At 71.2% G+C, this 55,824-nt stretch carries 53 protein-coding genes, 1 tRNA gene, 1 pseudogene and 1 riboswitch (1 of these 56 only partly in view); of the genes and pseudogenes, 18 read left to right on the top strand and 37 right to left on the bottom strand.

All coding sequences use genetic code 11. From position 1 onward, the window contains the following. The 4 genes in view from ABZ719_RS12385 to ABZ719_RS12370 are tightly spaced (each overlapping or abutting the next) and all read left to right on the top strand, a layout consistent with a single transcriptional unit that may run on beyond the window. Positions 1-1,635, top strand: partial view of a DEAD/DEAH box helicase gene (locus tag ABZ719_RS12385; RefSeq protein WP_366725249.1) — the 3' portion only. It extends 2,835 nt beyond the left edge of the window; the window shows 1,635 of its 4,470 coding nt (coding positions 2,836-4,470); its start codon lies off the left edge, out of view; it ends in the stop codon at positions 1,633-1,635. Beyond that, on the top strand, positions 1,632-3,536 hold the full coding sequence (locus ABZ719_RS12380) for an ATP-dependent helicase (protein WP_366725144.1): 1,905 nt from the start codon (positions 1,632-1,634) through the stop codon (positions 3,534-3,536). The genes ABZ719_RS12385 and ABZ719_RS12380 overlap by 4 nt, the downstream gene beginning before the upstream one ends. Next, positions 3,533-6,778, top strand: a complete 3,246-nt coding sequence (locus tag ABZ719_RS12375) for a helicase-related protein (protein WP_366725143.1) — start codon at positions 3,533-3,535, stop codon at positions 6,776-6,778. The genes ABZ719_RS12380 and ABZ719_RS12375 overlap by 4 nt, the downstream gene beginning before the upstream one ends. Further along, positions 6,775-8,643: a DUF1998 domain-containing protein gene (locus tag ABZ719_RS12370; RefSeq protein WP_366725142.1), complete on the top strand. Its 1,869-nt coding sequence runs from the start codon at positions 6,775-6,777 to the stop codon at positions 8,641-8,643. Before ABZ719_RS12375 ends, ABZ719_RS12370 begins: the two co-directional genes overlap by 4 nt. Positions 8,644-8,659: 16 nt before the next feature. Here ABZ719_RS12370 and ABZ719_RS12365 read toward each other — a convergent pair whose 3' ends face one another. Next, positions 8,660-9,298 carry an ATP-binding protein gene (locus ABZ719_RS12365; protein ID WP_366725141.1) on the bottom strand — a complete coding sequence of 213 codons (639 nt, stop codon included), beginning with the start codon at positions 9,296-9,298 and terminating at the stop codon, positions 8,660-8,662. Positions 9,299-9,514: 216 nt separating this feature from the next. Between ABZ719_RS12365 and ABZ719_RS12360 the strand changes: the two genes are divergently transcribed. Next, positions 9,515-10,363 carry a helix-turn-helix transcriptional regulator gene (locus ABZ719_RS12360; RefSeq protein ID WP_366725140.1) on the top strand — a complete coding sequence of 283 codons (849 nt, stop codon included), beginning with the start codon at positions 9,515-9,517 and terminating at the stop codon, positions 10,361-10,363. Further along, positions 10,360-10,578: a DUF397 domain-containing protein gene (locus tag ABZ719_RS12355; RefSeq protein ID WP_366725139.1), complete on the top strand. Its 219-nt coding sequence runs from the start codon at positions 10,360-10,362 to the stop codon at positions 10,576-10,578. Before ABZ719_RS12360 ends, ABZ719_RS12355 begins: the two co-directional genes overlap by 4 nt. 48 nt (positions 10,579-10,626) lie before the next feature. Here ABZ719_RS12355 and ABZ719_RS12350 read toward each other — a convergent pair. From ABZ719_RS12350 to ABZ719_RS12315, 8 genes and pseudogenes are all read right to left on the bottom strand, one after another. After that, positions 10,627-10,881: pseudogene (locus ABZ719_RS12350) on the bottom strand (DUF2568 domain-containing protein); the annotation flags it as partial. Between the two features lie 91 nt (positions 10,882-10,972). Then, positions 10,973-12,397: a DUF6177 family protein gene (locus tag ABZ719_RS12345; RefSeq protein ID WP_366725138.1), complete on the bottom strand. Its 1,425-nt coding sequence runs from the start codon at positions 12,395-12,397 to the stop codon at positions 10,973-10,975. Positions 12,398-12,650: 253 nt separating this feature from the next. Next, entirely contained in the window at positions 12,651-13,670 is a 1,020-nt protein-coding gene (locus ABZ719_RS12340; RefSeq protein WP_366725137.1) for a hypothetical protein, read from the bottom strand. Beyond that, on the bottom strand, positions 13,667-15,937 hold the full coding sequence (locus ABZ719_RS12335; RefSeq protein ID WP_366725136.1) for a hypothetical protein: 2,271 nt from the start codon (positions 15,935-15,937) through the stop codon (positions 13,667-13,669). Before ABZ719_RS12335 ends, ABZ719_RS12340 begins: the two co-directional genes overlap by 4 nt. Then, positions 15,934-16,452 carry a DUF6507 family protein gene (locus ABZ719_RS12330; RefSeq protein WP_366725135.1) on the bottom strand — a complete coding sequence of 173 codons (519 nt, stop codon included), beginning with the start codon at positions 16,450-16,452 and terminating at the stop codon, positions 15,934-15,936. Before ABZ719_RS12330 ends, ABZ719_RS12335 begins: the two co-directional genes overlap by 4 nt. Before the next feature lie 64 nt (positions 16,453-16,516). After that, on the bottom strand, positions 16,517-16,975 hold the full coding sequence (locus ABZ719_RS12325) for a DUF2267 domain-containing protein (RefSeq protein ID WP_366725248.1): 459 nt from the start codon (positions 16,973-16,975) through the stop codon (positions 16,517-16,519). 166 nt (positions 16,976-17,141) lie between these two features. Beyond that, on the bottom strand, positions 17,142-17,561 hold the full coding sequence (locus ABZ719_RS12320; RefSeq protein WP_366725134.1) for an Hsp20/alpha crystallin family protein: 420 nt from the start codon (positions 17,559-17,561) through the stop codon (positions 17,142-17,144). A gap of 87 nt (positions 17,562-17,648) precedes the next feature. Continuing rightward, positions 17,649-18,035, bottom strand: coding sequence for an alpha/beta hydrolase (locus tag ABZ719_RS12315; protein ID WP_366725133.1), 387 nt, complete (start codon positions 18,033-18,035; stop codon positions 17,649-17,651). Between the two features lie 371 nt (positions 18,036-18,406). On the opposite strand from ABZ719_RS12315, the gene ABZ719_RS12310 reads away from it, so the two are divergent. After that, positions 18,407-18,637, top strand: coding sequence for a peptidoglycan-binding domain-containing protein (locus ABZ719_RS12310; protein ID WP_366725132.1), 231 nt, complete (start codon positions 18,407-18,409; stop codon positions 18,635-18,637). 152 nt (positions 18,638-18,789) lie between these two features. Here ABZ719_RS12310 and ABZ719_RS12305 read toward each other — a convergent pair whose 3' ends face one another. Further along, the gene (locus tag ABZ719_RS12305) at positions 18,790-19,263 is read right to left on the bottom strand and encodes a carboxymuconolactone decarboxylase family protein (RefSeq protein WP_366725247.1); all 474 of its coding nucleotides are present in this window, start codon (positions 19,261-19,263) and stop codon (positions 18,790-18,792) included. A 229-nt stretch (positions 19,264-19,492) separates the two neighbouring features. Between ABZ719_RS12305 and ABZ719_RS12300 the strand changes: the two genes are divergently transcribed. Further along, positions 19,493-19,798: a hypothetical protein gene (locus tag ABZ719_RS12300; protein ID WP_366725131.1), complete on the top strand. Its 306-nt coding sequence runs from the start codon at positions 19,493-19,495 to the stop codon at positions 19,796-19,798. 63 nt (positions 19,799-19,861) lie between these two features. Here the strand turns inward: ABZ719_RS12300 and ABZ719_RS12295 are convergent, their stop codons facing one another. Continuing rightward, positions 19,862-20,818 (bottom strand): helix-turn-helix domain-containing protein, encoded by a 957-nt coding sequence (locus ABZ719_RS12295; RefSeq protein ID WP_366725130.1) that lies wholly within the window; start codon positions 20,816-20,818, stop codon positions 19,862-19,864. A 141-nt stretch (positions 20,819-20,959) separates the two neighbouring features. On the opposite strand from ABZ719_RS12295, the gene ABZ719_RS12290 reads away from it, so the two are divergent. Next, on the top strand, positions 20,960-21,580 hold the full coding sequence (locus ABZ719_RS12290) for a DUF2269 family protein (RefSeq protein WP_366725129.1): 621 nt from the start codon (positions 20,960-20,962) through the stop codon (positions 21,578-21,580). Here the strand turns inward: ABZ719_RS12290 and ABZ719_RS12285 are convergent. The 6 genes from ABZ719_RS12285 to ABZ719_RS12260 form a co-directional block, all read right to left on the bottom strand. Next, complete coding sequence (locus ABZ719_RS12285) at positions 21,552-23,099, bottom strand: MFS transporter (RefSeq protein WP_366725128.1); 1,548 nt, start codon at positions 23,097-23,099, stop codon at positions 21,552-21,554. The two genes, ABZ719_RS12290 and ABZ719_RS12285, sit on opposite strands and share 29 nt — an antisense overlap. Before the next feature lie 75 nt (positions 23,100-23,174). Next, positions 23,175-24,437, bottom strand: coding sequence for a DUF445 domain-containing protein (locus ABZ719_RS12280; RefSeq protein WP_366725246.1), 1,263 nt, complete (start codon positions 24,435-24,437; stop codon positions 23,175-23,177). Positions 24,438-24,743: 306 nt separating this feature from the next. Beyond that, positions 24,744-25,634: a DUF1707 domain-containing protein gene (locus ABZ719_RS12275; RefSeq protein WP_366725127.1), complete on the bottom strand. Its 891-nt coding sequence runs from the start codon at positions 25,632-25,634 to the stop codon at positions 24,744-24,746. A 33-nt stretch (positions 25,635-25,667) separates the two neighbouring features. Continuing rightward, positions 25,668-26,690, bottom strand: coding sequence for an ABC transporter ATP-binding protein (locus tag ABZ719_RS12270; protein WP_366725126.1), 1,023 nt, complete (start codon positions 26,688-26,690; stop codon positions 25,668-25,670). A gap of 19 nt (positions 26,691-26,709) precedes the next feature. Beyond that, positions 26,710-27,501 (bottom strand): ABC transporter permease, encoded by a 792-nt coding sequence (locus tag ABZ719_RS12265; protein ID WP_366725245.1) that lies wholly within the window; start codon positions 27,499-27,501, stop codon positions 26,710-26,712. Between the two features lie 184 nt (positions 27,502-27,685). Further along, a complete protein-coding gene (locus ABZ719_RS12260; RefSeq protein ID WP_366725125.1) occupies positions 27,686-28,486 on the bottom strand; it encodes an ABC-2 family transporter protein in 801 nt (266 codons plus the stop codon). Between the two features lie 609 nt (positions 28,487-29,095). Here ABZ719_RS12260 and ABZ719_RS12255 point away from each other — a divergent pair. After that, positions 29,096-31,786 carry a transglycosylase domain-containing protein gene (locus ABZ719_RS12255; protein ID WP_366725124.1) on the top strand — a complete coding sequence of 897 codons (2,691 nt, stop codon included), beginning with the start codon at positions 29,096-29,098 and terminating at the stop codon, positions 31,784-31,786. A gap of 78 nt (positions 31,787-31,864) precedes the next feature. Here ABZ719_RS12255 and ABZ719_RS12250 read toward each other — a convergent pair whose 3' ends face one another. The 3 genes from ABZ719_RS12250 to ABZ719_RS12240 form a co-directional block, all read right to left on the bottom strand. Further along, positions 31,865-32,185 carry a multidrug efflux SMR transporter gene (locus tag ABZ719_RS12250; protein ID WP_360972607.1) on the bottom strand — a complete coding sequence of 107 codons (321 nt, stop codon included), beginning with the start codon at positions 32,183-32,185 and terminating at the stop codon, positions 31,865-31,867. 62 nt (positions 32,186-32,247) lie between these two features. Then, positions 32,248-32,322: riboswitch (guanidine-III (ykkC-III) riboswitch) on the bottom strand. 55 nt (positions 32,323-32,377) lie between these two features. After that, entirely contained in the window at positions 32,378-32,734 is a 357-nt protein-coding gene (locus tag ABZ719_RS12245) for a co-chaperone GroES (RefSeq protein ID WP_037853273.1), read from the bottom strand. A 42-nt stretch (positions 32,735-32,776) separates the two neighbouring features. Then, positions 32,777-33,106 (bottom strand): DUF3618 domain-containing protein, encoded by a 330-nt coding sequence (locus tag ABZ719_RS12240; RefSeq protein ID WP_366725123.1) that lies wholly within the window; start codon positions 33,104-33,106, stop codon positions 32,777-32,779. A gap of 142 nt (positions 33,107-33,248) precedes the next feature. On the opposite strand from ABZ719_RS12240, the gene bcp reads away from it, so the two are divergent. Both bcp and ABZ719_RS12230 read left to right on the top strand, forming a co-directional pair. Beyond that, entirely contained in the window at positions 33,249-33,716 is a 468-nt protein-coding gene (bcp, locus tag ABZ719_RS12235) for a thioredoxin-dependent thiol peroxidase (protein ID WP_366725122.1), read from the top strand. A 167-nt stretch (positions 33,717-33,883) separates the two neighbouring features. Further along, a tRNA-Leu gene (locus ABZ719_RS12230) sits at positions 33,884-33,967 on the top strand. Positions 33,968-34,013: 46 nt separating this feature from the next. Here the strand turns inward: ABZ719_RS12230 and rdgB are convergent. The 4 genes from rdgB to ABZ719_RS12210 all read right to left on the bottom strand — a co-directional run bounded on the left by rdgB (position 34,014) and on the right by ABZ719_RS12210 (position 36,289). Beyond that, on the bottom strand, positions 34,014-34,616 hold the full coding sequence (gene rdgB, locus ABZ719_RS12225; protein WP_366725121.1) for an RdgB/HAM1 family non-canonical purine NTP pyrophosphatase: 603 nt from the start codon (positions 34,614-34,616) through the stop codon (positions 34,014-34,016). A gap of 22 nt (positions 34,617-34,638) precedes the next feature. Then, positions 34,639-35,046, bottom strand: a complete 408-nt coding sequence (locus ABZ719_RS12220) for a hypothetical protein (protein ID WP_366725120.1) — start codon at positions 35,044-35,046, stop codon at positions 34,639-34,641. A 185-nt stretch (positions 35,047-35,231) separates the two neighbouring features. Beyond that, on the bottom strand, positions 35,232-35,957 hold the full coding sequence (rph, locus tag ABZ719_RS12215) for a ribonuclease PH (RefSeq protein ID WP_366725119.1): 726 nt from the start codon (positions 35,955-35,957) through the stop codon (positions 35,232-35,234). 98 nt (positions 35,958-36,055) lie between these two features. After that, entirely contained in the window at positions 36,056-36,289 is a 234-nt protein-coding gene (locus tag ABZ719_RS12210) for a PTS glucose/sucrose transporter subunit IIB (protein ID WP_361055498.1), read from the bottom strand. A gap of 192 nt (positions 36,290-36,481) precedes the next feature. Here ABZ719_RS12210 and ABZ719_RS12205 point away from each other — a divergent pair, with 192 nt between their 5' ends. Both ABZ719_RS12205 and ABZ719_RS12200 read left to right on the top strand, forming a co-directional pair. Further along, complete coding sequence (locus ABZ719_RS12205; RefSeq protein WP_366725118.1) at positions 36,482-37,786, top strand: PTS transporter subunit EIIC; 1,305 nt, start codon at positions 36,482-36,484, stop codon at positions 37,784-37,786. Between the two features lie 165 nt (positions 37,787-37,951). Further along, positions 37,952-39,208, top strand: a complete 1,257-nt coding sequence (locus ABZ719_RS12200) for a PTS transporter subunit EIIC (protein ID WP_366725117.1) — start codon at positions 37,952-37,954, stop codon at positions 39,206-39,208. 85 nt (positions 39,209-39,293) lie between these two features. Here the strand turns inward: ABZ719_RS12200 and ABZ719_RS12195 are convergent, their stop codons facing one another. Continuing rightward, complete coding sequence (locus ABZ719_RS12195; protein WP_366725116.1) at positions 39,294-40,046, bottom strand: MBL fold metallo-hydrolase; 753 nt, start codon at positions 40,044-40,046, stop codon at positions 39,294-39,296. 212 nt (positions 40,047-40,258) lie between these two features. Between ABZ719_RS12195 and ABZ719_RS12190 the strand changes: the two genes are divergently transcribed. Continuing rightward, entirely contained in the window at positions 40,259-40,714 is a 456-nt protein-coding gene (locus ABZ719_RS12190; RefSeq protein WP_366725115.1) for a type II toxin-antitoxin system PemK/MazF family toxin, read from the top strand. Between the two features lie 122 nt (positions 40,715-40,836). Here the strand turns inward: ABZ719_RS12190 and ABZ719_RS12185 are convergent, their stop codons facing one another. The 9 genes from ABZ719_RS12185 to clpS form a co-directional block, all read right to left on the bottom strand. Beyond that, positions 40,837-41,331 carry a hypothetical protein gene (locus ABZ719_RS12185; RefSeq protein WP_366725114.1) on the bottom strand — a complete coding sequence of 165 codons (495 nt, stop codon included), beginning with the start codon at positions 41,329-41,331 and terminating at the stop codon, positions 40,837-40,839. Positions 41,332-41,500: 169 nt separating this feature from the next. Further along, complete coding sequence (locus tag ABZ719_RS12180) at positions 41,501-43,576, bottom strand: putative Ig domain-containing protein (RefSeq protein WP_366725113.1); 2,076 nt, start codon at positions 43,574-43,576, stop codon at positions 41,501-41,503. Between the two features lie 289 nt (positions 43,577-43,865). Next, positions 43,866-44,816, bottom strand: a complete 951-nt coding sequence (locus tag ABZ719_RS12175; RefSeq protein WP_366725112.1) for a cysteine synthase — start codon at positions 44,814-44,816, stop codon at positions 43,866-43,868. A gap of 15 nt (positions 44,817-44,831) precedes the next feature. Then, the gene (locus ABZ719_RS12170; RefSeq protein ID WP_366725111.1) at positions 44,832-45,110 is read right to left on the bottom strand and encodes a MoaD/ThiS family protein; all 279 of its coding nucleotides are present in this window, start codon (positions 45,108-45,110) and stop codon (positions 44,832-44,834) included. A 120-nt stretch (positions 45,111-45,230) separates the two neighbouring features. Further along, a complete protein-coding gene (locus tag ABZ719_RS12165) occupies positions 45,231-45,326 on the bottom strand; it encodes a putative leader peptide (protein WP_366725110.1) in 96 nt (31 codons plus the stop codon). Positions 45,327-45,416: 90 nt separating this feature from the next. Continuing rightward, entirely contained in the window at positions 45,417-45,839 is a 423-nt protein-coding gene (locus ABZ719_RS12160) for a M67 family metallopeptidase (RefSeq protein WP_366725109.1), read from the bottom strand. 137 nt (positions 45,840-45,976) lie between these two features. Further along, positions 45,977-47,398: an amino acid permease gene (locus ABZ719_RS12155; RefSeq protein ID WP_366725108.1), complete on the bottom strand. Its 1,422-nt coding sequence runs from the start codon at positions 47,396-47,398 to the stop codon at positions 45,977-45,979. 356 nt (positions 47,399-47,754) lie between these two features. Continuing rightward, positions 47,755-48,363, bottom strand: coding sequence for a DUF2017 domain-containing protein (locus tag ABZ719_RS12150; RefSeq protein WP_366725107.1), 609 nt, complete (start codon positions 48,361-48,363; stop codon positions 47,755-47,757). Between the two features lie 66 nt (positions 48,364-48,429). Beyond that, positions 48,430-48,747, bottom strand: a complete 318-nt coding sequence (gene clpS / locus ABZ719_RS12145) for an ATP-dependent Clp protease adapter ClpS (protein ID WP_037853313.1) — start codon at positions 48,745-48,747, stop codon at positions 48,430-48,432. 88 nt (positions 48,748-48,835) lie between these two features. Between clpS and ABZ719_RS12140 the strand changes: the two genes are divergently transcribed. Together ABZ719_RS12140 and ABZ719_RS12135 are read left to right on the top strand one after the other, a co-directional pair. After that, the gene (locus ABZ719_RS12140) at positions 48,836-50,182 is read left to right on the top strand and encodes a nicotinate phosphoribosyltransferase (protein WP_366725106.1); all 1,347 of its coding nucleotides are present in this window, start codon (positions 48,836-48,838) and stop codon (positions 50,180-50,182) included. 253 nt (positions 50,183-50,435) lie between these two features. Continuing rightward, positions 50,436-51,023, top strand: a complete 588-nt coding sequence (locus tag ABZ719_RS12135; RefSeq protein WP_366725105.1) for an isochorismatase family protein — start codon at positions 50,436-50,438, stop codon at positions 51,021-51,023. Between the two features lie 19 nt (positions 51,024-51,042). Here ABZ719_RS12135 and ABZ719_RS12130 read toward each other — a convergent pair whose 3' ends face one another. Both ABZ719_RS12130 and ABZ719_RS12125 read right to left on the bottom strand, forming a co-directional pair. Then, on the bottom strand, positions 51,043-51,390 hold the full coding sequence (locus tag ABZ719_RS12130; protein ID WP_366725104.1) for a hypothetical protein: 348 nt from the start codon (positions 51,388-51,390) through the stop codon (positions 51,043-51,045). A 121-nt stretch (positions 51,391-51,511) separates the two neighbouring features. Further along, positions 51,512-53,860 (bottom strand): immune inhibitor A domain-containing protein, encoded by a 2,349-nt coding sequence (locus ABZ719_RS12125; protein WP_366725103.1) that lies wholly within the window; start codon positions 53,858-53,860, stop codon positions 51,512-51,514. Positions 53,861-54,249: 389 nt separating this feature from the next. Here ABZ719_RS12125 and ABZ719_RS12120 point away from each other — a divergent pair, with 389 nt between their 5' ends. After that, positions 54,250-54,576, top strand: coding sequence for a hypothetical protein (locus ABZ719_RS12120; protein ID WP_366725102.1), 327 nt, complete (start codon positions 54,250-54,252; stop codon positions 54,574-54,576). A 41-nt stretch (positions 54,577-54,617) separates the two neighbouring features. Here ABZ719_RS12120 and ABZ719_RS12115 read toward each other — a convergent pair whose 3' ends face one another. Further along, positions 54,618-55,577: an RDD family protein gene (locus ABZ719_RS12115; protein ID WP_366725101.1), complete on the bottom strand. Its 960-nt coding sequence runs from the start codon at positions 55,575-55,577 to the stop codon at positions 54,618-54,620. Positions 55,578-55,824: the final 247 nt, after the last annotated feature.

The raw sequence follows: 55,824 nt of genomic DNA, 5'->3' as shown, positions 1-55,824 counted from the left end.
GGCGCGGCCGGTTGCCGCGCGGTGCTGGAGCACCAGGACCGCATGGCCAGGGACAGCGCTCTGAAGGCCGCGCAGAAGGCCGTGCGCGACGCCGAGGACGTCGTGACCAAGCTCGAACTGCTGATTGGTGCCGACGCGCTCAGGGCCGGCCTTCCCGAAGGACTCATGGACGCCGAGCTGCAGGCGACCGGTGGCGTGGAGCCGTCCGGACGCCGCGTCGCGCAGATGGCGTTCAACGCGCACGGTGACGGGGTGCTCCAGCAGCACGCCCGGGACATCCAGGCCCGTTTCCCCAACGCCCCGGTGGCGTACGGGGGCTCGTCGGCGGCCATCGCGTTCGTCTCCGATCTGCGCCTGCCTGTCACCTTCGCCGGTTCCAGGACTCCGTCGCCGCCTCCCTTCGAGACCGTCGAGGGCCCCCGGGACTTCCCGCGGCTCCACGACTACCAGGAGGACCTGGTCCGCAACATCTCCACCCTGCTCGACCGGCTCGCCCCGCAGCGCGGCATGCTGTCCCTGCCCACCGGCGCCGGCAAGACACGGGTCACCGCCGAGGCCGTGATCCGCTGGGTGAAGCGGGTCGGCGACCTCAAGGGCCCCTTGCTGTGGATCGCGCAGACCGAGGAGCTGTGCGAGCAGGCCGTGCAGAGCTGGAAATTCGTCTGGAACAAGGTCGGCGCCGAGCGACCGTTGACCATGAGCCGGCTGTGGAGCAGCAACGAGGTCGGCAACGTCGTCGACCATCCCCACCTGGTGGTCGCCACGGACGCGAAACTCGAGCGATGCCTGGGCACCGACCAGTACGCGTGGTTGCGCGAGCCCGTGCTCGTGATCGTGGACGAGGCGCACACCGCCATCTCCAAGCGGTACACGGACATCCTCGGCCAGTTGGGTCTGACCCAGTACGAGACGCGGCGGCATCTGCTCGGTCTGACCGCCACCCCGTTCCGTAACACCAACGAGGACGAGACCCGCCGCCTGGTCACCCGCTTCGGCAACCGGAGGCTCGACGAGGGCGTGTTCCCCTCCGGGGACCCGTACCGCGACCTGCAGGGGTGGGGCATGCTCGCCCAGGTCGAGCACCGCACCCTGGAGGGCGGTCGGATCGAGTTGAGCCAGGACGAGAAGACGCACGCCGAGCGCATGGCGATGCTCTCCCGCGCCGCCGAGCAACGGCTCGCCGACGACCACGCGCGCAGCCTGCGCATCGTCGACTCGGTGGCCGCCCTGCCGCCGGACTGGCCGACGCTGCTCTTCGCCACCTCCGTCGACCACGCCAAGTACCTGGCGGCCATGCTCAACGACCGGGACGTCCCGTCCGCCGCCGTGGACTCGACGACCAGCGCGCAGGACCGCAGGACGCGGATCGAGAACTTCCGGAACGGCCGCCTCCGGGTGCTCACCAACTACGGTGTCCTGACCCAGGGGTTCGACGCGCCCGCGACGCGGGTCGTGGTGGTGGCGCGACCGGTCTACAGCACCAACGTGTACCAGCAGATGATCGGGCGTGGCCTGCGCGGCCCCAAGAACGGTGGCAAGGACACCTGCCTGATCCTGAACGTCGACGACAACATCGCCAACTTCGACACCGCTCTGGCCTTCAACCAGTTCGAGCACCTCTGGAGCCGCAAGTGACCGACGTCTACCTCGACAGTCCGCCGCTCACCGCGGAGCAGCGGGCCGTCGTCGAGCAGCCCTGGGACGCCCGGGTCCTGGTCACCGCCGGGGCCGGCGCCGGCAAGACGCACACCCTGGTGCGTCGGCTCGACGCGCTGTGCGGTCACGAGGACCCGGAGGAGGCGCTGGAGGCAGGCGACATCCTCGTGCTCACGTTCTCCCGGGCGGCCGCCCGGGAGTTGCGTGAGCGCATCACCCGGCACGGGGACCGGGCCCGCCGGGTGCGCGCCCAGACCTTCGACGCCTGGGCGTACGGGATGCTCGTCCAGGCGCACCCGGACCGGGACTGGGCCGCGACCTCCTTCGACGACCGGATCAAGGCCGCGGCGGAAGCCGTCGAGGACGGGGCGCTGGAGGCCGGCGACTCGGTCCCGCCGTCCCATGTGGTGATCGACGAGGTGCAGGACCTGCTGGGCGACCGCCGGGAACTGGTGGAGTCCTTGCTCGACCGCTACCAGGACAGCTGTGGTTTCACCGTGGTCGGTGACGCCGCCCAGGCCGTGTACGGCTTCCAGATCGAGGACCCGGCCGAACGCGACGACGAGACCGGCCGGTTCTTCGAGTGGTTGCGCCGTTCGTTCCCCGACGACCTGGTCGAACTGCACCTCACGGAGAACTTTCGGGCCGTCACCCCGGAGGCACGGGTCGCGCTGTCGCACGGCTCCCGGCTCCAGCGGATCCGTGACGCGGACGAGGCCGCCACCCTCTACGAGGAGCTGCGCGATCTGCTCCTGGACCCGGCGAACGCGCTGGGCGACCTCACCGACGAGTACACGCTGCAGGGTCTGCGGGACCTCGACGACACCTGTGCCGTCCTCACCCGCGACAACCGGCAGGCGTTGGTCGTCTCCCGGCTGCTCCACGAGAACGGCATCGGGCACCGGCTGCGCCGGCCCCTCGATGAGCGCCCGGTCCCCTACTGGGTGGCCGAGCTGCTGCGCCGTACCGAGGCGACCGGCCTGTCCGAGGAGCGGTTCCGCTCCCTGCTCGAACAGATCCCGCTGCCCCATGAACCGAACGCGGCGGTTCTGTGGACGGTGCTGCGGCGCGCGACCCGCTCGCCCGGGCGCACCGCGCTCGACCTGGACCGGCTGCGCCGCCTGGTCGCCGACGGCCGGTTCCCCGACGAGGCGGCCGACCCGGAGACCGCACGGATCGTCGTCTCCACCGTGCACCGGGCCAAGGGGCTGGAGTTCGACCGAGTGATCGTCCTGGCTCCGCCGACCGTCGCCGAACTCCACAAACAGTACGGCGACGAGGTCGACCTCCCCGCGGAGGCCCGTGCCCTGTACGTGGCGATGACCCGCGCCCGACAGGACCTCTATCACGTCCCCTCCCCCGACCTGCCGGTCATCAAGAGGGCGGGGAACCGCAAGAACGGCCGGCGGTACGTCGGCGGATGGCGGTCGTACGACCGGTTCGGCGTGGTGACGGAGGCCGGTGACGTCTGTCGGGACAACCCTCCCGGTCACGCCACCGACGCCATGGCTACCCAGTCCTATCTCCTGCGGGAGGTCGGCCCCGGCCAGGAGGTCCTGCTGCGCAAGCGCCACGACCTGCCGGCGGGCGAGGACCAGAGTCCGCCGTACGTCCTGTTGCACCGGGGACGGGAGATAGGCGAGGCGTCGGAGCGGTTCCTGCGGGAGCTGTTCGGGGTGCAGAAGGTGAACCGGACGTGGGACCCGTGGTGGCCCGACGAGATCCACGGTCTGCGGATCGACACCTTGGAGACGGTGACGGGCAGCACCGCGGCCGGCGCCAACGCTGGCCTGGGTGACCGGGGTGTGTGGGTCGCGCCGCGGATCACCGGTATCGGCATGTTTCGACGGGCTAACGACGAAGAGGAGCAGGGCGCATGACGCAGGTGGCAGGTCGGCACTCCGAGCACTATCGGGTGCGGGACGAGGAACTCGTCGTGGGGCTGCGCAGGGAACTCTTCGGTCCCATCGAGGAGTCCGGGCCGGAGGACCGGGCCGAGGTCCTCCCTCATGACGCGCCGATCGACCGCTACCTGACCGGTGTGCTGTATCCCCTCGCCTCGCGCGAGCGGAGGATCGAGAACGCCGCCGAGCAGGACGGCCCGGACGCCGCGCCCGTACTCGCCCGGGAGGACGCCGAGGAGTCCGGCGCCGCGCAGGAAGCCGGTGTCTCGGGCGACAAGCGCCCGTCCTCCATGGGCCTGACCTTCGCGATCGACCCGGCCATAAGCGACGCGATCGTGGTCTCGGCTCGTGCGGCGGTCTACGAGCCCACCGACGCGGACGGCAACCCGGTCCCGGCCCGCCGCGCCGAAGCCAGGACCGTCGCGGAGCAGCGGGAGCGGTGGCGGCGCAAGGAACTCCAGCTCCCCGAGAAGACCATCGACGTGACCGCCCCCACCCCGGGCGAGATGATCGACCTCGTGCCGGACAAGGTCGCTCTGCACGCCATCGTCCGCCGACCCGATCCGGTCACCGGCACGGTCACCGTCACGGTCACGCTGATCAACCGACAGAAAGTCGGTGAGCGGGACCTCCAGGACGCCTTCGCCCTGTTCCAGTGCGGCCTGACGGTCTGGGCCGCCGACGGTTCGAGCGCCTTCGTCGAGCGCCCCGCCCCGGACGCCGCACCCGACCCCGAGATCGCCACCGGTCGGCTGCTGCACCGCCATGCCCCGACCTTCGCCATCGGCCACGGCTGTGCCGCCGCCTGGGACTGGAACCCGTCACCGATCGGTGTCGTCGACAGCACCCCGGCCGCCGTCCCCGAGGTACGCAGCGAGTTCGTACCCAGCGTGGAGGTGCTGCTGACCGACTCCAACCCGGAGATCGACAGTTCCTCGCTGTCGATGCTGGGGCTGAGCGAGAAGTCCGACAGCGAGGTCCTGGCCGCTCTGGAGGCGCTGGCCACCGGGTACGAGGACTGGATCGACCGGAAGTCGGCCGAGGCGGAGGCTCTGGCGGACGGCCCTCACGAGCGGCCCGCGCGGGATCAGGTGGACGCCTGTCGCGAGGCCCTCGGCCGGATCCGCGAGGGCATCGAACTGCTGCGGACCAAGCCCGACCTGATGCGGGCGTTCCGGCTCGCCAACCGTGCCATGGCCGACCAGCGCGCCCGCAGCGCCTGGGTGAAGGACGGACGTGCCGGCAGCCCCGACCCGTCCGCCGGACGCTGGCGGCCCTTCCAGATCGCCTTCGTGCTGCTCTGCATGGCCGGCATCGACGATCCCGCGCACGAGGACCGGCAGATCTCCGACCTGCTCTGGTTCCCGACCGGCGGTGGCAAGACCGAGGCCTACCTCGGGTTGATCGCCCTGACGTCCTTCCTCCGCCGCATTCGCAGGGGCGCGGACGGCGGTGGTGTCACCGTCCTGATGCGTTACACGCTCCGGTTGCTCACCTTGCAGCAGTTCGAACGTGCGGCGATCCTGCTCTGCGCCATGGAACACATGCGGCGCCGCACGCCCGAGCTGGGCGACGAACCGTTCTCCGTCGGCATGTGGGTGGGGCGCTCGGCCACCCCCAACACGCTGGCCGAGGCCGCCTCCAGGCTCGACGAGCTGCGTGCCGACCTCGACAAGCGTCTCGCCACCGAGAACCCCGTCCAACTGCACGCCTGTCCCTGGTGCGGCACTCGACTCGACGCCCGGGACTACGAGGCCGACGAGGACGCCAAGCGGATGCACGTCCGCTGCCCCGGCGCGGAGTGCGACTTCTCCGACGGTCTTCCCGTCCACCTGATCGACGAGGCGGTGTACGACGCTCGCCCGACGCTGGTGATCGCCACCGTCGACAAGTTCGCCTCGATGCCGTGGCGACCGGCGACCTCCGCGCTCTTCAACCGGGACGACCCGGCCGACGGCACTCCTCCCCCGGAGCTGATCGTCCAGGACGAGCTCCACCTGATCTCCGGTCCCTTGGGGACCCTGACCGGCCTCTACGAGACCGCCGTGGACGCGCTGGCCGACCGCCCGAAGGTGATCGCCTCCACGGCGACCATCCGCCGCGCGGCCGACCAGGGCCTCCACCTCTTCGCCCGCAAGGTGCGTCAGTTCCCGCCCGCCGGCCTGGACTCCCGCGACTCGTGGTTCGCCGTCGAGACCCCGCGCGAGGAGAAGGCGAGCCGCCGCTACGTCGGCCTCCTGGCTCCCGGCACCAGCCAGTCCACGCTGTTGATCCGCACGTACGCCACGTTGCTGCACCGGGCCATGCACGCGGACACCGACGACAAGGTGCGCGACGCCTACTGGAGCCTCGTCGGCTACTTCAACAGCCTGCGGCTGCTCTCCGCGGCCGAACTCCAGGTCCACGACGACGTGGTGGCGTACCTGGAACTGCTCGCCGAACGCGAGGGGGTGGCCGTGCGCTCGGTGGCCAACTACTCGGAGCTGACCAGCCGGATCGACGCCAGCGAGATCCCCACGCGTCTCAAGGGGATCGAGAAGAGGCTCCCCGACGAGGACGCCGTGGACGTCCTGCTCGCCACCAACATGATCGCGGTGGGCGTGGACGTGGACCGGCTCGGGTTGATGGCCGTGATGGGCCAGCCCCAGACGACGGCCGAGTACATCCAGGCCACGAGCCGCGTCGGCCGTGCCCACCCCGGCCTGGTCGCCGTCATGCTCAACGCGGCGCGTGCCCGGGACCGCTCGCACTACGAGAGCTTCCAGCACTACCACTCCGCCCTCTACCGCGAAGTCGAATCCACCTCCGTGACCCCGTTCTCCGCCCGCGCACGTGAACGGGGACTGCACGCGGTGATCGTCGCTCTCGCCCGCATCCTGATCCCGGCCGCCCGCCCGAACGAGGGCGCCGGTCAGGTCGAGTCCTACGCGGACGTCCTGCAGGGCCGCATCAGGTCCCTGGTCGTGGACCGCGTCCAGGCGGTCACCGCCTCGGAGACGGGGGCCGTGGAGCGAAGTTTCGACGAGTTCGTCGACTGGTGGCGCGAGGAGGCCGACATCCACAGTGAGCTGCTCTTCGAACCCAGGCGGGGCAGCCGTGCCCCTTCGCTCCTCAAGTCGTACGACGACGAGTCCGAGGACCGCGAGGCGTGGTCCACCCTGTGGAGCCTGCGCGACGTCGACGCCGAGTCCGCCCTGTTCATGGAGGGAAACCGATGACCCCGCCCCCCGCCCGCCGCCGTCGGACCGCGGCGAACGGCACCGCCCCGGCCCACAACCTCCCCCGCCGCGGCACGATCCGCCGCGCGCAGGTGATCACCACGTACGGCGTCGGGTCGCTCATCGCCGTCGACCACGAGTCCTTCGTCGTCTCCGGGCTGGACGAGGCCGACCGGAGCTGGAGCAAGGACGAGTCGCGCGTCGTCCATGAGCGACGACTGGCCCGCCTGCTCGACGTCGACCACTTCCGGTTGCCGCCGGCATCCGAGGACACCAGCAGGGACGGCCTCCGGGTCCGCCGCTTCCCCCTCATGCATTCGTGCCCCGGGTGCGACGAACTGCAGCCGCACCGCGATTTCTCGCCCCCGGCCGGTCGAAGCGTCTGCGGCACGTGCGAAGTGGACCTCGTGCCCTCCCGCTTCGTCGTCGCCTGCGAGGCCGGGCACCTCGACGAGTTCCCCTACTGGCAGTGGGTGCACCGCTCGCCGGACCGGGATGCCACGAGGCTCGGGACGTGCGGCGGCAAGCTCAGGATGCGCACGACCGGACGCACCTCCTCGCTCCGCTCCATCGTCATCTCCTGCACCTGCGGCCAGGTGCCCGAGGTCTCGATGGAGGGTTCCTTCCGCAGGAACGCGCTCAAGGACCTGCGCCTCACCTGCCGAGGTGCCCGCCCGTGGCTCGGCCTCTCCGCCGTGGACCCGGCGGGGTGCGGACTCCCCTTGCGCACCCTGCAGCGCGGTTCCTCGTCCGTGTGGCAGCCGGTACTGAAGTCGGCGCTCTCCATCCCTCCGTGGAGCAACGGCCGCGCGGATCCGCTCGCGGGACACTGGGACGCTCTCCGCCAGTTCGACAACCGCGAACACATCGGGATCTACCTCAAGGGCGCTTTCCAGGGCGCTTGTCCGATCCCGCTGGACGAGGTCATGGACCTGCTCGACGCGGAACGCGAGGAGGACCCGGAGGGCGAGGCGGAGCCGAGCTTCGACCACCGCTACCGCGCCCTGCGCAACAAGGAGTACGAGCGCCTGCGCCAGGGCAACGACGAGAGCGAGCACTCCCGTGACGAGCAGTTCGTCTGTGAGACGCCGCTCGGTGACCAGAACGTGCTCCGGCCGCTCGGGATCACCGGCCCGATGCTGGTCAAGAAGCTCCGCGAGGTGCGGGCCCTGAAGGCGTTCACCCGACTCGTCGACACCGAGTCGACGACGGACGCGAAGGAGATGGCGCTCTCCGAGAAGCCCTTGCGCTGGCTGCCGGCCATGGAGGTCCAGGGCGAGGGAGTCTTCCTTCGCCTGGACGAGAACCGATTGGACGCCTGGGAGAAGGCGACGGCGGTGGCGGCCCGGGTCGAGCGCATGCGCACCGCTCACCAGCGGATGCTCGATCAGCGGGCCGACGATCCGAGTCGGGCCGTGCAGTCCCCTGCGACGCCCCGCCTGGTGCTGTTGCACACCTTGGCCCATGTCCTCATCAACGAGTGGAGCCTGGATGCGGGCTACCCGTCCGCCTCCTTGCGCGAGCGCCTGTACGCCGCCGATGACATGGCCGGGGTCCTCGTCTACACGGCGACGAGCGACTCGGCGGGCAGCCTCGGTGGTCTTGTCGCGCAGGGTGAGCCGGACAACCTCGACCGGACGATCCGTTCCGCCGTCCGTCGTGCCGAGTGGTGTTCCTCCGATCCTCTTTGCATGGAGACCACGGTCTCCGGCACCGACGGCACCAATCTCGCCGCCTGTCACGCCTGCGTGATGCTCCCCGAGACGAGCTGCGAGCACAACAACATCCTGCTCGACCGTGCGCTGCTGGTGGGGACGCCCGAGGACCCCTCTCTTGGATTCTTCGGGGTCGCCCTCGCTTCCTGACGGTCGTCGACCCGGGTCACGAGCCGACCTCGGCCATCTGGGTCTCGAACCGCGTCTGGGCGCGGTCCAGCACGTCGTCCGCGTCATGACCGTGCGTCCGGAGCCAGTGGAGGAGGTCGGTGATGATGAAGATCGCCGCCTCCTCCCCCTCGGCGATGCTGAGCCTCCCCGTGCGCGAGCGAGTCCGCGGACCCGAGGCACCGTAGAGGTCGATCACGGCCTCGGCCCGACTCACCCGGGCACCTCCGGGGTGACCCCCCGAAGGCAGCAGGACCGTCGCCAGTTCGCACCAGGTCACCTTCCGATCGGCGAGGAGTCGGACGCCCCAGCGGTCGCTGATCGCCGCGACGAGCGCCATGCCTCGACCGCCCTCGGCCTCGGCGTCCGCGTCGACGAGGGTGGGCAGGGCGCGGCTGTCGGGGTCGTGGACCTCGATGCGCAGGAACGTGCCGTTCATCAGCACCGCGAGGGTCGTCGGAGTGCCGGCGCCCACGTGACTGATGACGTTGGCCACGAGTTCACTCACACAGAGCTGCACCTCGTCCGCCAGGGCCTGCAACCCCCACGTCCCGAGGTGGTCCCGCACCCGGCGTCGCAGGGCCGCCACCTCCGCTTCCGCGGCCATGAACTCCACGATCCAGGGCGTTCGCACCATGCATGTTCCTGGGATCACTTCCGAACCCTCCAACGCCTTCCGGTCCGTACGGACGCCGAGCCGAGAACCGGTCCCGCGTCGGCCGTCCTCCTCCGCCAGAATGGCCGGCGCGCATCCCGTCGTGCAATGTGCACGGAGAGAATCCCACCATCGAGTGACTGGTGGCCGACACCGATGCCCCGGAGACTGAGGGCTGTTCGACACGAAGGGGGTCAGATGGCCGGATCACCGACGGCACGTCGCCGTCGTCTCTCCATCGAGCTGAAGAAGCTGCGGGAGAAGAACGCGTTGACCTGCGCACAGGTGGGCGCCGCTCTCGACTGGAGCGGTTCCAAGGTCAATCGGATGGAGACCGGCAGCGGGCGGATCCAGCCCTCCGACATCGATGCGCTGTGCCGCTTCTACGACACCGGCGACGAACTGCGGGAGTTCCTGAAGTCCCTGGCACGACAGGCCAAGACGCGCGGCTGGTGGCAGGTGCACGGCTCCGGCGTCCCCGAGTGGTTCTCCATCTACATCGGTCTCGAACAGGACGCCTCCACACTGCGGCAGTACCAGTGCGAGGTGCTGCCCGGGCTCATGCAGATCGAGCCCTATGTGCGCGAACTGCACACGTGCGGCTCGTACCTGTCTCCCGAGGACATCGACCGTGCCGTACGCGTGCGGTTGGAGCGACAGGCCATGCTGGCGAGCGCAGGTGCCCCCGACTGCTGGTTCGTCGTGAGTGAAGCGGCCGTGCGCCGAGTCATCGGTGACCGGCAGGTGATGCGTGCGCAGTTGGAACGCGTGCTGGAGGCCGTGGAGCAGCCGAGCGTGACGCTGCAGGTGCTTCCCTTCGATGCCGGCACGAGCCCGACCACGGGATCCTTCACCATGTTGGGTTTCCCCGATCCGGAGGACCCGGACGTCGTGTACCGGGACGGAATCACCGATGCGATGTACTTGGAGGGTGAGCCGCATGTCCGCGAGTACACGCGTGCCTTCGACGAGTTGCGGGCAGCGGCCCTGAGTCCACGACGGACGACCCAGTTCATCAAGAACGTTGTGAAGGAGTACGCGCGATGAGCCTCACCCGTGGTGACGCCGCAACCCTGCGCTCATGGGCCAAGTCGTCCTACAGCAACGGCGCGGGGGGCGAATGCCTCGAGTGTGCTCGTCACGGTGATCGGGTACTCCTCCGCGACACCAAGCTCGGCGACTCCCACGTGGCGGCTGTCGGGGCCTCGGCGTGGGGAGCCTTCACGGTTGCTCTGCGCCGAGGGTGGTCCGAGCGCCTTTGATCGAGTAGCGGCTCGAGGAGACACAGGTTCGCCGTGGCACCCGATCGTTCACGGGCCCGGCGAAGGGCTCGGGCCCGGCGGCCTGCCGGCAGTGACCCGGGTGCGCCGAAACGTCTCCACCATCGCCGTGTTCGCGGTGACCAGGACCGCCGTCGCGACGGCCGCTGCCGGGTGGCCCACGCCGTACACCGCCGCCGCGCCGCCGCCGAGGACCAGGGCCTTGACGAGGAGGACCAAGGGGAGGCCGGGGCGCAGGCGGGCCTTGGGGGCGGCGAAGAGGGACCACAGGGTGATGGCGAGGGCGGGGGTGCCGAGGGGGCCATCCGAGCGGCTGGGGGTCTTCGCCCGCTCCGGGCGACACGGGCGTCACGAGAGCCCGGCGCTCCCTCGGTCGTCACCTGCGTTCGGGTGCTGCCCTCACGTGTTCCTGAGCGCGCCGGAGTCGCCTCCAGGCCGCGGCATCGGTTCCGTCACCGAGTTCGTAGTGGAGGGCGGGGCGGGCCGCGGAGCCGAGACGGGTGGGGGGTGTGTCCGGCACGAGGCTCCCGGCTCGGCTCAGCCCCATGTCGGCCACGGCGTCCGGCCCGAACGTGAGGGCGACGGGGAGGGCCGGTGGCTCGTAGTGCGCCGGCACCGTGAGGTCCGCGCGGGCTGCCCGTAGCTCGGTGATCATTGTGGCCAGACGGTGCTGAGCGGCCAGTTTCTCTGCCAGGTGCGGCAGCCGGTCCAAGGGGGCGGGTCTGTCGCCGGTGTGGCCGAAGGCCAGTGTGATGTGTTCCTCGACGCCCAGCCGGGTGTGGGTCACGCGCTGGGTGGCGATCGCCGGGCGGTCCGGGTCGCCTACTGCCACCAGCCAGGTCGGTGAGCCACGGCGAGCACGGTTGCGTGCGAGGTCGGTCAGCTGACGGCGGGACCACGGGACGTTGACGGGTTCCGCGGTGGACCAGCCCGCGGGCGGTTCACCGGTCAGTGTCCGCCAGGCGCACTCCAGGGCGCCGCCGAGGAGGAGCTGTCCGTCGGCGGGGTGGACGGTACGCAGGGACAGGAGGAGCTGGCGTTCACCGGATGGGCCTGATGGTGGCCGGTAGGCGTCCGCCATGGTGGGGCTGGGACCGGGTGCCGGGGTGAAGAGGCCGTCACGCCAGCTCAGTTCCAGGCCGGACAGTCCGTCGTGACAGCCGGTTCGGGGGGCGCTCACGACCCAGCGGGCGGAGGTGCGCTCCAGGAGCGTGCGGGCGGGCAGGGTGAGGCGGGTGGCGGGCGGGGTGACCAGGTGCAGGTGCCGGCCGGTGCGGGCGGTGGTACGGAGGAGTTCGGTCAGCCAGGTGGTGGCGGCGAGGACCGGGGTGTCCTGGAGGACGGTGGCTGCTCGGGTGGTGACGAGGTCGGCTTCGGTGAGTACGTCACCACCGACCGCGTCGACGGGTTCACCCGAGGCCGCGACCGTGACGACGCCGGTGTGAGCGCCGGCGCTGCGGGGCCAGGTGCTGCCGTCGAGCAGGGTGGCCAGGCGGCCTGCCACGGAGGCTGCCAGCCGGGGCGCTTCCGGGACGACGGAGGCCGCGCGGACCTCGGTCCACCACACCGGGGTGCCGGTGGCAGCGGCGGGCCCCAGGAGCCGGGCCGTCTCTCCCGGTACCTGGAGGTAGCGAGGCGCCTCGACCGAGGCGATCAGACGCCCGTCCTCCGCGTGCAGTTGTGCCACGGCACCTTGCCCTGACCGCTTGACGCGCAGATCGGGACCGCCCGCGTGGAGGGCGGCCAGCAGGGTCTTCGGGTCCGGCATCCGCGGGGTGAGGGCTATGGCGTGCTGAGTCATGGGGCGCCTTCCGGAAGAGATGACCCGGGCGTCGGCTCGTCGATGTCGGTGCGCGTGGAGAGCCGAGAGCCACACAGCCGGGGCGGCCGGACCGACGTGGGCATCAGGCTCGCCCAGCCGCGAAGCCCGACCGTGCCGGAAGTTCTCGCCCCGCCGCCCGCATATCGGCGTGTCCGGCGTCGCCCGATGCGGATTCCGTACCCGTACGGTCAACCAGCACCAGGACGACGGGGCACGTACCAGGTTCGGCGTGTCACCATTCTCTGCCGGACAGTTCCTGCACTTCTTCCGCACTGATGGCTTTGCGGAGGGAACCTGATACGACGGCGCCGGATCGATCGGTACCGGACCGTCGCACGGCCTCGCGCAGGGCCTGGCTGGAGGGCAACCCCCGGGCCTTGCATCCACTGAGATGGTCCAGCCAGTCTTCTGCGGCATCGAACGCGATACGGCCGGCCGGGGATCGCGGCTCGTACCCTGCCGCCTCACCGCTCTCATCCGCCCACACGTAACCGATGACACGTCCGTCGATCGACACCTCGGCGAAGTCGACTGGCGCCGATGAATGGGATTCGTAATGCGGTTTTTCTTGTGGGACCTTTCCTTGGAGCCACTCGGTCCGTCGTGGAACCTCGAACATGTACCAGGAATCCAGAAGGTCCGGGTCATCGTCCGGGAAATCCTCGAAGCCATCCTCTGTCGGCGTGCCGTGGAAACCCGGGTCCCAGGGCTCGATCGGCACGCCCAGCAGGTCCGTGACGGCAGCAAGGGCGGCTTTGAGCCGTGGGGCATTCTCTTTCTGAACATCCGGTTGTCTGCGACCGCGCAGGTCATGGGACAACCAGGCGTCGGAGTATGTGCGGAGAGTGATCGATGCGGCCCCGCTCGGCCACACGTCGACGGTCACGGAGAAGAGTTGTTCAGCCCGGTACCGGTCCCCGGCCCGCAGGACACCGCCCGGCAGCTCCAGGTCGATGGTCGCGAGACCGACGTTCCGGCGGTCAGGTTCACTCAGCGCTTCGAGGAGCGCGCGTTCGGCATCGCCCGCGGAGAAGTCGACGCGTACTCCCTGCGCTCGCGGGACGACGGCACCCTCGCTCCCCGTGCGAACCGCGATGTCCGCCCGCGCGCACGCCTCCGCGAGGCCGAGCGTCCTGAGAACCGACCACACGTCGAGCGCCAGCCGAACACATGGCACCAGCGGGTCGCCTTCACAGCCGGCGTCACCGGTCTCCCAGGACCAGGCGCCGACCGCGTCCATCGTCGTGATCACAGCACTCCTCGCGGGTCAGCCATCGCGCCCGGCGGGATGACGATCGTTCCGTCCTCGAGGCGGATCACGAACAGGATGCCACGCCCCTTGTCGCTCTTGAACGGGTGCTCACCCCGGTGAACTTGCAGAAGTTCATCCGGAATGCCTCTCTGCTGCCAGTCGGCGACGGTGCCCTGCGCATCCACGAGCATGATCTTGTGATCCGACTCCGACTTCGAGAGCTGACCCAGGTTCTCGGACTTGGAAATAGAGTTGAAAGGATTCTTAGGATTGTCAAGCCTCTTCAGCTGGTAACCCCAGCTCTGCCCCGAATCATCCGTGATCCGCACATCAATATCCGCCTTGATGGATTGGTTCTTGACTTCGAATTCGATGTCGCGGATACCTCGGCGATAAAACTCCTCGCCAAGGCGAATCTGGTCGACAGCGCGGGAAAATTGCCCTGTCTTGCTCGAACCAAGCATCGAAACGGTTTCCCTGAAGCCGGGGCACTTGGCCAAGTGGCCAGAGGTGATGATATCCGCGATCTCCCGACCTGACGGGGATTCTGCGAGTCTGCTGATGGCGGCTTCGAGGACCTTCGGCTTGGTGGTGTTCTTGGGTATGTTGTGCAGGGCCTCGCGCAGGTTCCGTTCGGCCTCGCCACCCAATTCGAGGGGGCCGGACGGAGTCGGTTCAGGGCGGTGTGCGTGCGCGTCGTGGTCATGGCCGCCGCCTGCGGCCCCTCCTCCGTGTCCGCTGCCCATGTCAGTCCGGCCGGGATGACTGTGTTCCGAGGCCGGGCCACCGGTTCCCCGGTGGTGTTCCGCGGCCGCCGCTCCGGCGTGGTGCGTTGCGCCGGCATGTCTGTCGTCCCCCGGTGGTTCGTGGGGAGAGCCGCCGTCGGGCGCCTGACGGCTCGCGTGCGGCGAACGGTGGTCGGCCATCCCCACAGCACCTTCCCGCCCCCGTCCTCCGACACCCGCGAGTCGTCTGTCGTCCGAGGGCACCCGCTCGGCCGCGGAAGGCTCCCGTGCCGCGGGTGTCGTGTTCGGGGTGCCGTCCGCGTGCAGCGGGACAAGGTTGCCGTTCGTGTCGATCCGGTAGCGGTCGCTCAGGTCGAGGGCCGTGTCGGGGAAACGGGACTTGGGAAGTCCGAGGTGGTCGGTGACGCGGGCGAGGACCTCGGAGACCTTGGGCAGGTCGGACAGGGCCTTGGCCGCCTTCATGGTGCCGGCGATCGGGTCGAGGACGTCGCCGGCCCTGGCCGCGGTGCCTGCGGTCTCGGCGACCCGGCCCGCCTTGCCCAGCCGGGCGAGACCGCCGGCGGCGCCCGCGAAGACCGTGAGGAGGTTGAAGCTCGTGACGGCGTGGGCGCGGGCCGGGTCCTCGTCCCACGTGTCGTAGGCGATGAAGCCCTTGCCGAACTCCTCGGCGTACGCCTCGCTGCCGCGCTGCCAGTCCGAGAGGTGGTCGCCCAGGCCTACCGCGTCCATGCCGTAGGCGTAGGCACCGACGAAGGTGCGCTTGAGGCCGTCCCAGGTGTCGTGCCGGGCCTGGGAGCCGTTCACGCCCAGGAGGTTGTCCTCGAAGACACCCAGACCGACGAAGCCGCCCCAGACACTGTCCTTGACGATGCCGTCCCACCCCCAGCTCTTGACGCCGTGGCCCCACCAGTCCAGGCTCCAGCGTTCGTAGGTGCGCTCGTCCGCGCTGCCCCACGGCAGGTGATCCATGGACGTGAGGGTGCCGGCGTCGGCGCCGTACATGCCGGGTGCGTGGCTGCCATCGTCGGCCACCCAGTCGCGGCGGCACGCCCCGGGGCTGATGCTCCTGATCTTGTTCGCCGCGTCGCGCTCCGCCGTCTGGAAACCTTCGACGGCCGCCGCCACATCGTCCATCAGGGCTTTGTTCGCGTCGACCTTGTCCTGGTCCTTGGTCCAGTCGTCGTCGCCCCGCACGCTGTCCACGAAGGCGACGGCCTTCTCCCTCAGTTCCTCCAAGCGGTCCGCGTGCGGCTTCGCCTGCGCTGCGAAGGTCTCCAACGCGTCGGCCAGGGACTCGATGTGCGCGGCGAATTCGTCCGCGGTGTCCATCACCGGCTGGGTGGAGGAGAAGAGCTGATCGGCCTCCGGCGCCCTGTAATAGGCGGCCGTGGCCTGGAAACGGGAGTGGACGTCCTGGCCGTCGTTGCGGATGCCGACGGCACGGGTGCGGAGTTCGGTGACGGCCTCGGACAGCTTGCCGAAGTCGCCGGTGTACTGCGGTATTCCCCCCGGCTCTATCACTTCGTCCGGCCTCCGCCGTGCCGGTCGGCCCGCTCGGTCACCGCGCGCAGTTCGGCGGACGAGGGGACCTTGGCCGCCTCGCGCTGGGCGCGCGCGGCCATGGCCAGGTCCCCGTCGACGTAGGCGGTGGTGGCATCGACGGTGCCGTCCATCGTCTTCTTGATGCGTGCCACCATGAACGTGACCTGCGACTCCGTGTCGGAGACGAAGTCCGCCACCGCGCTGCCGACCGGACCGACGGGCGCGGAGCCGCAGTACGGGCCGCTGATGGTGCCGGCGCGCAGGGCGGCTTCCTCGACGCTCTTGCCGTAGCCCTTGATGTCCTTGCCCAGTTCGTCGGCCGCCAGACCGACGAGCGACAGAATCGATTCCACCCCGCTGGGTGTGACATCCCACCCCGTCACGTCAACCCCCCTGGCTCCCGTCGCCTCCCGTGGGCCCCCGCAGGCCCCTTGCGGGGACACGTTCCCCGGCCGGTCCGTCGGACCGCGCGGGACCGGCAAGGGGATCTTCATCTCTATCAGGGCGTTGATCGCCGAAGCAACGCGGTTCGGCGCGGACAGGGAAGATCCGGCCAGATCACCCCCTCCGGGGCGCCGGCGGGCGTGGGCCGGTCAGTTCCGCGCGGCCGAACAGCAGGGCGTAGCCCGGGGGGAGTTGGGTGAGGACGTCCGTCAGGACGGGTGGGGGCAGGAGGTCCGCCAGGACCGTGAGGACCGTGCCCGTGTCCCAGCGGGCCGTGGCCGGGGTGGAGTTGTCGAGGCGGGACGCCACCGACTCGACGAACTCACGGGCCGTCAGGGGGCGGATGACCGGGATCTGGGCGGCGATCACCCTGGCCGCCTCCTCGGGCAGGGCGCGGGCCAGGGCGACGCGTTCGTCGCCGGTCACGTGGGTGCCGAGGGCGGACAGGACGGTGCGGGTGACGCGTTCCGCCTGCGCTCTCGTCGTGTATCCGCCCGCTTCGCGTACGCGTTCGATCAGGATCTGCCAGGTGCGGGACGTGGAGGCGGGGCCCGCCTCCGTCAGGGTCGTCATGGTCGGGATGGGTGCCGCCGGCGCGGTCATCGTGGGGGGCCTCCTCCGCGTGGGTTGGCTCGCCGGGGTGGTGCGTGGCCGCGTCCCGTGAGCGGGGCACGGGCTCACGGGACGCTCTTCTCACAAGGTCCGTCCGGCCGGGGTGGGCCGGGCCGGGGGCGGCTCCTCAGCCGCTGAGCTGGCGGCGTTCGCTGCCGCCGGTGACCTGGATCTTGCGTGGCTTGGCCTGCTCGGCCACCGGGATGCGCAGCGTGAGGACGCCGGCCTCGTACGACGCGTCGATGCGTTCGGTGTCGAGGGTCTCGCCGAGGAACAGCTGGCGGGTGAAGGTGCCCGTGGGGCGTTCGGCGACGATCATCTCCGCGCCCTCGGCGGCCGGGGACTTCCGCTCGGCGTGAACGTTGAGCACGTTGCGTTCGACGTCGAGGTCGATGGTCTCGGGGTCGACCCCGGGGAGGTCGAAGTGGACGATGAAGTCGTCCCCCGACCGGTAGGCGTCCATGGCCATGGCGCCGGGGCGGGCGGGGCCGAAGACCTGCTGCGCGAGACGGTCGAACTCGCGGAAGGGATCCGAGCGCATGAGCATCACAGGTCACTCCTTTCCTGTGGCACTGGGTGCGATGCCCTACGCCTCTTTATATAACTCGCCGGACTAAAGTTGACAAGCCTCGACTCAGGTCAGGAACGCCCTCACCGCTTCGTACAGGCGTTCCGGCTGGTCCAGGTGGACGTCGTGGCCCGCGCCGGTGACCGTCAGCGGTGTGGTGCCGTGCGGGCGGCGGGCGTGCATCCGGGTGAACTCCGCCTCGCGCATCGTGCCGTCGGCGCCCCTGACGACCAGCGTGGGGCAGGTGATCGCCTCCCACTCGCGCCAGTGGTCGCGGCGCGTCAGTCCGGTGACCGAGGACACCATCACGTCCCTGTCAGCCTTCGGCCACCAGCCGTCCGCGCGCTCCTCCAGGCTCCGTGCCCAGGCCTCGTACCCGAAGAAGCGGGCGGCCGCCTCGGCAGCGGGTCGTCGTCCGCCCCCGTTACCACCCGGGTTGCAGGAGTCGAGCACGGCTACCGCTGTGGTTGCAGGAGATTCAACCCTGTGCGGGACGCCGCCGTACGGGCCGGACAGTACGTTCGGATCCGGCCGGCGGCGCGGTCGGCGGTGGGGCACCACCACCCGGGGGGGTACCGACCTGGTCAACCGCCCCGCAGGCGCCCCGGGACGTCATCGGATCGGAAAAAAAGGGGGAACACCGTGTTCTTTCGTCCGTCGCGCTCGATCCTCGCGAGCGCCCTCGCCACCACGGCACTGCTCGGCGCGGTCACGGCCGTCACGCCCGCCGCTCACGCCGCCTCCTCCTCCACGCAGGCCTACACCTGTCACATGTCCTACTCGGGCGGCAGGGCGTACGCGGGCACTACAGCGGCAACACCGTCGTGCCGACGCGGACCTCGGTGTCGCAGGCGGGTGCGGAGGCCCAGTGCCTGCTCAAGAACTACGGCGCCGGCACGGTCGACGGCATATTCGGCGCCCGGTCGCAGGCCGCCATGCGCAACGCGCAGGAGGACATCAACGACTGGTACGGCCACAAGGTGGCCGTGGACGGCATGCCGGGCCCCTCGTCCTGGCCCTGGCTGCGCAAGCTCATCTCCGACCAGCACCTGTGAGGCGGCCGCACCGCCCGGCGCGGTGACTCGCCGCCGGGGGCCGGGGCCGAGTGGTGCGCCCGGTCCCGGCCCCCCGGCGGCGCGCCGTACGGGCGGCACGCCAGGGGGCCTTCCGCGGCGGGACCGTGCCGCCGGTGTCCGTCGGCCATGGATCAGCCGAACATGCCCGGCTGGTAGTCGCCCGCCGGCTGCTGGATGACGACGTTCAGGCGGTTGTACGCGTTGATCAGGGCGATGAGGCCGACGAGAGCGGCCAGCTGGTCCTCGTCGTAGTGCTTGGTGGCGTTCTCCCAGACCTCGTCGCTGACGCCGCCGGCCGCGTCCGCGATGCGGGTGCCCTCCTCGGCCAGCTCCAGGGCGGCGCGCTCGGCCTCGGTGAAGACCGTGGCCTCCCTCCACGCGGCGACCAGGTGGAGGCGCTGTGCCGTCTCACCGGCGTGCGCGGCGTCCTTGGTGTGCATGTCCGTGCAGAAACCGCAGCCGTTGATCTGGCTGGCGCGGATCTTCACCAGCTCCTGCGTCGCGGCCGGGAGCGTCGAGTCCGACAGGACCTTGCCCGCGGAGTTGATGTAGCGGAAGAACTTGCCGGCGACGGGGTTCTGGAAGAGGTTCAGGCGGGCTTCCATCGTGGGCTCCTTGGTCATCGTTGCTCGTCGTCATGCGGTTGCAGTGATACGACGGATCCGGGGCGCGGTGTGTGACAGGCCCGCGGATCCCGATGGTGTGACCTGGGTCTCACTCTGGCCTGCTCGGGGCCGGTCCGCCCGTCGGCCGGGGCGGGGGTTAGCCTCGGGGCGTTCGACGCGTGCGGGAGTCACGGCACGTGCGGGAGTCGGGGGAGACAGGGAGACAGTGATGGCGAGGATTCCTACGGCAGCGGTCGCCGCGACCGGACTCGTCGGCGGCTACGGCGTGGCCCGCTGGACCAAGAAGCGGCAGCTGGGCGGGGCCGTGCTGGCCGTCGCCGGGGCCGTCGCCGCGCAGCAGTGGCGGCAGCGGGCGGGCGGCAAGGCGGCGGGCGCGCTCACCGCCGCCTACGTCGCCGCGTTCGCCGGGTCGCACCCGCTGGCCAAGAAGGTGGGCGCCTGGCCCGCCGTGTTCGGGGTCGCCGGGGCGGTCGCCGCCGCATCCTGGGCCGTGGCCGACCGGCGCGGTTCGTAAGGGACGCGGTCCCACCCGCGGCCCCGCGCCGCCTCGGGCCGCTCCGGCTCGGCCCGCTCCGGCTCAGTCCCGCGTGGCCCGGAACGCGTTCCGGTACGCCCTCGGGCTGGTGCCCACCACCCTGCGGAAGCGTTCGCGGAAGGCCGTGGGCGAGCCGAAACCGGCCTGTTCGGCGATGCGTTCCACGGGGTCCGGCGTGGTCTCCAGCAGGTGCTGGGCGCGCCGCACCCTCGCGCGGTGCAGCCACTGCAACGGCGTCGTGCCGGTCTGCTCGCGGAAGCGGCGGTTGAGGGTGCGGGTGCTCATGCCGGCCCGGGCCGCGATCTCCTCCAGGGCGAGGTCGCGGTCGCAGTGCTGCTCCAGCCAGCGCAGCACCGGCTCCAGGGTGGCGCCGGCGGGGGCGGGCGGCAGGTCGTGGACGATGAACTGCGCCTGGCCGCCCTCCCGTTCCAGCGGCATCACCGACAGGCGGGCGGCGTGCGCGGCGGTCGCCGAGCCGTGATCCTTGCGGATCATGTGCAGGCACATGTCCAGGGCCGCGGCGGCGCCCGCGGAGGTCAGGAGCCGGCCGTTGTCGACGTAGAGGACGTTCGGGTCGACGGTCACCCGCGGGTACCGCTGAGCCAGCGTCCGCGCCGCGGTCCAGTGGGTCGTCGCGCGCAGGCCGTCCAGCAGGCCGGTGGCCGCGAGGAGGAAGGCGCCGACGCAGATCGAGGCGATGCGCGTGCCGTTCGCCGCCGCGGCGCGCAGCGCGTCCGCGACGCCCGGCGGGAGCGGGGCGGTGGGGTCGGCGACCCCGGGCACGACGATCGTGTCCGCCTCGGCGAGGGTGCTCAGGCCGTACGGCGCCCGGACGGTGAACGCGCCGCCGGCCGCCCGCACCTCCCGTTCCACCGAGCAGACCCGGGTCTCGTAGAGGGCCCGGCCGTCGGGCCGTCTGGCCCAGCCGAAGGTGTCGACGGGGGCGGAGAGGTCGAACGGGATCACCTGGTCCAGCACCAGGACGGCCACGGTGTGCATGCGGGGAGCGTAGGCGGGCGCGCCGGGGGCGGGCACTGGGGGTAGCCGGTGTCCCGCCGGCCCCGGGTCCTGGCGAGAATCCGTCGGTACCTGGCATTCCTGCCGCTTCTTCCGGCTCACCGGTCCGTCTAGCGTCGGCGCGTGACCAAGTTCCTCCTCGCCGTGCACGTCCTGGCCGCGATCGTCGCCATCGGGCCCGTCACCGTCGCCGCCAGCATGTTCCCGCCCGCCGCGCGCCGCGCGCTTGCCTCGCCCGGTGATCTGCGGGCGGTGGAGACCGTACGGCTGCTGCTGCGGATCTGCCAGGTGTACGCCGTCGTCGGTGTCGTCGTGCCGGTGTTCGGGTTCGCGACGGCGCGGAACATGGGCGTGCTGGGCGACACGTGGCTCCTCGTGTCCATCGCGCTGACCGCGCTCGCCGCGCTGGTGCTCGCCGCACTGGTCCTGCCCCGCCAGGCGGCCCTCGTCGAAAGCCTCACCGCGGAGAGCCCCACCGCGGAGGACCTGACCGAGGAGAGCCTCACCGCGGAACGCCCCGCCGCGGAACGCCTCACCTCAGCGAGCCCCGCCTCAGCGACCCTCGTCGTCGTGAGCGCCACCGGGGCCACCGGCGAGGACACGGGCGGCGCCACCGGCGAGGGCGGCGGCGGCACCGCCCGCGCCACCGCCCGGCTGGCCATGTTCACCGGCCTGTTCAACCTGCTGTGGGCCACCGTCACCGTCCTGATGATCGTCAGGCCGGGCTCGACGACGGGGGCGTGACGTCGGGGCGGCCCTTGCCCGCGGACGGTCCGCTCTTCGCCGGCACGGCGGTCAGCGGCGTGGCGATGTCCTCCAGGGAGCGGCGCTCGGCGTCGACCGCGAGGAAGGCGGCCACCAGGCCCGCCGCGCACATCAGCGCCGCGCCGATCGAGAAGGCGAGGACCGTGTCGCCGACCTTGCCGGTGCCCGTGAGGTCGGCGAAGAGCACCGGGCCGCTGATACCGCCGGCGGCGGTGCCGAGGGCGTAGAAGAACGCGATGGACATCGCCCGGGTCTCCATCGGGAAGATCTCCGACACCGTCAGGTACGCGCTGGAGGCGCCCGCCGAGGCGAAGAACAGCACCGCGCACCAGCAGGCGGTCAGCGTGCTCGCGCCGAGCGCGCCGCGGTCGAACAGCCAGGCCGTGCCGAACAGCAGCAGGCCGGACAGCAGGTAGGTCGAGGAGATCATCACCCGGCGGCCGACCGTGTCGAAGAGCTTGCCGAGCAGCAGCGGGCCGAGGAAGTTGCCGACCGCGATGACGGCGAAGTAGTAGCCGGTGCGGTCGGAGGGGACGTCGAAGAACTTGGTCAGGATGGCACCGAAGCCGAACGTGATGGCGTTGTAGAGGAAGGCCTGGCCGATGAAGAGCGAGAAGCCGAGGACGGCCCGCTTGGGGTAGTGGGCGAAGACCGTGCGGCCGATCTCCAGGAAGGACACGCTGCGGCGCTGGTGGATGGTGATCTCGCCCTGCGGCTCTGGCAGCGGCCCGCCCGTCTCCGACTCGATCCGCCGTTCGATCCCGCTCACCACCTCCTCGGCCTCGCCGTCCTTGCCGTGGATCAGCAGCCAGCGCGGGCTCTCCGGCACGTGCCGCCGTACGAGCAGGATCACCAGGGCGAGGACGGCGCCGAGCGCGAACGTCAGCCGCCAGCCCACGTCGGCGGCGAGGAAGTGGGTGTTCAGCGCGAGGATGGACAGCAGCGAACCCCCGACCGCGCCCACCCAGAAGCTGCCGTTGATGATCAGGTCGACCCGGCCGCGGTAGTTCGCCGGGATCAGCTCGTCGATCGCAGAGTTGATGGCCGCGTACTCGCCGCCGATGCCGAACCCGGTCAGGAAGCGGAAGAGGAAGAACCACCAGGCGTGGAAGGAGACGGCGGTCAGGGCGGTGGCCGCGAGATAGACCGCCAGGGTGATCATGAACAGCTTCCGGCGGCCGTAGCGGTCGGTCAGCCGCCCCCAGAACAGGGCGCCCACGCAGGCCCCGGCCACGTACAGCGCGGCGGCGACGCCCGTGACCTGCCCGGAGCTGATCGCCAGACCGCTGCCCGGCTCCGACAGGCGGCTGGCGATGTTGCCGACGACGGTGACTTCCAGCCCGTCCAGGATCCACACCGTGCCCAGGCCCACCACGATGGTCCAGTGCCAGCGCGACCACGGAAGACGGTCGAGTCTGGCGGGGATGTCGGTGGTCACGGTGCGGCCGGTGCCGTCACCTGACGACCCTGCGGCGCTTGCGGCGTCTGCGGTGGCCATGGGCTCCCTCCTCGTCGAGCGGACCTCACTCCGGGTGCCCCCGAACCCATGGGATCACGCCCTGGCACCGGCCGCCTACGCTCCGAGGACGCGCGACACCGTGTAGATCAGCAGTCCCGCCAGCGACCCCACCACCGTGCCGTTGATCCGGATGAACTGCAGGTCACGGCCGATGTGCGCCTCGATCTTGCGGGTGGTGTGCTCGGCGTCCCAGCCCGCCACGGTGTCGGTGATCAGGGAGGTGATCTCCTTGCGGTACGTCGTCACCACGTACACCGCGGCGCCCTCCACCCAGCGGTCCACCTTGCCCTGGGCCTTGGGGTCCTCGGCCATCCGGTTGCCCAGGGAGAGCAGGGAGGCCCGCACCCGCATCCGCAGCTCGCTGCGCTCGTCCTCCGCCGCCGAGACGATCATCGACCGTACGGCGGACCAGGCCGAGGCGATCAGGTCCTGGACCTCGCCGCGGCCCAGCACCTCGCTCTTGAGGCGTTCGACACGGGCCCGGGTGTCGCTGTCGGACTGCAGGTCGGAGGCGAAGTCGGTGAGGAAGCGGTCCAGGGCGCCGCGCGCGGGATGGCCCGGCATGTCCCGCATCTCGGTGACGAAGCGCAGCAGCTCCTTGTAGACGCGCTCACCGACCTTCCGGTCGACGAACTTCGGGGTCCAGCCGGGCGCCCCGCCCTGGACGGCGTCCATCACGGAGTCGCCGTGCAGCACCAGCCAGTCGTGCGCCCGGCTGACCACCAGGTCGACGACGCGCCGGTGCCCGCCGTCGGCGACGATCCTCTCCAGCATCTTGCCGAGCCCGGGCGCGATCTCCTGCACCGCCGCCCGGCGCGTGATCGCCTCACCGACCACCGCCTGCACGTCGGAGTCGCGCAGCACCGTCAGCGCGCCGCGCAGCGCGGTGGCCAGCTCGGCGGTCACCCGGTCGGCGTGCTCCGGACGGGCGAGCCAGGCGCCCAGCCGGCCGCCGATGCCGACGGCGCGCAGCCGCTGCCGTACGACGTCCTCGGAGAGGAAGTTCTCGCCGACGAACTCGCCCAGCGAGACGCCGAGCTGGTCCTTCTTGGTGGGGATGATCGCGGTGTGCGGGATGGGCAGCCCGAGCGGGTGCCGGAAGAGGGCGGTGACCGCGAACCAGTCGGCGAGCGCACCGACCATGCCCGCCTCGGTGGCCGCGGCGACGTACCCCGCCCAGGCACCGGCACCGGTGTGCTCGGCCCACTTGGCCAGGACGTACACCACCGCCACGAACAGCAGCAGCCCCGTCGCGGTGAGCTTCATCCGGCGCACACCGCGCCGGCGCTCCTCGTCGGCGGGGCTGAACACGGTCATCGCGCGCCGGGGGACGGCCGCGGCGTCCGCCGCTTCCGCGTCCGCCTGTGGCACCGCCGTCGTCGTTCGTTCCATCCGCTCCACCCGTTCCGTGTTCCCGCACCCGCCCCGCGCACGATTGTCCCCTCCTGACCTACTCCCGGGACGGAACAGGAGTTCCCGGCCTCACCCGGAAGGGGCGAGGGCGCGGGGGCGACGGCGGCACGGCGGCACGGGGGGGGAGCCCGCGGGGCGGGGAGGGCCTGCGGGGCGGGGACAACCGGGGGCAGGAGGAGCAGGGAGAACCGGAGGAGGGGGCGAGCGGCCCTAGAAGTCGCGGTGCCCCCGGCCGTCCCGGCGCTGCTCCCGGCGTTCGCGGTGCCGCTCCCAGCGCTCCTCGTGCCGTTCGCGGTGCTGCTCCAGCCGCTCCTCCTGGCGTTCCCACTGCCGCGCCCAGCGCTCCTGGCGCTCGTCGCGGCGGCCCGCCTGCAGCTCGCGGCGCTCGGCCCTGCGGTCCAGCTTCTCCCGGCGGCGCTCCTCCTTCTGCCGCTGGCGCTCGGCCCTGGTCAGCTTGCGCTCGACCCCCACACCGCCCCAGAAGGCGAAGCCCGTGACGATCACGCGCGGGGCGCCCGGCTCGCCCGGCACACCCTCCTCGCGGTGGTCGAAGCCGCCCATGATGCCGATGCCGCGCACGACCACCTCGACACCGGGCGGCACGATCACCTGCGCGCCGCCCATGATCGCGATGCAGTTGATCTCGACCTCGCGGTCGGCGAAGTCCGCCTCGCGCAGGTCGATCTCGCCGCCGCCCCAGAAGGCGAAGCAGGTGAAGCGCCTGGGAACCGTCCACCGGCCCTTGCGCTGGAAGCCGGACATGACGGCGACGGCCCACGACGACGACCCCTCGCCGCCCGTGATCCGTCCCGCCCAACTCCCGTCCCCGGCGGGCTCCTTGCTGAGGGAGACGGACGGGGCGAGGGGGACCGCGCCCGGCCCGACCGGCAGGTCACGGGTGATCGGCGCCAGCTCCCCGTACGTGCGCGCCTGGTACGTCGCCTCCAGCCGCTCCTCGAACTCCGCCATGTCCAGGCGCCCTTCGGCGAGGGCGTCCCGCAGGACCTCGGCGACTCGTTCACGGTCGGCGTCGGAGGCACGCAGCTCGGGGACGGGGTGCCCGGCGGGCGTCTCTCCTGGGGGCGGCACGGCGTCGGTCATGGGCAGCAGCCTACGAGTTCGCCGCGCGGGAGGCTACGAGCCCACGCGTTGCGCTCCGGTCTCGTACATCGTGGCGATCACGGCCTCGATGTCCGGCTCGCGCACCGACAGGTCCACCAGCGGGTAGCGGTCCGCGATCCGCGCCACCAGCGGCGCCGCCGACTCGCCCGCCGGGAACGCCAGCCACTGCCGCGGCCCCTCGACGCGGACCACGCGCGCGCCCGGCACGTCGACCGGCGGCAGTTCGCGCTCCAGGTCCACCACCAGGGTGCGTTCGCCCTCCCCCGCCTCGTGCAGGCCGGCCAGCGGGCCGTCGTACATCAGCCGGCCGTGGTCGATCACCATCACCCGCGAGCACAGCTGCTCGATGTCCTGGAGGTCGTGGGTGGTCAGCAGCACCGTCGTGGCGCGCTCGGCGTTCAGGTCGCGCAGGAACTCACGGACCCTGGACTTGCTGACCACGTCCAGGCCGATGGTCGGCTCGTCCAGGTACAGCACCTCCGGGTCGTGCAGCAGGGCCGCCGCGATGTCGCCGCGCATCCGCTGGCCCAAAGAGAGCTGCCGTACCGGGACGTCCAGCAGGCCGGACAGTTCCAGGAGTTCCACGCAGCGGTCGAGGTTCTCGCGGTAACGGGCGTCGGGGATGCGGTACATGCGGTGCATCAGCCGGTAGGAGTCGATCAGCGGCAGGTCCCACCACAGGGTCGTCCGCTGCCCGAACACCACCCCGATGCGCCGCGCGAGCCGCGTCCGCTCGCGCGAGGGGTCGATGCCGGCGACCCGCAGCCGGCCGCCGCTCGGGGTCAGGATGCCGGTCAGCATCTTGATCGTCGTCGACTTGCCCGCGCCGTTCGGGCCGATGTAGCCGACCATCTCGCCGCGCGCCACGGTGAAGGAGATCGAGTCGACCGCCCGCACCCGCCGCCGTTCCCGCTTCAGGAAGCCGGTCTTCTTGCGCACGTCGAAGACCTTCTCGACCCGGTCGAGTTCGATGAAGGCCCCGCCGCCCGTCCGCTCGGGGGCGCTCTCGAGCGCGCCGTCCGCTCCCGTGTCCATGTCCTGTGTCCCTCCAGCTTCAGCTTCCCGTACTCCGGTACGACCGCAGTCCCGCCCGCCAGGCCAGTCCCGCCGGCGCGCAGCACGCCGCCGCCACCAGCGGCGGGGTGAACGCCGTCCACCACGGCAGCCCCAGCGGGTAGGGGCGTTCGAGCACATAGGCCGCGGGGACCCAGTTGACGAAGGCCAGCGGCAGGACGAACGTCACCCCCCGCACCAGCTCCCTGCCGAACACCGTCGGCGGGTACTCCAGCAGCGTGGTGCCGCCGTAGGTGAACGCGTTCTGCACCTCGGAGGCGTCCTGCGCCACGAACTGGAAGGCCGCGCCCGCCACGAAGACCGCGCAGAAGATGGCGCAGCCGCTCAGCACCATCACCGGCATCAGCAGCACCTTGGCCGCCGTCCAGTGCAGGTCCAGCGTGCACAGGGCGTATCCCAGCACCAGGAGCCCCTGCGTGACGCGGCCCAGCCGGCGCAGCGCGAACCGGTCCGCGGCGACCTGCGCGAGGACCGGCGCCGGGCGGACCAGCAGCGTGTCCAGGGTGCCGTCGCGCACCCGCCGTCCCAGCCGGTCCATCGAGCCGATCGCGAGGTCGGCCAGCCCGAAGGACGTGCCGGACAGCCCGTAGAGGAAGGCGATCTCGGACAGCGAGTAGCCGCCCAGCGCGTCCACGCGGGAGAACATCAGCAGGATCGCCACGAAGTCGAGCGCGGTCGCCGCGAAGTTCCCCAAGGTGGTCAGCACGAAGGAGGTCCGGTAGGCCATCGTGGAACGCAGCCACATCGCGGTGATCATGCGGTAGGCGCGCAGGCCTTCGGCGAGCCGGCCGCGGGACGGGGACGCAGACCGAGACGCGGACGGAGACGGGGACGCAGACCGGGACGCGGGGTCCGTGGCGGGCGGTGCGGAGGCGGTGGCGGGTGGTACGGCGTCCGGGCCCGCCGGAACGGAGCCCGGGGCGGCCGGTACGGCGTCCGGCGTGTCACCGGTGAGGTCAGCCACCCTGGACCACCACCCGGCGCGTCGCCACCGTCTGCAGCAGCCTCCCCGCCCCCAGCAGCGCCACCGCCCACGCGCCCTGGAAGGCGTACGTGCGCAGCGGATCCGCGTGTCCCAGCAGGACGTCGGCCGGGGCCTGGAGCAGCGACGACCACGGCAGGACCCGTACGACCTCGCCGAGGGCGCCCGGGAAGACGTTCAGCGGCAGCAGCATCCCCGAGCAGAAGAGCCCCGCCAGCCACGCGATCTGCACGACTCCCGCCCCGTCGAGCAGCCAGAACGCGCTCAGCGCCACCAGGAACCGGATCCCGAAACTCACCAGCATCGCCGGCGGCACCGCACCGAGGAACGCCGCCCAGGTCACCGGGTCGGTGGGCAGCATGGCCGGGAAGACCAGCGCCCCGAACACGAAGGGCACCACCCCGCGGCCCAGCAGCTGGAACACCGACCGGCCCAGGTCCGCCGCGAGCCACCACAGCTGGAGGTCGGCCGGGCGGTGGAGGTCCGTGGCGATGTCCCCGGTACGGATGCGCTCCATCAGCTCGTCCTCGACCCCGCCCCCGCCGATCGCGAGCGTCGCCAGGAACGCCTGGCCCAGCCACACGTACGTCACCGCCTGGGAGTGGTCGTACCCTCCCAGATGCGGCCGGGCGTCCCACAGCGCGAGATAGGTGTACACGAGGATCAGGCCGAAGACCGTGTTCGTGAACACCCCGGCCGCCGTGGCCGCCCGATACGTCGCGTACCGTCTGAATCCGCCCGCCGCGACGGCCACGTACAACCGTCCAGCGCCCACGTCACGCCCTCCAAGCTCCGCCGACACCGAAGCGCAGGAGCCTAGTGCGCGCGGAACGTGACGTGCCACGCATTTTCCGCGCGCCGGAAGTCCCGGAGCACGGGAACGGAACGCGAGGTACGAGAGTCTTCATCCGGGGGCGCAGAAGACGCATGAGGGCGTACGGGAACGTACGAGGCGAAACAGGAGTCCGTGCACGAGATGAGCGACGAGCCGCAGCCGAAGGCCGGGGCGCAGCAGCCAGGGAGCGGCGCGCAGCCGCAGCCGGGAACGCGACCGCCGTCGCGGCCCGGTGGGGAGCCGCGGGAGCGGCCCGGCCCACGACCGGAGGCCGGGGCACAGCGCCAGGGCCCCGGAGCGGGACGGGACTTCGGCGCGGGGTCCACCCGTGGTGCGGAGCCGGACTCCGGCGCGGGATCCGCCTCCGGCGCGGGGTCCGCCCGTGGTACGGAGACGGGCTCCGGTGCGGGATCGGGATCCCCCTCCGGTGCGCAGAAGAGTGGTCCTGGTGCGGGGCCGCGGTCGGGCGCGGGCGGTGCGGGAGCCGGTTCGCGGCCCGGCGCGGGGGCCGGCGCCGGTGGTGACGCCGGTCGTCCGGGCGCCGCTCCGGTGCCGGAGCCGGCACCGCGGCCGGCACAGGAGGCCGGCCGGGAGCCGGAGCCGCAGGGCGCGCCGCGACGTCGTACGGCACCTCCCGCCTGGGCCGCGACGGGAGCCGGTGCCGGCGGACGCAAGGCACCGGCCGCCGCACCCGCCTCCTCCCCCGCCGCCACGACCACCGCGGCCCTCGCCTCCGTCGCCGGTGGCGGGAACGCCGGCGCGGGCGGTGGCGGCACCGCGGGCCCGGACGGCAAGGGCGGCAAGGGCGGCAAGGGCGAACGCCCCAAGCGCCGGCGTTCCGGCTGGCGGCGGATCTTCCCGACCTGGCGCATGACGCTCGGCGCGTTCCTCACCCTCGTCCTGCTCGGCTTCGGCGCGTTCTTCCTCGGCTACTCGCTGGTCAAGATCCCGTCCGCCAACGCCCTCGCCGTCAAGCAGGCCAACGTCTACCTCTACGCCGACGGCACCGAGATCGCCCGCGACGGCGAGGTCAACCGCGAGAGCGTCCCGCTGGACCAGGTCTCCAAGGCCGCCCAGCACGCCGTGCTCGCCGCCGAGGACCGCGACTTCTACAGCGAGTCCGCCATCGACCCCAAGGCCATCGTCCGCGGCGGCTGGAACACCGTCACCGGCAAGGGCAAGCAGTCGGGTTCGACGATCACCCAGCAGTACGTCAAGAACTACTACCTGGGCCAGGAACAGACCGTCACCCGCAAGGTGAAGGAGTTCTTCATCTCGATCAAGCTGGACCGCAACAAGTCCAAGGACGAGATCCTCGAGGGCTACCTCAACACCAGCTTCTTCGGCCGCAACGCGTACGGCATCCAGGCCGCCGCGCAGGCGTACTACGGGGTGAAGGCCAAGGACCTCGACCCGGCCCGGGCCGCCTACCTCGCCGCGCTGGTCAACGCCCCCAGCGAGTACGACGTCTCCGCCCACCCGGAGAACAAGCAGGCCGCCGTCGCCCGCTGGCACTACGTCCTGGACGGCATGGTCAAGAAGGGCTGGCTCAGCGCCTCCGAGCGGGCCGGCCTGAAGTTCCCCGAGCCCAGGGCCGCCACCGTCCCGACGAACATGGCCGGGCAGCGCGGCTACCTCGTGCGCGCGGTGAAGGACTACCTGGCCAAGAACAAGATCCTCGACGAGGACGAACTGGCCGCCGGCGGCTACCGCATCACCACCACCCTGCAGAAGAAGAAGCAGGACGCCTTCGTCAAGGCGGTCGACGACCAGCTGATGAACAAGCTGGACAAGAAGAACAACAAGACCGACACCTACGTCCGCGCCGGAGGCGCCGCCGTCGACCCGAAGACCGGGCAGGTCGTGGCGATGTACGGCGGCGTCGACTACGTCAAGCAGTACACCAACAACGCCACCCGGCGGGACTTCCAGGTCGGCTCCACCTTCAAACCGTTCGTCCTCACCTCCGCCGTGCAGAACGACTCCACCACCCAGGACTCGCGCCCCATCACCCCCAACACCCTCTACGACGGCACCGACAAGCGGCCCGTCCAGGGCTGGAACGGCGGCCACTACGCCCCGGAGAACGAGGACCAGCAGTCCTACGGCGACATCACCGTCCGTGAGGCCACCGACAAGTCCGTCAACGCGGTGTACGCGCAGATGGCCGTCGACGTCGGCTCCGACAAGGTGAAGGACACCGCGCTCGCCCTCGGCCTCCCCTCCGACACCCCGGAGCTGATCGGCTCCCCGTCCATCGCGCTCGGCGTGGCCCAGGCCAGCGTCGTGGACATGGCCGAGGCGTACGCGACCCTCGCCAACCACGGCAAGCACGGCACATACACGATCGTCAAGAAGATCACCAAGGACGGCTCCGACGCGGTGGCCCTGCCCGGCCACGACAGCACCGTCTCGCAGGCCGTCAGCCGCGAGGCCGCCGACACCACCACCTCCGTACTGCAGAGCGTCGTCCAGAACGGCACCGGCGCCCCCGCCCAGGCGATCGGCCGCCCGGCCGCCGCCAAGACGGGTACCGCCGAGAACGACCAGGCGGCCTGGTTCGCCGGATACACACCCGACCTCGCCACCGTCGTCTCCGTCATGGGCCAGGACCCGGAGACCGCCGCGCACAAGCCGCTCTACGGCGCCCTCGGCCTCGCCCGCGTCAACGGCAGCGGACCGCCCGGCAGCATCTGGGCGCAGTTCATGGGCGACGCCCTCAAGGGCACCCCGGTCAGCGACTTCGACCTCCAGCTCCAGCCCGGCGCCGACCGGACCCAGGCACCGCCGAGCGACCCGGCGCAGACCAGCCCCGGCACCGGCACCGACGGCGGCGGTGACACGGCCGGCTCGGCCAGCCCCGGCCAGAACACGCAGGGCCAGAACACCCAGGGCCAGGACCAGGGACAGACCGGCGGCACGCCCACCGACGGCGGCGGAACGCCCACCGACGGCGGCGGCCCCGGCGACACCCAGGGCGGTCCCGGCGGTGACACCGGCGCCACGGACGGCACGGGCGGCACCCCGCCCGCCGGCGGGGACACCCAGGGCGGCGGCACCCCCGGCGGCGCCGGCGGCGGTACGCCGACCACCGGGGACCCCACGGGAGGGGGCGGCGCGGGCGGCGACGGCGGATCCGGGACCAGCACGGGCCCGGGCGCGGGCGGCACCGGAACGGACACCGGCACGACGACCGGCACCGGCCGCGGCCATCACGCCACCACGGCACAGGGGCAGTAGCCGGCCCGCGGGACCCGCGTGGGGCCCTGGGCCGGAAGGCCCGAGCCCCGCGGGACCCGCGGGACCGGTGACGAGACCTCAGTGCCCCGAGGTGGCCTTCAGACCCACCACGGCCACCAGCAGCAGACAGACGAAGAAGATCCGGGCGGCGGTCACCGGCTCCCCCAGCACCACCATGCCGAGCACCGCCGCACCGGCCGCCCCGATACCCACCCACACGCCGTAGGCGGTGCCGATGGGCAGCGAACGGGCGGCGTAGGACAGCAGCAGCATGCTCGCGACGATCCCCGCGCCGGTCAGGACGCTGGGCACCGGTCGCGTGAACCCCTCGCTGTACTTCATTCCGATCGACCAGCCCACTTCCAGCAGACCGGCGACGACAAGCAGAACCCAGGCCACGACGGGCACCTCCGCGAAGACGGCGACGCCGGGTGGTCGACCGGGCGTCACGACGGACATCAGGTGCGTCGTCTTTGCCTTCGACCCGGTACGGCGCGTCTCGTCGGGCTCCCTCCCGAGGCTAGCAAAGGAACGGCGAAGGGGCCGGTGACCACGGTCACCGGCCCCTTCGTTCCCTTCTGAGCCGTCCTGTCAGAGGTACAGACCGGTGGAGTCCTCCGACCCCTCGAACCGGTCCGCGGCCACCGCGTGCAGGTCGCGCTCGCGCATCAGCACGTACGCGGTGCCCCGCACCTCGACCTCCGCCCGGTCCTCCGGGTCGAACAGCACCCGGTCGCCCGGCTCCACGGTCCGCACGTTCTGACCGACCGCCACGACCTCCGCCCAGGCGAGGCGGCGGCCCACCGCCGCCGTCGCGGGAATCAGGATCCCGCCGCCCGACCGGCGCTCGCCCTCGCTCGTGTCCTGGCGGACGAGCACCCGGTCGTGCAGCATCCGGATGGGCAGCTTGTCCTCGTGGGGGCTGTGCTCGTTTCTGTTGGCGCTCACGCCTGAAACCTACCTGCTCGGGCCATGTCCGTACGGAGCGGGTCAGCCGCGGCGCTTGCGCCCGCCGACGGCGAGCAGGCCGACGACCCCCACGGCGAGCAGCGCGACCGGCACGATCCGCTCCAGCCGGGGTGCGCCCCTCTCGTCCGTGAACTGCCCGCGCACCTCGCTCACCACCCGGTTGACCTGGACGTACGCCCGTCCGAGGGTGTGGTCGACGTGGGAGGCGACCTTGGCCCTGGCATCGCCGACGATGGTCTTCGGGTGCACGCGCACCCCGATCTCGTCGAGGGTCTCGGCCAGCGTCTCGCGGCGACGCCTGATGTCCGCCTCGATCTCAGCCGGGGTTCTGGTGTCCGCCGTGTCCGCCACCGTAGCGCCTCCGAAGTCAACTGATGCGTGTTCAGCACAGTCTGTCAGCTCTCGCCGCGACCGCACTGTCGGCACCCCCGGTTACCCTCGGACCCACACGGTATTGGCACCTACGAGGACACGCACGAGGAGAAGACCTTCGATGAGCGAGCGACTCCAGCCCGGCGACGCGGCCCCCGCCTTCACCCTCCCCGACGCCGACGGCAACGAGGTGTCGCTGGCCGACCGCAAGGGCCGCAAGGTCATCGTCTACTTCTACCCGGCCGCCCTCACCCCCGGCTGCACCAAGCAGGCCTGCGACTTCACCGACAACCTCGACCTGCTGGCCGGCGCGGGGTACGACGTCATCGGCGTCTCCCCCGACAAGCCGGAGAAGCTCGCGAAGTTCCGCGACACCGAGTCCCTGAAGGTCACCCTCCTCGCCGACCCCGACAAGAAGGTCCTGGAGGCCTACGGCGCCTACGGCGAGAAGAAGCTCTACGGCAAGACGGTCACCGGAGTCATCCGCTCCACGGTGATCGTCGACGAGTCGGGCAAGGTCGAACGGGCCCTGTACAACGTCAAGGCCACCGGCCACGTAGCCAAGATCATCAAGGACCTGGGCATCTGACCCGACGCTCCCGGCGGCCCGCCCGCACACCCGGTACGGGCCGCTTCCCGGTGCGGCCGACGGGAGGAGTCGCCACCGCCGGGCCCCAACTGCCATGCGGTCACCGGCACCTGGCACAGGTGAGACGCAGAGCGGAAGGCGGTTGCCGGTACGATGACAGGCAACCGGCGGCGGTGGCGCAACGGCGACGCAGCAGACTTAGGATCTGTGGCCCTTGATCGGGCTTGAGGGTTCGAATCCCTTCCGCCGCACGTGAACGGCCTGCGGATCGAAGGATCTACGCAGGCCGTTTCCGTGTCAGCCCACCAACTCCCGCACCACCGGCACCAGCGCCCGGAACGCCTTGCCGCGGTGGCTGATCGCGTTCTTCTCCGCGGGGGTCAGTTCCGCGCAGGTGCGCATCTCGCCGTCGGGCTGGAGGATCGGGTCGTAGCCGAAGCCGTGCGCGCCGGCCGGGGTGTGGCGCAGGGTGCCGCGCAGTTGGCCTTCGACCACCCGTTCCGTGCCGTCGGGCAGGGCGAGGGCCGCCGCGCAGGCGAAGTGGGCGGCGCGGTGGCCGTCCGCGATGTCCGAGAGCTGGGCGAGCAGCAGGTCGAGGTTGGCCTGGTCGTCGCCGTGGCGGCCGGCCCAGCGGGCGGAGAAGATGCCGGGGGCGCCGCCGAGGACGTCGACGCACAGGCCGGAGTCGTCGGCGACCGCCGGGAGGCCGGTGGCCTGGGCCAGCGCGTGGGCCTTCAGCAGCGCGTTCTCGGCGAAGGTGACGCCGGTCTCCTTGACGTCGGGGACCTCCGGGTAGGCGTCGGTGCCGACCAGTTCGTGGGGCAGTCCTGCCTCGGTGAGGATCGCCCTGAGTTCGGTGATCTTTCCGGGGTTGCGGGTGGCGAGGATCAAGCGGGTCATGCCCACCAGTATCGGGTGCCGGTCAGGGTGTGCAGACCTTGGTCAGTTCGCCGGCGGCGTCGGTGACGGGGGTGAGGTCGGGGGTGTCGTCGCCGTTCTTGAGGGCGGTGCGGACGTTCCCGACGGCCTTGTCGAGGTCGTCGACGGCCTTGTTGACGTCCGTGTTGTCCGTCTTGTCGCCGATTTTCTCGAGGTTGTTCTCTATGGCGCGCAGGGCGTCGTCGGTCTTGGTGGGGTCGTCGGCGGCGTTCCGCACGGCCTGCTGGAGGTCGGTGACGCTGTCGGCGATGGAGTCGGCGGTCTGTACGCAGTCCAGGGCCTTGCCGACCGCGTCGCAGCCGGTGAGGGCGGTGACGGTGAGCGCGACGGCGGCCGCGGTGGCGGCGACCGCGATGGTGCGGCCCGGACGTCGGTACCGGCTCGTGGCCATGGCTGGGTCCCCTCCCCGTTCGGTGGCCGGGCGTACGGCTGTGGTGCCGTACGCCCGTACCGGTAGGGACGCCGGGCGCGGGAGACGGGTTGCGTCCGCGCGGCGCCCTTTCTTGGTGTTCCCTTTACTTCCGGGGCTCCCGGGGGCGCGGCGTCCGCCGGGCTGGTCCCGGGGCCGCTCGCGCGCTACTTCTCGAGCGCCGCCCGCTGGATCGCGGCGAGGTCGGTGCAGCCGGCCACGGCGAGGTCGAGCAGGGCGTTCAGTTCGTCGCGGGCGAAGGGTTCGGCCTCGGCGGTGCCCTGGACCTCGACGAAGCGGCCGTCGCCGGTGCAGACGACGTTCATGTCGGTGTCGGCGCGCACGTCCTCCTCGTAGCAGAGGTCGAGCATGGGGACGCCGCCGATGATGCCGACGGAGACCGCGCTGACGGTGCCGGTCAGCGGCTGGCGGCCGGCCTTGATCAGCTTCTTGCCCTGGGCCCAGGCGACGGCGTCGGCGAGTGCCACGTAGGCGCCGGTGATGGCGGCGGTGCGGGTGCCGCCGTCGGCCTGGAGGACGTCGCAGTCGAGGACGACGGTGTTCTCGCCGAGGGCCTTGTAGTCGATGACGGCGCGCAGCGAGCGGCCGATGAGGCGGCTGATCTCGTGGGTGCGGCCGCCGATGCGGCCCTTGACGGATTCACGGTCGCCGCGGGTGTTGGTGGCGCGGGGCAGCATGGCGTACTCGGCGGTGACCCAGCCCTCGCCGCTGCCCTTGCGCCAGCGCGGGACGCCTTCGGTGACGGAGGCGGTGCAGAGGACCCTGGTGTCGCCGAAGGAGACGAGGACGGAGCCTTCGGCGTGCTTGCTCCAGCCGCGTTCGATGGTGACGGGGCGGAGCTGGTCGGGGGTGCGGCCGTCGATTCGAGACATGGGTCGAGCCTAGTGCCCCGCGAGGAAGGGGCTCTTCCGGCGTCGGGAAGAGCCCCTTGAGGGTGAACCGCCGGGTCCTCGGGCGGGACCCGGGGGGGTCACATCATGTCTTCGATGTCCGCGGCGATCGGGTCGGCGTCGGTGCCGATGACGACCTGGATGGCGTTGCCCATCTTGACGACGCCGTGGGCGCCGGCGGCCTTGAGGGCGGCCTCGTCGACCTTGCTCGGGTCGACGACTTCGGTGCGGAGGCGGGTGATGCAGCCCTCGACCTCTTCGATGTTCTCGATGCCGCCGAGCCCGGCAACGATCTTCTCAGCCTTGCTGGCCATGTTCTGTCTCCCTGATCCGAACCGCTTTGTCGCAGTAACCCACAGTTGGCCCATCTTCGCGAGCGGTCGCGCCGTGGGTGCCCGATGATGGCGTTCACGACAGCGGAACCGTCCGTCAACTGGTCTACACCACCGTTGGCGCGGTGGCCAAACGCGGTGCGGCGCCGTGGAGCGGAGCCTCGGGAGGGCGTCATGAGTGCCGGCAGCGCGGGCGGTGCGGACGTCGGGGCCTCTCCTGTGCGGGAGCGCTGGAACGTCCTGTTCCAGGGCTTGCAGAAGATGGGCCGCAGTCTCCAGTTGCCGATCGCGGTGCTGCCGGCCGCGGGGATCCTGAACCGGCTGGGGCAGCCGGACGTGTTCGGCGAGGACGGGCTGGGCTGGGTCGGCGTCTCGAAGGTGATGGCGGGGGCGGGCGGCGCGCTGCTCGACGGGCAGCTGGGGCTGCCGATGCTGTTCTGCGTCGGTGTGGCGATCGGGATGGCGAAGAAGGCGGACGGTTCGACGGCGCTGGCGGCGGTGACGGGGTTCCTCGTCTACTACAACGTGCTGCACCAGTTCCCGGCGACGTGTCCGGCGGGGGCGCGGGTGAGCGCGACGGGGTGCCAGGCGGCGGACGGGACGGTGACGGCGTTCACTTTCCAGAATCCGGGAATCTTCGGCGGCATCGTGCTGGGGCTGCTGTCCGCCTTCTTCTGGCGGCGTTTCCACCGTACGAGGCTGGTGGACTGGCTCGGTTTCTTCAACGGGCGGCGGCTGGTGCCGATCGTCATGGCGTTCGTGGCGATCCTGTTCGCCGCCCTGTGCCTGTGGGTGTGGCCGCCGGTCGGCCGGGGTCTGGAGAGTTTCAGCGACTGGCTGAGCGCCGCCGGGGCGTGGGGCGCGGGTGTCTTCGGGCTGGCGAACCGGGCGTTGCTGGTGATCGGTCTGCACCAGTTCCTGAACGTGCCGATCTGGTTCCAGTTCGGCAGTTACACCAAGCCGGACGGGACGGTGGTGCACGGCGACATCAACATGTTCCTGGCGGGCGACCCGCACGCGGGGCAGTTCACCTCGGGTTTCTTCCCGATCATGATGTTCGCGCTGCCGGCCGCGGCGCTGGCGATCACGCACACCGCCCGGCCCGGCCGGCGCAAGGAGGTCGGCGGACTGATGCTGTCGGTGGCGCTGACGTCGTTCGTCACGGGGATCACCGAGCCGCTGGAGTACTCGTTCCTGTTCATCGCCCCGGTGCTGTACGCGGTGCACGCGGTGCTGACGGGGGTCTCGATGGCGGTGACGTGGGCGCTGGGCGTGCACGACGGGTTCAGTTTCTCGGCGGGGCTGATCGACTACGTCATCAACTGGAACCTGGCGACCCGGCCGTGGGCGATCGTCCCGATCGGCCTGGGCTTCGCCGTGGTGTACTACGGGGTCTTCCGATTTGCCATCACGAAGTTCGATCTGAAGACTCCTGGGCGGGAGCCCGAGGACCAGGTCGAGGACACCACGAAGGCCTGACGGGTCGAACCGGCGCGAAAGCGGCGCGGGAGAACCCTCGGGAGCCCGCACGGCGCGTAGTGGTCCGGTCGCGTTTTCGCGGGTTCCTTACGCCACCTTCATCGTGCTACAACAGGTCTACACCACTGAGTGGTGTAGACCACCACCCGATGGAGGACGGACGTTATGAGCACCGCCACCGCCGAGTCGACGGCGGCCCCCGCAAAGAAGCGGGGATCAGGCCTGTTCCAGGGCCTGCAGAAGGTCGGCCGAAGCCTGCAGCTTCCGATCGCCGTGCTGCCGGCGGCCGGCATCATGGTCCGGCTGGGCCAGGACGACATCTTCGGCAAGGACGGCCTGGGCTGGGACAAGGTCGCCGCCGTGTTCAACAACGCGGGCGGCGCGCTGACCGGCTCCCTGCCGATCCTCTTCTGCATCGGTGTGGCGATCGGCTTCGCCAAGAAGTCGGACGGTTCGACCGCGCTGGCCGCGGTGGTGGGCTTCCTCGTCTACAGCAAGGTCCTCGAGGCCTTCCCCCTGACCGAGCAGCACATCGAGAAGGGGAAGATCGTCGAGGCCAGCTACAACAACCCGGGTGTGCTCGGCGGCATCATCATGGGTCTGCTGGCCGCGGTGCTGTGGCAGCGCTTCCACCGCACCAAGCTGGTGGACTGGCTCGGCTTCTTCAACGGCCGCCGTCTGGTGCCGATCATCATGGCCTTCGTCGGCATCGTGGTGGGTGTCGTCTTCGCCCTGATCTGGAAGCCGATCGGCACCGGCATCAGCGACTTCGGCAACTGGATGACCGGCCTCGGCTCGGGCGGCGCCGCCCTCTTCGGCGGCGTGAACCGCGCGCTGATCCCGGTCGGCATGCACCAGTTCGTGAACACGATCTCCTGGTTCCAGCTCGGCAGCTTCACCGACGCCGCCGGCCAGGTCTGGCAGGGTGACATCCCGCGCTTCATGCACGGTGACCCGTCCGCCGGTCTCTTCCAGTCCGGCTTCTTCCCGATCATGATGTTCGGCCTGCCGGCCGCCGCGCTCGCCATCGCGCACTGCGCCCGTCCCGAGCGCCGCAAGGTCGTGCTCGGCATGATGATCTCCCTGGCCGCGACCTCGTTCGTCACCGGTGTCACCGAGCCGATCGAGTTCTCCTTCATGTTCATCGCGCCGGTGCTGTACGTGCTGCACGCCGTGCTCACCGCCGCGTCGATGGCCATCACCTGGGGCCTGGGCGTGCACGACGGCTTCAACTTCTCCGCCGGCTTCATCGACTACGCGCTGAACTGGCACCTGGCGACGAAGCCGTGGCTGATCATCCCGATCGGACTGGTCTTCGCGGTCATCTACTACGTGACCTTCCGCTTCGCCATCATCAAGTTCAACCTCCCCACCCCGGGCCGCGAGCCCGAGGAGGAGGTGGAGGACCTCACCAAGGCGTGAGCCTCCGCGGAACGTGACGAGGCCCCCCGAGCCGCGGCTCGGGGGGCCTCTTCGTGCGCCGGCGGACGGCCGCCCGCCGCCCGCCTCAGATCTCGTACGTCGCCCCGGGCGCCGCCAGTTCGACCGGGCCGTCGTAGACCGCACGGGCGTCGGTGAGGTTGATCTGGGGGTCGGTCCACGGCGGGATGTGGGTGAGGACCAGGCGGCGGGCGCGGGCGCGGGCGGCCGCCTCGCCGGCCTCCCGGCCGTTGAGGTGGAGGTCGGGGATGTTCTCCTTGCCGTCCGTGAAGGCCGCCTCGCACAGGAACAGGTCGGCGTCCCGGGCGAGTTCCTCCAGCGCCTCGCTGGTGCCGGTGTCCCCGGAGTACGTCAGCGTCCGGCCGCCGTGTTCGAGCCGGATGGCGTACGCCTCCACGGGGTGGGCGACCCGCTCGGTGTGCACGGTGAAGGGGCCGATGTCGAAGGTGCCCGGCTTGACCGTGTGGAAGTCGAAGACCTCGCTCATCGAGGAGGCGGTGGGCGTGTCGGCGTAGGCCGTGGTCAGCCGGTGCTCGGTGCCCTCGGGGCCGTGGACCGGGAGGGGGGCGCAGCGTCCGCCGTCGTGCCGGTAGTAGCGCGCGACGAAGTAGGCGCACATGTCGATGCAGTGGTCGGCGTGCAGGTGGCTCAGGAAGATCGCGTCGAGGTCGTAGAGACCGCAGTGGCGCTGCAGCTCGCCGAGGGCACCGTTGCCCATGTCGAGGAGCAGCCGGAAGCCGTCGGCCTCTACGAGGTAGCTCGAGCAGGCCGATTCCGCGGACGGGAACGACCCCGAGCAGCCGACGACGGTGAGCTTCATGGAGCAGAAACCTCCGCTGGCGGGAAAGATACAGAAGGTGACGGGGGTCGTGCGGTCCGTCGAGCGTAAGGCGCGCGGGGGCGGGTCGCTCCTTCGGCAAGGGCGGTTGTGGGCGAACTCACCTGTGGTGTCACCGGTTCGGCTGGACGTGGGGCGCATGGGGTGCGGAAGAGGGCGCGCACGGACCCCTGCGCGCCGGTAACGTCGTCCTTATGGACACGTCCTGGTGGCTGGCGCTCGCGGCGGTGGTACTGCTGGCGCTCGTCGCCACGCTCGTCGACGGGTGGGGCCGGGGCCGCCGCCCCGCGGGGCGCAGGTCCCGTCCGCCGGGGCGTCCGGAGGGCCGGGGCGCCGTGGCGCGTCCGCGGCCCGCGGAGATCTGGTGGGCGAACGTGCCCTACGAGGAGGGTCCGGGGTCGAAGGACCGGCCCTGTCTGGTGCTGTCCGTGCACGGCAAGCGCGCCCGGGTCGCGAAGATCATCAGCAGGTACCGCGACGAGCGGGCGGGGGTGATCCCGTTGCCGCCCGGCTCGGTGGGGGACGCGCAGGGGCGGACGAGCTTCCTGGAGACCGACGAGGTGCGGGAGGTGCCCGTGTGGGACTTCCGGCGCCGGGTGGGGGTCGTGGACCCGGTGCTCTGGGACCAGGTGCGCTACCTGGCCGGGTGAGGCGTCCGGCGGCGACCGCCCGTACACCGTTGACCTCCCGTTCCCGCCGCGGACCGCCGGTACGCCGTGCACCGCCCGTACGCCGTGCACCCCCTCCGGGCCGTGAACCGCCCGTACGTCTGTCATGGCTTCGCCACCTTCACGGTGACCGTCCACTCCTGGATGCCCTGGCAGGAGATCCTGCCGGGGACGGTGGCGCACAGGGGGCGGGAGGCGGTGAGGCGGGCGGTGCCGGGGGCCGTGGCGGTGTAGGCGGCGAGGGCGTCGCCGGGCAGGATCACGATGCCGGCGTCGGCTCCCTCGAGGACGGTGCCGGTGGCCTTGACCGGGGTCCAGGGGCGTTCCTTGGTGCCGTCCAGGGTCAGGCGCAGGTGGCCGCCGACGGTGAGGCACACGGTGCGGCCGGAGTCGGCGGCGGTGAGGTCGGCGTGGGCGGTGCAGCCCGGCGCGGACGGCTGGGCGGCGGAGGGGGACGCGCCGCCGCTCCCGGTGGCCGTGGCACTCGCCGGTCCCCCGGTGTCCTTGCCGTCCTGCTGTGTGCCGCAGCCGGCGAGGAGCAGGGCGGCCGCCGCCGCGGCGGTCGCGGCGGTGGTGCGGTGGAGCGTCGTACGGCGCATGGGGCGTCCGCCTTTCTGCAGTCCCGTTCCGGGTGCCCGGTGGGCCGGGGACCCGGTGCCCTGGTGCCGATGTGACGTTCCTCCAGCACATCAGGATCCCCGCGCACGCGCACGCCGGGGCCCCGGCCGGATCACCGGCCGGGGCCCCTCCCCCGCTGCGCCCGGTGGCTCAGCTGGTGCTCAGTGCCGTGTCGTCGACGACGAAGCTGGTCTGCAGGGAGGAGTCCTCCGTACCGCCGAACTTCAGCGTGACCGTGGAGCCCGCCAGGGAGGACAGGTCGAGGGACTTCTGGGCGTAGCCGGAGGCCGCGTCGGCGTTGGAGTACGTCGCCAGGGTCTTCGAGCCCGCGGTCACCGTCAGCTTGTCGTAGGCGGTGCTGCCGCTCTCCGCGGTGTCTATGTGCAGGTAGAAGGTGAGGACGGCCTTGCAGCCGGCCGGGATCGTCACCGTCTGGGACAGGGTGTCGGTGTGCGAGGTGCCGTAGCCGTCGAGCCACGCCTTGTAGGAGCCGCTGTGGGCGGGCTCGCCGCTGTCGGTGGTGATGACGCCGCTGGAGGCGGTCCAGGAGGCGGTGCCGGACTCGAAGCCCGGGTTGGCCAGCAGCTGGGACGCGGTGCAGGTGCCGCCCCCGCCGGTGCCGACCGTCCAGGTGAACGAGGTGGAGCCGGACGCGCCGGTGGAGTCGGTCGCGGTGACGGTGACCTGGTAGGTGCCGGCGGTGGAGGCGGTGCCGGTGATCAGGCCGGTGGAGCTGTTGACGGACAGGCCGGCGGGCAGGCCGGTGGCGCGGTAGGTCAGGGCCCCGCCCGCGCTGTCGGTGGCCCTGATCTGGAGGCTGACCGAGCCGCCGGTGGTGGTCGACTGGCTGCCGGGGTTGGTGACGGTCACCGTGTTGCCGGTGCCGCCGCCACCGGACGTGAAGGCGGTCGTGCCGTTCGGGGTGCCCCAGCCGGTCGGGCCGTCGTAGCCGGCGGCCGCCTTGCAGAAGTACGCGGTGGAGCAGGAGCCGTTGGAGCCGCTGGTCACGTCGTACAGGTTGCCGGTGTGGGTGTAGGGGTACTTCGCCGGGTAGTCGCTCGCGCCCGGGGTGCCCGCGAGGGCGTAGACGCCGGCGATGATCGGGGCGGAGGCGCTGGTGCCGCCGTAGACCGCCCAGCCGGAGCCGCCGTAGGTGTCGTAGACGGCGACGCCGGTGGCCGGGTCGGCGACCGCGGAGACGTCGGCCTCCATGCGCTTGGCGCAGCCGGTGTCGGTCTGCCAGCTCGGCTTGGGGTCGTAGGCCGAGCAGCCGGAGCCGGTGCCTTCGGTGGAGTTGGTGTTCCACACCGACTCGCTCCAGCCGCGGGAGGTGGAGGAGGCGGTGAGGGCGGTGCCGCCGACGGCGGTCACGTACTGGGAGGTCGCCGGGTACTCGGCGCCGTAGCCGGAGTCGCCGGCGGAGACGGTGATCGCGACGCCCGGGTGCTTGAAGTACTGGGTGTCCTCGGTGGTCTGCGAGGACGCCTCGGAGCCGCCCCAGCTGTTGGAGACGAACTTGGCGCCCAGGGCGACGGCCTCGTTCTCGGCGATGCCGAGGTCGGTGTCGTTCGCGGAGTTCGCCTCGACCAGGATGATGCTGCAGTTCGGGCAGACCGCGCTGACCATGTCGATGTCGAGCGCTTCCTCACCGGCCCAGCCGCTGTCGTTGGCCGGCAGGGACGTGGTGGAGCCGGTCTGGCTGACCTGCTTGAAGCAGCCGTTGGCCTTGGTGCAGGCCGACAGGCCGTACGTCGAGCGGTAGGTGGCCAGGTCGGACTCGGCGTTGGGGTCGTTGTAGGCGTCGACCACGGCGACCGTCAGGCCGGAGCCGCCCGTGCTGGGCAGGTTGTAGGCGCTGTGCAGGTTGGCCGGGGAGAGGCCGGAGGGCGCCGCGGCGGCGAGCGCGGAGGCGAGCCGCTGCTTGATGTCGGTGCGGCGCTGGGCGAAGCAGGAGGCCTCGCCGGGCCGGGCGTCGGCGCACAGCCGGGTGGTGGGGACCTTCTGGCCGGCCTTGCCGGTGGTGTGGAAGGTCTGCCGCTCGGGGGCCGTGAGGGCCCGCGCGTTCTGGGCGGCCCGGGTGGTGTGGGGGTGGGCGCCGGCGGGCTGGGCCGCACCGGCGGTCGGGGCCGCGACGAACCCGGTGACCGTGAGGGCGAGGGCGGGGAAGGCGACGGCGAGGAGTCTGCGCAGACTCCGTCTCCGGCTGCTCGGGCGTGACTCACGCATGACGGTACTGCCTCCGTTGACGTGGGGATGCGCACTGGTCGGGCAGCCCGTGACGCGCGTAGCGGCGGCGACCGCGCAGTCATGAGCATGACACCTGACACCCCGGGATCTCACGTGTTCGTGACATGTCAGGGTGCGCCAGGAACGTAGCCCCGGGCCGCCGGGACGCGGCAGTACCGGAGGGAATTCTTTGCCCCTCCATAGGATGAGATTGGCCCCCTCGTGGGAGGGGGCTGGGGCGTGCTTGAGACGGGCCGGACCCCTCCGCGGGAGGGGCCCGGGGCGGACGTCAGGCCCAGAGCTGGCCCTGGAGCGTCGCGATGGCCTCCTCGGTGGTGGCCGCCGTGTAGACCCCGGTGGACAGGTACTTCCAGCCGCCGTCGGCGACGACGAAGACGATGTCGGCGCTCTCCCCCGCCGCCACTGCCTTGCGGCCGACGCCGATCGCCGCGTGCAGCGCGGCGCCGGTGGAGACGCCCGCGAAGATGCCCTCCTGCTGCAGGAGTTCACGGGTGCGGGTGACCGCGTCGGCGGAGCCGACCGAGAAGCGGGTGGTGAGCACGGAGGCGTCGTACAGCTCGGGGACGAAGCCCTCGTCGAGGTTGCGCAGGCCGTACACCAGGTCGTCGTAGCGCGGTTCGGCGGCGACGATCCGCACGTCCGGCTTGTGCTCGCGCAGATAGCGCCCGACGCCCATCAGCGTGCCGGTGGTGCCCAGGCCCGCCACGAAGTGGGTGACGGAGGGCAGGTCGGCGAGGATCTCCGGACCGGTCGTCGCGTAGTGGGCGCCGGCGTTGTCCGGGTTGCCGTACTGGTAGAGCATCACCCAGTCGGGGTGTTCGGCGGACAGCTCCTTGGCGACCCGCACGGCGGTGTTGGAGCCGCCCGCGGCCGGGGAGGAGATGATCTCCGCCCCCCACATGCCGAGCAGGTCCCGGCGCTCCTGGGAGGTGTTCTCGGGCATCACGCACACCATGCGGTAGCCCTTGAGCTTGGCCGCCATGGCGAGCGAGATGCCGGTGTTGCCGCTGGTCGGTTCGAGGATCGTGCAGCCCGGGGTGAGACGGCCGTCCTTCTCCGCCTGCTCGATCATGTGCAGGGCGGGGCGGTCCTTGACCGAGCCGGTCGGGTTGCGGTCCTCCAGCTTCGCCCAGATGCGGACGTCGGCGGACGGCGACAGCCGCGGCAGGCGCACCAGGGGGGTGTTGCCCACCGCGGCCAGCGGGGAGTCGTAGCGCATCGCTGCTCAGCGGCCTCAGCGCATGCCGCCGGCGACGGCCGGCAGGATCGTCACGTTGTCGCCGTCGGCGAGCTTGGTGTTGATGCCGTCCAGGAAGCGGACGTCCTCGTCGTTCAGGTAGACGTTGACGAAGCGGCGCAGCTGCTCACCGTCCACGATGCGCGCCTGGATGCCCGGGTGCCGGGCCTCGAGGTCGGCGAAGAGCGCGGCGAGGGTCTCCCCGTTGCCCTCCACCGCCTTCTGCCCGTCGGTGTAGGTGCGGAGGATGGTCGGGATGCGGACCTCGATGGCCATGGTTGCGGGCTCCTGTCAGGAAGGTGTCGTCGGATCGGGGGGCGCGCGTCGTGAGGCCCCCAGGCGTTCGCCCCTGGGGGAGCGCCGCGGCTCACGGCCGTACGGCGGCGGCAGGGAACGTCAACAGATGGCGCTGTTCAACCTGCACAGGTCGACGTGCAGCCGCGCCACGAGCAGCATGCCCGGGATGTCGTCGCTCACGTCGTGAAGAACCATGGGCTCATCGTATCGATTCCCGGTCCGGTCCCCGGAGTGTGATCTCATCCTTCGGACGGAATCCATCCGACTCGCGAGACGGCGGCCGGTTCAGTACGCCTCGACGACCTTCACCTCCTCCTCGGTGACCTCGCCCTCCACGATGCGGAACGAGCGGAACTGGAACTCGCCCGCGCCGTCGGTGTCGGCGGTGGACACCAGGACGTAGTGGGCGCCGGGCTCGTTGGCGTAGGAGATGTCGGTGCGGGAGGGGTGGGCCTCGGTGGCCGTGTGGGAGTGGTAGATGATCACCGGCTCCTCGTCGCGGTCGTCCATCTCGCGGTAGAGCTTGAGGAGGTCCTGCGAGTCGAACTCGTAGAAGGTGGGCGAGCGGGCCGCGTTCAGCATGGGGATGAACCGCTCGGGGCGGCCGGCGCCGACGGGTCCCGCGACCACGCCGCACGCCTCGTCGGGGTGGTCGGCTCGGGCGTGGGCGACGATCTGGTCGTAGAGCGCCTGGGTGAGGGTCAGCATGGGCCAAAGGATAGACAGAGGGCCGCCCCGTACCGGGGAGTGGTACGGAACGGCCCACATGACGGACGTCCTGAGCGGCGGCCGGAGCGGGTTCCACGAGAATCCGCCCCGGCCGGACGTCCGGGTTCCGGTGCCGGTCAGCGCCTGCGGAAGGCGGCGGCCTCCGGGTTGCGGCGCTTGAGCACCAGGTAGGCGACGGCGAGGACCAGGCCCCACAGCGGCGCGCAGTACAGCGAGACGCGGGCGTCCTTGTCGATGCCCATCAGCACGATGACCATGCCGATGAAGGCGAGCGCGAACCAGCTGGCGAACGGGGCTCCGGGGGCGCGGAACTCCGACTTGGGCAGCTCCCCGCGGTCGGACCTGGCGCGGTAGCGGATCTGGCAGACCAGGATGACGATCCAGGCCCACATGCCGGAGATGGTGGCGAAGGAGACGACGTAGTCGAACGCCTTGCCCGGCCACTGGTAGTTGATCCACACGCCGACCAGCATCAGCGCGGCGGAGAACGTCGTGCCGATGAGCGGGGTGCCGCTGCGGGTCAGCCTGGTGAAGAACTGCGGGCCCTGGCTGTTGAGCGCGAGGTCGCGCAGCATGCGGCCGGTGGAGTACATGCCGGAGTTGCAGGAGGACAGGGCGGCGGTCAGGACGACGAAGTTGACGATGCCGGCGCCGGCGGGCAGGCCCATCTTCTGGAAGGCGACCACGAAGGGGCTCGCGCCGGCGTGGAAGCTCGTCCACGGCACGACCGACAGGATCATGATCAGCGCGCCGATGTAGAAGACGGCGATGCGCCACGGCACGGTGTTGATGGCCCGGGGCAGCACCTTCCTCGGGTCCTTGGACTCGCCCGCGGTGACGCCGACCAGCTCGACGGCGAGGAAGGCGAACATGACCATCTGGAGGGTCATCAGCGTGCTGCCGACGCCGTGCGGGAAGAAGCCGCCCTGGTTCCACAGGTGCGCCACGGTGGCGGTGTCGCCGGCGTCGGAGAAGCCGATCGTCAGGATGCCCGCGCAGATCAGGATCATGCCGATGATGGCGGTGACCTTGACCATGGAGAACCAGAACTCCAGCTCGCCGAAGAGCTTCACGGAGATCAGGTTGGCGCCGTAGAGGACGACGGTGAAGACCAGGGCCGAGACCCACTGCGGGATCGAGAACCAGTACGTCATGTAGGCCGCCGCTGCGGTGACCTCGGTGATGCCGGTGACGACCCAGAACAGCCAGTACGTCCAGCCGGTCACGAAGCCCGCGAAGGGGCCGATGAACTCGCGGGCGTACTCGGAGAAGGAACCGGAGACCGGGCGGTACATCAGCAGCTCGCCGAGCGCCCGCATGATGAGGAAGATGACGAAGCCGGCCACCGCGTAGGCGAGGATCAGGCTGGGTCCGGCCTTGGAGATGCCCTTGCCCGCACCGAGGAACAGGCCGGTGCCGATGGCGCCGCCGATGGCGATCATCTGGATCTGCCGGGCGCCGAGCCCGCGCTGGTACCCCTCGCCGTCCTGCACGGCCTCTTTGCCGCCGTGGTCTTGCTCGACCTGCGCTGAGGTCATGTGTCGTGCGCCTTTCTCCATGCCGACCCGGGCCGTTCGTCGGCCGCGGATCGGGTCTCGATCCCCCCGGACTGAAATGGAGTGAGCGGGCCCGGTCTCACCGGACTCGTTCATGCCTGGCCGGCGGTTGCCGGCTCGGTGGCGCACCCGGGCGAACGTGGGTGGTGTTCGCCGGGCGGTCGTGAAGATTTATCACGGCCGCACCAAAGATCGCAGGGTGACTTGTGGCACACGGCACAAGGAGAAGCGGACAAAACCCACCCGAACGGCTTATACCGTCGGGCCGTATTGACGCGATCGTTATGCGGATTTGAGCGTCCTCTGAGCGAACACGCAATCCGTGCAGACCGGTGGAATCAGGGCATGAGGGTGGAGACGAGGGTCTCCTGGAGGCCGCCCAGCCACAGGTACGCCATCACCATCGGCTTGCGCGGGTCCTCGTCCGGCAGCCGGTAGAGGTCGTCCGCCTCGTCCTCGTCGCCGATCTCCAGCCGGGAGGCGATGGCCAGGCGCAGGTCGTTGAGGGCGCCCAGCCAGCGCCGGGACTCCTCCTGCGACAGCTTCAGCACCGCCCCGCCCGCACCGGCGGCCGACAGCTCGTTGAGCGAGTGGATCACCGCGAGGGCGTTCTCGCGCTTGCCCGCGCGCAGGTCGTTCTCGGTGTAGCGGCGGAACTCCGAGGCGTGCGCGCGCTGCTCGGCGGCCTCCTCGGCACTGGCGGGCGGCTGCTCCGGATCGCCGTAGGCGTCCGGGAAGAGCCGCCTGAGCACCGGGTCGGCGGGCGGCTCGCTCGGGCCCTCGGCGAACAGCTCGGCCAGCGGGTCGGCGGGTTTCTCGTCCTCGGCCGGGCCGGGGCCGATCAGCTCCAGGAGCTGCACCGCCAGCGAGCGGATGATGGAGATCTCGACGTCGTCGAGGGCGACGGCCGCGCCGCCGCCGGGGAGCGGTTCGAAGTGTCCAGGCATGGAGGGGGTTCGCTGCTTCCGGTCCGGGCTCGTCGTCGGCGCCGGGCGCGCCGCACGTTCACGTGGCTACTTGCGGTCCTGCTGGAGGGTGGCCCACAGACCGTAGCCGTGCATGGCCTGGACGTCCCGTTCCATCTCCTCGCGGGTGCCGCTGGAGACGACCGCCCGGCCCTTGTGGTGGACGTCGAGCATGAGCTTGGTGGCCTTGTCCTTCGAGTACCCGAAGTACGTCTGGAAGACATAGGTGACGTAGCTCATCAGATTGACGGGATCGTTGTGGACGATCGTCACCCAGGGGACGTCGGGCTCGGGTACGGCGAAGACCTCCTCCGCCGGCTCGGTCTTCTCGATCTCGATGGGTGCGGCTGCCGTCACATGGCCCATGCTGCCACCACAGGGGGGTGGGAGCACAAATGAGCAGGCCGCATCCGCAAATCGTCAGACTGACGAAATGGGAGTACGATTCTCGGTCATGAACACAGCGGACCTTGGGCTGCCGGTGGACGTTCCCTCGACGGCGCTCTTCACCGACCACTACGAGCTGACCATGCTGCAGGCCGCCCTGCGGGCCGGGACCGCCGGGCGGCGCAGTGTCTTCGAGGTCTTCACCAGGCGCCTGCCCGAGGGCCGCCGCTACGGCGTCGTGGCCGGAACCGGCCGGGTGCTGGACGCGGTGGAGAACTTCCGCTTCGACGCCGACGTCCTCGGCTTCCTGCGCGAGCGGCGGGTCGTGGACGAGGCGACCCTCCAGTGGCTGGCCGGCTACCGCTTCAGCGGCGACATCTGGGGCTACCCCGAGGGCGAGGTCTACTTCCCCGGCTCGCCGGTGCTGCGGGTGGAGGGCTCCTTCGGCGAGTGCGTGCTGCTGGAGACCGTGATCCTGTCGATCCTCAACCACGACTCCGCCATCGCCGCCGCCGCCTCACGGATGGCCTCGGCCGCCGGGGAGCGCCCGCTGATCGAGATGGGTGCCCGCCGCACCCACGAGCTGGCCGCCGTGGCCGCCTCCCGCGCCGCCTACGTCGGCGGCTTCGCCACCACCTCCGACCTGGCCGCCGGCTTCCGCTACAACATCCCCACCGTCGGCACCTCTGCGCACGCCTTCACCCTGCTGCACGACAACGAGCGCGACGCCTTCCAGGCCCAGGTGGAGTCGCTGGGCCGGGACACGACGCTGCTGGTGGACACCTACGACGTCGCCGAGGCCGTGCGCACGGCCGTGGAGGTGGCCGGGCCCGAGCTGGGCGCGGTGCGCATCGACTCCGGCGACCTGCTGCTGGTCGCGCACCGGGTACGGCAGCAGCTGGACGAGCTGGGCGCCCGGGACACGAAGATCGTCGTGACCTCCGACCTGGACGAGTACGCCATCGCCTCGCTCGCCGCCGCGCCCGTGGACGCGTACGGCGTCGGCACCCAGCTGGTCACCGGGTCCGGGCACCCGACCTGCTCCATGGTCTACAAGCTGGTCGCCCGCGCCGAGTCCGCCGACCCGCGCGCCCCGCTGACGCCGGTGGCGAAGAGGTCCAGCGGCGGCAAGACCTCCATCGGCGGCCGCAAGTGGGCGGCGCGCCGCCTGGACGCGTACGGGATCGCGGAGACCGAGGTGGTGGGCACCGGCGAGGTGCCCACCGACCTGGCCGACCGGCAGTTGCAGGTCGAGCTGGTCAAGGGCGGCGAGGTCGTCGGCCGGGAGCCGCTGGACGTCGTACGGGACCGGCACGTCGCGGCCCGCGCCGGGCTGCCGCTGTCGGCCACCCAGCTCTCGCGCGGGGAACCCGTCCTCCCGACGGAGTACGTCACCGGGGGCTCGGGTAACTAAGAGCTGCGAACAAAAGGGGCGCCCGGCTCGCGCCGCCCGGCACGCACGCTCGCGGCGTCGCCGGAAGGCCCTGGTGGCTCCGCCACAAGGGCCTTCCGGCGCCTTGCGATCGCACGCACCGGACACCGCGAGCTGACCGGACTCCCCTTTCGTCCGCAGCTCTGAAGCGCGTGCCCGCCCCCGCGCCCGCGCCCGTACACCCCCGCCCCCACGACCGACCGACCCGACCGCCGACAGCCGAAGGACACCCACCATGCGCCGCGCCTTGATCGTCGTCGATGTGCAGAACGACTTCTGCGAGGGGGGCAGCCTCGCGGTGGCCGGCGGTGCCGACGTGGCCGCCGCGATCACCGAGCTGATCGGGCAGGCCCCGGCCGGTTACCGGCACGTGGTGGCCACCCGCGACCACCACATCGCCCCCGGCGGGCACTTCGCGGACGACCCCGACTACGTCCGCTCCTGGCCCGCGCACTGCGTGGCGGGCACGGAGGGCGTGGGCTTCCACCCCAACTTCGCGCCCGCCGTCGCCTCCGGCGCGATCGACGCCGTCTTCGACAAGGGCGCGTACTCGGCCGCCTACAGCGGCTTCGAGGGCGCCGACGAGAACGGCGTGCCGCTGGCCGAGTGGCTGCGGGCCAGGGAGATCGACGAGGTCGACGTGGTGGGGATCGCCACCGACCACTGTGTGCGGGCCACCGCGCTGGACGCGGCGCGGGAGGGTTTCCGCACCCAGGTCCTGCTGGACCTCACCGCCGGGGTGTCCGCGCAGAGCACCGAGCGGGCCCTCGAGGAGCTGCGGCGGGCGGGCGTCGAGCTGACGGGCAAGCCCGTCGTCGCCTGACCCGCGCGCGGGCTCCGGCTCACGCCTGCGCGGGCGTGCGGCGGCGCAGCAGGGCCCGGATGGGGTGCCACAGCTCCGGCGGGCCGACGGGAGCGCCGCCGACAGCGTTGTCGGGGGAGGTGCGCCAGACCAGGCCGTCGGGGTGGTGCAGGACCGCGGTGATCTCGTCGGGGCTGGGCGGGGCGGTGTTGCCCCGCAGGTAGACGGCGCGCAGGCCCAGGTTCCGCAGCCGGGTCAGGGCGCGGGCGCGGTTGTGCGCGTGGACGAGCACGCGGACGCCGCCGGGGCCGTCGGGGGCGGGGCTGGGCAGGTTGAGGGCCACCACGACGGTGCCGTTCGGCAGCTTGCTGAAACCTCCTGCGGCCATGCGGTCACATCCCCGTTCCGGTCGGTGTCAATAAGAGAGCCACAGCAGGCACCTAAACACGATCGGCGGCAACCCGCCAGAGGGTTGCCGCCGATACGCGTTTGACCTGTGCTTTTTACCTTTACTTCACCGCGCGGCCGACTTCGAGCTCGATCGTGGAGCCGTCGTGGGCCTCCTTGGTGATCTCGATCCGGGTGTTGGTGTCAGTGATCTTGACACCGCCGGCCGGGTTCGCCGGGTCGTAGTACGTGCTGGTGTGGTCGTTGAAGACCGGCACGCCCTTCGACGACTTGATCCGGGTGGTGACGTCCGCCTTGTGCAGGGTGATGCCGTCGGTGCGGAAGCGGCTGAACGGCGAGTCGTAGGCCTGGACGCGGTTGCGCATCAGGGTGCCGTCGGACCACTTCAGGGCGGTCGGGTGCGAGTCGACCGGGAGGATCAGACCGGTGCCCGGGTGGACGCTGGTGTTGTTGTCCGCCTGGGAGGTGTCGTACTTCCAGATCAGCAGGCCGTTCTGGTAGGGGTAGTGCTCGACCCAGTCGGGGCGCTTGGCCGAACCGAAGTTGTACGGGCCGGTCTTCAGCGTGGTGTCGTACGAGACGTACTGGCGGTTCTCCGCGATGTAGTACTGCTCGTAGTCCTTGGTGAAGGACGCGCCGATGCGGGAGAAGCCCTTCGCCGTCCATGCCGGGTCGGCGGTCTCGGCGTTGTCCGAGAAGAGCGCCGCGCCGTCGGCGGTCAGCGTGATGTCGTCGGCCGCGAAGCCCTTGAGCGCGGCGCCGCCGTCCGTCTGGTAGCGGAAGCGGAGCTGGATCTTCTGGCCCGCGTAGGCGTCCAGCGGGTACGACAGCTTCTTGTAGGCGTCGACCGAACCGGTCAGGGCCGGCTTGTCGCTGCCGTCACGCGGAATGGCCTGGCCGTCCACCGTGCCGTCCAGCGCCGTCCAGTTGGCGCCGCCGTCGGTCGAGACCTCGGTGTAGAGGAAGTCGTAGTTGGCCTCGATGTCGTACCAGCCGTCGAGGGAGAGGGCGGCCGACTTCTTGCCGGTGAGGTCGACGGAGCGGGTCAGGGTGTTCTTCAGGTCGTCGCCGCTGCCGCTCCACCACTGGGTGGCGCCCTGCGCGGGCTTGACGACCTCGGTGGTGACCGCCTTGTCGGGCAGCGAGACCACCACGGCCTGCCGGTACTTGGTGTTGTACTCGGACACACCCAGCTTGTGCCAGGACTTCACGCCCGCCTTGGCGGTGTCGAAGTTCAGCCAGCCGAGCCGCATCTTGTCCCAGGCGTTCATGTCACCGGGCAGGTCGCCGATGGCGTCCTCGCCGCGGCCGAGCCAGGAACCGGAGGACATCAGCGTCCAGAAGCCGGTGGAGTTCTCGCCGCCGGCGGTGTCGTACTCGTCGGGCAGGCCGAGGTCGTGGCCGTACTCGTGCGCGTAGACGCCGAGTCCGCCGTTCTCCGGCTGGATGGTGTAGTCGCCGACCCAGATGCCGGTGTCACCGATCTGCGCGCCGCCGAGCTTGTTGTCCGAGGGGCCGGTGGAGCCGGCGTCGGTGCCGTAGGCGTACCAGCGGTGCGCCCAGATCGCGTCGGTGCCCTGGACGCCGCCGCCCGCGGACTCGTCCTCGCCCGCGTGCACGATCTGGAAGTGGTCGATGTAGCCGTCCGGCTCGTTGAAGTCGCCGTCGCCGTCGTAGTCGTAGCGGTCCCACTGGTCGTACTTGGCCAGGTCCGCCTTGATCGCGGCGTCCGACTTGCCGGCCGCCTTCTGCTGCGCCACCCAGGCGTTGACGCCGTCGCTGACGACGTTCCACACGCTGGAGCAGTTGGTGGATCCGCAGTAGTTCGAGCCGTAACGGGCCTCGTTGTAGGGGACCTTGACCCAGTCCGAGACCTCGCCGTCCACCGAGTAGCGGCCCGAGGACTGCTTCTCGTAGTACTTCTTGACCGACTCGGTGTTCTTGCCGGTGCCGAAGTACAGGTCCTGGAAGTGCTTCTGGTCGTAGTCCTTCTGCCAGGCCGTCGAGTTGTCCTTCTGACGGTCCGGCGCGGCTATCTGGTTGTGCAGCGGCCCGGGGGTGCCTCCGTACTTCGGGTCCGTCTTGTCGCCGAACTCGACCAGGATGGTGAAGATCTTGTCGGTCTTCTCCCGGCCCATCTCGACGTACTTGGTGTCGCCCTTCTTGCCCTTGAGGCCGACGACCTTCGAACCGTTGCGGTCCTGGACCTTGGCCTTGCCGGAGATGACCTGGCTGAGGGCCTCCTGGCGCTGGGCCTCCTGGGTCTTGCTCAGCGGACCGTCGAGGTTGTGCTCGTGCTGTCCGGCCGCCTGCGGGTCGTGCCGGTCCACGGTGGCGGAACCGGCCGTGGTGGCGGCCTCGGCGACGGCGAACGTCGAGAACGTGGCGGTGGCCGCCGCGAGCGCGACACCGATCGCGGCCGCTCTGAACGTCCAGGGTCTACTGGTCACTTGCTGTCCTCCCCTGACGCGTCCGTGCGCGCGGAAGGGGGGTCTCTGAGGCACGAGAAAGTCCGCGCGCGATCAACGCGTGTTAGTCAAGTGACGACATTTGACTAGAGGTTTACGAGAAAAGACAGACCTTGACTTGGACAGTTCAAGTGCACTATGCGGAGACGGCGTTCGCTTTGCGGACGGACGGGGACCGGGACGGGCGGGCACGCCGCGGCCGTGACTCCGTGCGCCCCCCATGCACCGGCACCATGGGTTAGGTCACGCTTACCGGCCGTTCCTCCCGGGCATCCAGGGGATTACAGTCGATTGGCACCACGCCCGGAAGCCGGTGGAAAGCCAGGCCGGCCCGCTGCCGCACCCCGAAATCTTCCGAGGACACGATTGCCATGCCTCGTCCGACCGCCGCACAGCTCGCCTACGGTTCCTGCACCGTGATCTGCTCGACGCTCGCCATGCTGCTGCTGTCGCAGACGAGTTCGGGCGTCGGGATCGCTGTCATCGCCCTCGCGGCCCTCGCGCTGGGGCTCCTGGTCGCCATGACGGTACCGCTGCCGAAGGCGCGCGCCTCGGCCGCGGCGGCGAGCGGGGCTTCCGGGGCCGCCGTCACGGCTCCCGCGGCGGCTCCGGCCGACGGGCAGGCGCGGGTGGCGGCGCGGCGGGAGACCGTCTCGGCCGGTGCGGAGCCGGGCCAGGGTCCGGCGACGGCCGCCTGACGCGGCGCCGGCTCACCGGCCGGTGCCCGCGCCGGCCCGGCTCACCGGCCGGTGCCCGTACTGACCACCACCGTCTTGGCGGCCTTGTCGTGCAGGCCCTGCTTGTAGGGCCGGTCGAAGTAGCTCCAGCCGCCGCAGACCGCGAGCCACAGACAGGCGCAGCAGAACCAGAACGGGATCCAGAGCACCGCGGCGCGCCCCAGTGCGGTGGCGGCGGACGGTGTCGATCCGTCGCTCAGGTCGGCCACCCGCATGCCCAGCCACTTCTTGCCCAGCGTCTGCCCCGACCTGGCGGTCATGAAGGTGTCGTAGGCCAGGTAGAACACGACCCCGACGACCGACTGCCAGATGGAGGTGCCCACCTCGACCTGGTCGGCGTTCATCGTCGACTCGTTGACGCGCAGCGCCCAGGTGACCACCCAGACCACGATGCCCACCAGGATCAGGTCGATGATCCGGGCCAGGGTGCGCCTGCCGCTCTCCGCGAGCGGGGGCATGCCGGCGAGGGGTCCGCCGGGGGGCGGGCCACCGCCGTAGGGACCGCCGCCGTACGGGCCGTCCCCGTACGGACCACCACCACCGTAGGAGCCGCCGCCGTACGGGCCGCCGCCCTCGTGGGAACCTCCGCCGTAGGGGCCGCCGCCGTAGGGGCCGCCGCCCTCGTGGGGGCCACCGCCGTACGGACCTCCGCCTTCGTGGCGACCTCCGCCGTACGGGTCGTCGCCGCTGTCCGGGCTGCCGTCACCGTACGGATCGCCGCCGCTTCCGGAGGGGCCGCTCGCGTACGGGTCGCCGCCGCCGCTGTACGGATTGCCGCCGCCGTGCGGGCTGCCGCCGCTTCCGGAGGGGCCGCTCGTGTACGGGTCACCGGGGCGCGGGTCCTCCGGGTGCGGGTCCCCGCCCTGCGCGCCGTCGCCCGGCCGCGGCGGCGGGCCGCCGGGCAAGGGCGGGGGTCCGGAGCCGGCGGGCGGTTCGGAGCCGGGGGGCGGTTCGCTGCTCATGCGCCGAGTGGATCTCGAACCGGACCGAGCCGCATCCGGCGGGCCTCCGTACGGAGGACAGCGGGCACCCGCCGGGATGACGGCGGGGGCGGCCGGGCGAGGTGACGGCAGGGCTAGGTGACCGCGGGCCGACAGGGCGACGGGCCCATGGGGGGCGGGGGTCGCCAGGGCGGTGGGGCGGCGGCGCGGGTGTCTCGGGCTACATGCACCAGTACGACAACCGCTACCTGTGGATGTCCCTGAAGCG

Source organism: Streptomyces sp. NPDC006743 (genome assembly GCF_040703815.1).
Taxonomy (GTDB): Bacteria; Actinomycetota; Actinomycetes; order Streptomycetales; family Streptomycetaceae; genus Streptomyces.
Note: the sequence above shows the minus strand (reverse complement) of the source record. Positions and strands in the feature narration are given on the sequence as shown.

Bases quoted from the DNA above. Each gene is read 5' to 3' on its own strand.
- ABZ719_RS12120 (WP_366725102.1), top strand. From the start codon at position 54,250: ATGCCTCGTCCGACCGCCGCACAGCTCGCCTACGGTTCCTGCACCGTG.
- clpS (WP_037853313.1), bottom strand. From the start codon at position 48,747: ATGGGCCATGTGACGGCAGCCGCACCCATCGAGATCGAGAAGACCGAG.
- ABZ719_RS12355 (WP_366725139.1), top strand. From the start codon at position 10,360: ATGAGCCTCACCCGTGGTGACGCCGCAACCCTGCGCTCATGGGCCAAG.
- rdgB (WP_366725121.1), bottom strand. From the start codon at position 34,616: ATGACCCGCTTGATCCTCGCCACCCGCAACCCCGGAAAGATCACCGAA.
- ABZ719_RS12295 (WP_366725130.1), bottom strand. From the start codon at position 20,818: ATGCACACCGTGGCCGTCCTGGTGCTGGACCAGGTGATCCCGTTCGAC.
- ABZ719_RS12210 (WP_361055498.1), bottom strand. From the start codon at position 36,289: ATGGCCAGCAAGGCTGAGAAGATCGTTGCCGGGCTCGGCGGCATCGAG.
- ABZ719_RS12135 (WP_366725105.1), top strand. From the start codon at position 50,436: ATGCGCCGCGCCTTGATCGTCGTCGATGTGCAGAACGACTTCTGCGAG.
- ABZ719_RS12200 (WP_366725117.1), top strand. From the start codon at position 37,952: ATGAGCACCGCCACCGCCGAGTCGACGGCGGCCCCCGCAAAGAAGCGG.
- bcp (WP_366725122.1), top strand. From the start codon at position 33,249: ATGAGCGAGCGACTCCAGCCCGGCGACGCGGCCCCCGCCTTCACCCTC.
- ABZ719_RS12185 (WP_366725114.1), bottom strand. From the start codon at position 41,331: ATGCGCCGTACGACGCTCCACCGCACCACCGCCGCGACCGCCGCGGCG.
- ABZ719_RS12360 (WP_366725140.1), top strand. From the start codon at position 9,515: ATGGCCGGATCACCGACGGCACGTCGCCGTCGTCTCTCCATCGAGCTG.
- rph (WP_366725119.1), bottom strand. From the start codon at position 35,957: ATGTCTCGAATCGACGGCCGCACCCCCGACCAGCTCCGCCCCGTCACC.
- ABZ719_RS12320 (WP_366725134.1), bottom strand. From the start codon at position 17,561: ATGCTCATGCGCTCGGATCCCTTCCGCGAGTTCGACCGTCTCGCGCAG.
- ABZ719_RS12330 (WP_366725135.1), bottom strand. From the start codon at position 16,452: ATGAAGATCCCCTTGCCGGTCCCGCGCGGTCCGACGGACCGGCCGGGG.
- ABZ719_RS12300 (WP_366725131.1), top strand. From the start codon at position 19,493: ATGGCGAGGATTCCTACGGCAGCGGTCGCCGCGACCGGACTCGTCGGC.
- ABZ719_RS12180 (WP_366725113.1), bottom strand. From the start codon at position 43,576: ATGCGTGAGTCACGCCCGAGCAGCCGGAGACGGAGTCTGCGCAGACTC.
- ABZ719_RS12160 (WP_366725109.1), bottom strand. From the start codon at position 45,839: ATGCTGACCCTCACCCAGGCGCTCTACGACCAGATCGTCGCCCACGCC.
- ABZ719_RS12115 (WP_366725101.1), bottom strand. From the start codon at position 55,577: ATGAGCAGCGAACCGCCCCCCGGCTCCGAACCGCCCGCCGGCTCCGGA.
- ABZ719_RS12280 (WP_366725246.1), bottom strand. From the start codon at position 24,437: ATGACCGTGTTCAGCCCCGCCGACGAGGAGCGCCGGCGCGGTGTGCGC.
- ABZ719_RS12275 (WP_366725127.1), bottom strand. From the start codon at position 25,634: ATGACCGACGCCGTGCCGCCCCCAGGAGAGACGCCCGCCGGGCACCCC.
- ABZ719_RS12325 (WP_366725248.1), bottom strand. From the start codon at position 16,975: ATGACGACCCTGACGGAGGCGGGCCCCGCCTCCACGTCCCGCACCTGG.
- ABZ719_RS12220 (WP_366725120.1), bottom strand. From the start codon at position 35,046: ATGGCCACGAGCCGGTACCGACGTCCGGGCCGCACCATCGCGGTCGCC.
- ABZ719_RS12375 (WP_366725143.1), top strand. From the start codon at position 3,533: ATGACGCAGGTGGCAGGTCGGCACTCCGAGCACTATCGGGTGCGGGAC.
- ABZ719_RS12150 (WP_366725107.1), bottom strand. From the start codon at position 48,363: ATGCCTGGACACTTCGAACCGCTCCCCGGCGGCGGCGCGGCCGTCGCC.
- ABZ719_RS12195 (WP_366725116.1), bottom strand. From the start codon at position 40,046: ATGAAGCTCACCGTCGTCGGCTGCTCGGGGTCGTTCCCGTCCGCGGAA.
- ABZ719_RS12190 (WP_366725115.1), top strand. From the start codon at position 40,259: ATGGACACGTCCTGGTGGCTGGCGCTCGCGGCGGTGGTACTGCTGGCG.
- ABZ719_RS12155 (WP_366725108.1), bottom strand. From the start codon at position 47,398: ATGACCTCAGCGCAGGTCGAGCAAGACCACGGCGGCAAAGAGGCCGTG.
- ABZ719_RS12370 (WP_366725142.1), top strand. From the start codon at position 6,775: ATGACCCCGCCCCCCGCCCGCCGCCGTCGGACCGCGGCGAACGGCACC.
- ABZ719_RS12130 (WP_366725104.1), bottom strand. From the start codon at position 51,390: ATGGCCGCAGGAGGTTTCAGCAAGCTGCCGAACGGCACCGTCGTGGTG.
- ABZ719_RS12205 (WP_366725118.1), top strand. From the start codon at position 36,482: ATGAGTGCCGGCAGCGCGGGCGGTGCGGACGTCGGGGCCTCTCCTGTG.
- ABZ719_RS12365 (WP_366725141.1), bottom strand. From the start codon at position 9,298: ATGGTGCGAACGCCCTGGATCGTGGAGTTCATGGCCGCGGAAGCGGAG.
- ABZ719_RS12285 (WP_366725128.1), bottom strand. From the start codon at position 23,099: ATGGCCACCGCAGACGCCGCAAGCGCCGCAGGGTCGTCAGGTGACGGC.
- ABZ719_RS12345 (WP_366725138.1), bottom strand. From the start codon at position 12,397: ATGACTCAGCACGCCATAGCCCTCACCCCGCGGATGCCGGACCCGAAG.
- ABZ719_RS12175 (WP_366725112.1), bottom strand. From the start codon at position 44,816: ATGCGCTACGACTCCCCGCTGGCCGCGGTGGGCAACACCCCCCTGGTG.
- ABZ719_RS12140 (WP_366725106.1), top strand. From the start codon at position 48,836: ATGAACACAGCGGACCTTGGGCTGCCGGTGGACGTTCCCTCGACGGCG.
- ABZ719_RS12165 (WP_366725110.1), bottom strand. From the start codon at position 45,326: ATGGTTCTTCACGACGTGAGCGACGACATCCCGGGCATGCTGCTCGTG.
- ABZ719_RS12170 (WP_366725111.1), bottom strand. From the start codon at position 45,110: ATGGCCATCGAGGTCCGCATCCCGACCATCCTCCGCACCTACACCGAC.
- ABZ719_RS12305 (WP_366725247.1), bottom strand. From the start codon at position 19,263: ATGGAAGCCCGCCTGAACCTCTTCCAGAACCCCGTCGCCGGCAAGTTC.
- ABZ719_RS12270 (WP_366725126.1), bottom strand. From the start codon at position 26,690: ATGGACACGGGAGCGGACGGCGCGCTCGAGAGCGCCCCCGAGCGGACG.